Source organism: Streptomyces sp. AC512_CC834 (genome assembly GCF_019049325.1).
GTDB lineage: Bacteria > Actinomycetota > Actinomycetes > Streptomycetales > Streptomycetaceae > Streptomyces.
In genome coordinates, this window is sequence record NZ_JAGMUO010000113.1 from 1 (window position 1) to 42,619 (window position 42,619).

Below are 42,619 nucleotides of genomic sequence, written 5' to 3' on the forward strand. Positions count from 1 at the left end.
GTCCCTCTCCCCCGCCCCACTTCCCCCGTCCCACTTCCCCGCACGGCAGTACATCCGCACTCTCCAATACCCCATACCTCCCCATATGTTCAGGAGCGATCCATGCGAACCCAGAGCCGACGGAGGCCGCGAGTCACGCTCGCCATGGCCGCCGCAGGGACGCTGCTCGCCCCGCTGCTCACCGGCTGCTGGGTCGGGGCGGGCGGCGCCGGATCCGGCGGCAACGCCATCAACGTCCTGATGGTCAACAACCCGCAGATGGTCGAGCTGCAGAAGCTCACCGCCGACCACTTCACAGAAGAGACCGGCATCGAGGTGAACTTCACCGTCCTGCCGGAGAACGACGTCCGCGACAAGATCAGCCAGGACTTCGCCAACCAGGCCGGCCAGTACGACGTCGCCACCCTCTCCAACTACGAGATACCCATCTACGCCCGCAACGAGTGGCTCGAGCCGATGGACTCCTACGTCGCCAAGGACCCCGGGTACGACGAGAAGGACATCCTGGGGCCGATGCGCGAGTCCCTCACCGGCGACGACGGCAAGCTCTACGGCCAGCCCTTCTACGGCGAGTCGTCCTTCCTGATGTACCGCAAGGACCTGTTCGCCAAGGCGGGCCTGACCATGCCCGAGCACCCCACCTGGACGCAGGTGGCCGGCTTCGCCGAGAAGCTGGACGGGTTCCAGCCCGGCATGAAGGGCATCTGCCTGCGCGGACTGCCCGGCTGGGGCGAGCTGATCGCACCCCTGACGACGGTCGTGAACACCTTCGGCGGCACCTGGTTCGACAAGGACTGGCAGGCACAACTCGACTCGCCCGAGTGGGAGAAGGCGACGAAGTTCTATGTCGACCTCGTCCGCGAGCACGGCGAGTCCGGCGCCGCCCAGTCCGGCTTCGCCGAGTGCCTGAACAACATGACGCAGGGCAAGGTCGCCATGTGGTACGACGCCACCTCCGCGGCCGGCTCCCTGGACGCCGCCGACTCCCCGGTCAAGGGCAAGATCGGCTACGCGCCCGCGCCCGTGGAGAAGACGGACTCCTCCGGCTGGCTCTACACCTGGGCCTGGGGCATCCAGAAGGCCTCCCACAACGCCGACAAGGCCTGGAAGTTCGTCTCCTGGGCGTCCAGCAAGGAGTACGAGCAGCTCGTCGGCGAGGAGTCCGGCTGGTCCAACGTCCCGGCCGGCAAGCGCGCCTCGACGTACGAGAACCCGGACTACGTCAAGGAGGCCGCCGCCTTCCAGGAGATGACCAAGGAGGCCATCGAGGGCGCGAAGCCGAACGACCCCGGCGTGCAGCCGCGCCCCGCGCCCGGCATCCAGTTCGTCGGCATCCCCGAGTTCACCGACCTCGGTACCAAGGTCTCCCAGGAGATCAGCGCGGCCATCGCCGGACGTCAGTCCGTCGAGGAGGCCCTGAAGAAGTCCCAGCAGCTCGCCGAGAAGATCTCCGAGGAGTACGAGGGACGATGACCGCCACGACAACGGCCCCCTCGGCCGCACCCGAACACACTCGCTCCACCGTCCGCCCGCCGTCCAACCGGCTGCGCAACTGGGCCACCCGGGCCCCCCTCCTCCCCGCCCTGGTCTTCATGATCCTGGTCACCCAGTTGCCCTTCGTGGCGACCCTGGTGATCTCCTTCTTCGACTGGAACGCCCTCTACCCGGACGCCCGCAGCTTCACCGGCTTCGGCAACTACGGCGACGTCCTGTCCGACGCGGCCCTGCGCGAGTCGGTGTGGACGACGATCCTGCTGACGGTGGCGGTCGTCCTGACCAGCCTGGTCCTCGGCCTGGCCCTCGCCCTGCTCCTCGACCGGAAGTTCAAGGGCCGGGGCGTGGTCCGCACCCTGCTGATCGCCCCGTTCCTGGTGGTACCGGTGGCGGCGGCCCTGCTGTGGAAGCACGTCCTCTACAACCCCGAGTACGGCCTGCTCAACGGGTTGTTGCACTACGTCGGCGGACCGCAGCCGGACTGGATCTCCAACACCCCGCTGCTCGCGGTCGAGGCATCCCTGGTGTGGCAGTGGACGCCCTTCATGATGCTCATCCTGCTGGCCGGCCTGCAGAGCCGCGACCAGCAGCAGATCGAGGCCGCCCGGGTGGACGGCGCGAGCGACTGGCAGGTCTTCGTCCACCTCACCCTGCCCCACCTGCGCCGCTATCTGGAGCTGGGCGCCCTGCTCGGCTCGATCTACATCGTGCAGAACTTCGACGCCGTCTTCACCATCACGTCCGGCGGCCTGGGCACGGCCAACCTGCCCTACACCGTCTACCAGAGCTTCTACCAGGCCCACGAGAACGGCCTCGCCTCGGCCGCCGGCGTCCTGGTCGTCATCGGCTCCATCATCATCGCCACCTTCGCACTGCGCGTGGTGTCGTCCCTGTTCCGCGAGGAGGTTGGCCGCGCATGAGCGCCACCGCCGTACGACCCGCCGCCACCGGCACCGGCACCGAGCGCGTCCGAACCCGCCGCAAGGCAGGTGCGGGCCTGGGCCTGGTTGCCTGGCTGGTCGGCATCGTCTTCTTCCTGCCCATCGCGTGGATGGCGCTGACCTCCTTCCACTCGGAGTCGGACGCGGCCACCAACCCGCCGTCGTTCGCGGCGTCGCTGACGCTCGACGGCTACCGCGAGTTCTTCGGCGTGGACGGCGGCGCGAGCCCCTGGCCCGCACTGGCCAACTCGGCGGTGGCGTCGATCGCCTCGACCCTCTTCGTGCTGGTCCTGGCCCTGCCCGCCGCCTACGCCCTGTCCATCCGCCCGGTGAAGAAGTGGACCGACGTCCTCTTCTTCTTCCTGTCCACCAAGATGCTGCCGGTGGTGGCGGGCCTGCTGCCGATCTACCTGTTCGCCAAGAACACGGACATGCTGGACAACATCTGGCTGCTGGTCATCCTCTACACCTCCATGAACCTGCCGATCGCGGTCTGGATGATGCAGTCCTTCCTGGCCGAGGTCCCGGTCGCGATCATCGAGGCGGCCCGGGTGGACGGCGCGAAACTGCCGACGATCCTGGTCCGGGTGGTCGCCCCCATCGCCCTGCCGGGCATCGCCGCGACGTCGTTGATCTGCTTCATCTTTAGCTGGAACGAACTGCTCTTCGCCCGGGTGCTGACGGGCGTGGTCGCCGAGACCGCCCCCGTCTTCCTGACCGGCTTCATCACCAGCCAGGGTCTCTTCCTGGCCAAGGTGTGCGCCGCGTCGCTCGTCATCTCCCTGCCGGTGCTCGCCGCGGGGTTCGCCGCCCAGGACAAACTGGTCCAGGGCCTGTCGTTGGGAGCCGTGAAATGAAGGCCGCCGTCATCGAGTCCGTGGGCCGTGCCGTCGTCACCGAGGTCCCGGACCCGACGCCAGGGCCGCGCGAGGTCGTCGTCGAGGTTGCCGCCTGCGGCCTGTGCGGCACCGACCTGCACATCCTCCAGGGCGAGTTCGCGCCCAAGCTCCCGATCGTGCCGGGCCACGAGTTCGCCGGCGCGGTGGTCGGCGTCGGCGCGCAGGTCACGGAGGTGGCGGTCGGCGACCAGGTGGCCGTCGATCCCTCCCTCTACTGCTACGAGTGCCGCTACTGCCGCACCGGCCACAACAACCTCTGCGAGCGCTGGGCGGCCATCGGCGTGACGACGGCGGGCGGCGCGGCGCAGTTCGCGGTGGCACCGGTCGCGAACTGCGTGAAGCTCCCCGAGCACGTCCGCACCCAGGACGCCGCCCTGATCGAGCCCCTGTCCTGCGCGGTCCGCGGCTACGACGTCCTCCAGTCCCGCCTCGGCGCCCACGTCCTGATCTACGGGTCCGGCACGATGGGCCTGATGATGCTGGAGCTGGCCAAGCGCACCGGCGCGGCCAGCGTCGACATGGTCGACCTCAACCCGGCCCGCCTGGAGACGGCCCGTGGCCTCGGCGTCTCGGCGTCGGCCGCGACCCCGGACGAGCTGGACCGTCCCCAGGGCTGGGACCTCGTCATCGACGCGACCGGCAACGCCGCCGCCATCCAGGACGGCCTGGACCGGGTCGCCAAGGCCGGCACGTTCCTCCAGTTCGGCGTGGCCGACTACGCGACGCGCGTGCAGATCGACCCGTATCGCATCTACAACCAGGAGATCACCATCACGGGTTCGATGGCCGTCCTGCACAGCTACGAACGCGCGGCGGAGTTGTTCGCGAACGGCGTCCTGGACCCCGACGTCTTCATCAGCGACCGCATCGAACTGGCCCGCTACCCGCAGGCCCTGGAGCAGTTCGCGGCGGGCGTGGGCCGCAAGATCGTGGTCGTGCCCTGACTGTCTAGCCGGTCCGGCGTTTGAGGACGAGGCCGTTCAGGCCGAAGCGGGGGTCTGGGGGCGGCAGCCCCCAGGGACGGGAATGGGACGGGAATGGGACGGGAATCGGACGGGAATGGGACGGGGCGGCGGCGGGGGCGAAACCCCGTGGGCCCGCCACCCCACCCCGCCCTACGATCCCCGCATGCCCAAACCCCACGGCTTCGCCTACACGGCCACCGCATCCGGCACCGTCCACATCACCCACCACAACCGCCCCGCCACCACCCTCAACGGCTCCCGAGCCGCCCGCTTCCTCGAAGAGGTCACGGCGGGCGACCCGCAACTGGTCATGGCCCGCTGGACCGGCAACTACAAGCACGGCAACGAACGCACGGCCCGAAACCACCCCCGAAACCGCCGCTGACCGGGCGCTCCCCGGCCGCCGACCCGATTGGCCGCCGGGTAAGGGAACGGTAAAACGCCCTCGCTCGTTCACCCGACATGACAGCTATGACCCCCGGCTCGAACATCCCCCTCTCCGCCGCCCGCGTGACGGTGGACGTCGCCGCCCCGGTGCGGCTCGACGTATCGGGCCTGCTGCTCACCGCCGACGGCAAGGTGCGCTCCGACGACGACTTCATCTTCTACAACCAGCCCACCGGCCAGGGCGTGACCTACCGCTCCGGCGGCGGCAGCGCCCCGGACGCGATCGTGGTCGACACCTCGGCCGTCCCGCCGGGCATCGAGAAGATCGTCGTCACCGCGAGCCCGGACGCCGCCGGCCAGACCTTCCAGGGCATCGAGCCGACCGCCACCATCCGCAACGGCGACGACAACTCCGTCCTCGCCACCTTCACGCCCCCGCAGCTCGGCACCGAGACCGCACTGGTGATCGTGGAGGTCTACCTGCGCAACGGCGCCTGGAAGGCCCGCGCGGTCGGCCAGGGCTACTCCAACGGCCTCGCCGGCATCGCGACGGACTTCGGTGTCACGGTGGAGGAGCCGGCGGCCCCCGCCCAGGCGGCGCCCCCGCCCCGGGCCCAGGCTGCCACGCCTCCCCCGCCCGCCGCCGCGCCCACGATGCCCGCCGCTCCGCCCGCGGCACCCCCGGCCCCGCCCGCGCCCGCCCCGGGCACCGGCAAGATCAACCTCGACAAGGGCCGGGTCAGCCTCCAGAAGAACCAGACCGTCTCCCTCGTCAAGGGCGGCCAGCCGGTGCTCTCGCAGGTCAAGATGGGCCTCGGCTGGGAGCCGGCGTACCGCGGCAAGGACATCGACCTGGACGCGTCGGTCATCGCCTACGGCCCGCAGCGCAACCACATCGATAGCTGCTACTTCGGCAAGCTCTCGATCGTGAACGGCGCGATCAAGCACTCCGGCGACAATCTGACCGGCGAGGGCGGCGGCGACGACGAGGTGATCGTCGTCGACCTCGGCCGGCTTCCGCAGGAGGTCAGCGGCCTGGTCTTCACGGTGAACTCGTTCTCGGGCCAGAAGTTCACGGAGGTCGCCAAGGCCTACTGCCGCCTCATCGACGCCGCGAGCGGCGAGGAGCTGGTCCGCTTCGACCTCACCGGCGCCGAGTCGCAGACCGGCGTGATGATGGCGAAGCTGATCCGCCAGTACTCCGGCGAGTGGGAGATGACCGCCATCGGCGACTTCGTCAAGTCCCGCACGGTGCGAGGCATGGTGAAGCCGGCGGCCCAGGCACTGTAGGAGAGACCGGACGACGGCAAGGGGCGCCCGGACAGCCGGGCGCCCTACGGCCGCGCCAGCCCCTCCATGAGCAGCGACAGGTACCGCCGGGCGGCCGTTTCGTCCACCTCGTCGGCGGACTCGCACGCCGTCACCACCCCGTGCACCAGCCGCAGCACCTCGATCGGCGCCACGTCCGGCCGCAGCTCGCCGGCTTCCTGCGCCGCCCGCACCAGTCGCGCCGCCGCGCCGCGCACGCAGTCGCCGCACGCGGGGGAACCACTGGTGACGGCCGTACCGAGCAGCGCCTTCAGCCCGCGCGCCTGCAGCATCCCGACGGCGAGCTCGTCGAGCCACGCGCGGAGCGCCGCACCCGGCGGCCGGGCGGCGGCGATCACGTCGGCACGGGCCGCGACCGCCTCGACGCGCTCGAGGTAGACGGCCTCCAACAGTGCCTGTCGCGTCGGGAAGTGCCGGTACAACGTGCCGACGCCGACCTCCGCACGCCGGGCGATGTCGTCCAGCGCCGCCCCCGCACCACGGTCCGCGAACACCTCGGCGGCCACCCGGAGCAACCGCTCACGATTGCGCCGGGCATCCGCACGCAAAGGCCTGACCTGCGCCATCGCCACTCCCTGCCCGCCGGGCAACCTTCCGGGCACCCTACCCCGCGCGCCGCCGGATCAGGCCGCCCAGGGCCAGTCGGCGTCCCGGGCCGCCTCGAGCAGCGGAACCATCCGGAAGGCCGCGTCCGACAGGCCGCCGAAGGTGTGCCGGTTCGCCCTGCCCGACGGGCCGTGGCCCGCCCGGTACCCGGCGAGGTTCCAGGTGTAGACCGGCACGTGCTGCGGCACCTGCTCGGTCGGGTCGCCGTGCCGGCTGTACGCGTACTGCTCGTCGGTGACGATCAGCACCCGGTCGTGCTTCCTGTAGTGACGCCGTACCGCCCCGGTCGTGTCGGTGCCGCCCAGGTCGCCGAAGCGGTCCAGGATCTTCAGCACCGACTCGCCCTTGCGGTACTTCACGCGGTTGCTCGACGTACCGAACTCCACGAGGTCCGCGTCCGCCGCCCGCAGCGCGAGCGCCGTGCCGAAGACCGCCGCCGCGTCGGCCCGGTTGAGCTCCGAGCGGTCCGACATCCGCGAGTAGAACATCGAGCCCGAGCGGTCCACGAGGACCAGCGTCCGGCCGGGCAGCGCGGGCACGTTGGCCAGCGAGTGGCCGAGCGCCCGCTCCAGCGGGTACGACCAGCGCAGCGACGGCGCGTGCCGGTACGCGGCGAGGTAGCGGAAGGGGAACTGCCGCGAACGCGCCACCTCGGCCGGGTCACTGATCCGCGCCGCGACCTGGGCGGCGACCTCGTCGGACACGCCGGCCTCGTCGAAGTTGCGCAGGTTACGGATCGATGCCATAGCCCCCATGGACGGGATCACCGACTCCCAGGCCGCCTGGTCCATCGGCCCCTGGAGCCAGCCGGCCAGCATCTCCCACGTGATGCCCGCCGCCGCGAGCCGCTCGGCACCGTCGGGCGCCGTGACCACCGCTCGCCGCTGGGCGACGGGCAGCGCCATCAGCTCGCGGTGCGCGGTCAGGACACGGTTGGAAGCGGGCGGCACGGCGGTGTCCGGGTTGTGCCGGCGGTCGAGGGCGTACTGGAACAGCTCGCCCTGCCACGGCTTGTCCGGGTCAGGCGCCGCGTGCACCAGGTTGAGGATGTCGCCGAAGCGGTACCCCTTGGACGCGGTGTCGTACTTCAGCAGCGACTTGCCGTGGTAGAGCCGTCGTACGGCGTCGGCGACGCCCCGCTTGACCGGCTTGGGCACGGCGCGGCCGTACGTCGCCGTCCAGTACGCGAGCAGCTCGCCGGGCTCGTCGGGCCGCCGGAGGACGGAGGCGACGACCTGCCGGTTCGCCGGTCCACCCGTGGCGCCGGCGTCGAGGCGGGCCTTGACGTACTCGGCGGCGCCGACGATCGAGGCGGTGCGCAGGTTGCCCTCGCCGCGCAGCCAGCCGAGCAGGCCGGCCGTCCAGGACGGGTCGGTGAGGGCCAGCTCGCGCACGAGCGTGGCGAACCGGTCGTCGCGGGCGGCGCCGGTCTCGTAGAAGGTCTGCTGGGACACGAAGTTGCCCACCGACAGCAGAAAGAGCTCGGAGCGCGCGTCGCGCTCGCTGCCGCGGCCGCCCTCGTAGGTACGCAGTACGCGGCCCGTCGAGGTCACGCGCGAGGCGGGCTGCGCCTTCACGGACCTGGTGTTGAATCGCGCCATGGTGAATTCCCCCGAATTCTTTTCGGAGGGAGACGCGACAGAAGGAGGGTGCCCGAGATCGGAATCGGCGACGGGAACATCCGGATGCTCTGCCGAATTGAGCTACACCGACCCGAAGTCGGTGACGGGATTCGAACCCGCAACACTCCGGTCAAGGAAGTATCCGTTGCCTGCGCACCGGGCACCCTGCCATCTGCTGCGCCTCCCGAGATCAAGTGGGCGGCGGCATGGGATTCTTTGGAGAGAAGAAGTAGCCGCGGCCCGCGCACCGGGAGGTGCATGAAGTTGCATGAAATTGCATGAAGTTATGGGTGTCCAGAGTTCAGGTCGGCGGAACCGACAAGGTGCTCTAACCCCTGAGCTACACCGGCGCGTTGTGCCGGAGACGGGACTCGAACCCGTGACCGCCCCATTATGAGTGGAAGTAGGTCCTGCCTTCGCACCTGGACGTTCATCACTCTAAAAGGGCAGCCGTCGCTCGGGCGACCGAATTAATTACCGGCGCTTCTGCCGCTTCCACGGCCCCGTGATCGCCAGCATGATGCCGGGCGTCTGGATGTTGGCGTACAGGGTCCGGCCGTCGGGCGAGAAGGTGACGCCGGTGAACTCGCTGTAATCGGGGTCGTCCTCGGTGCCGAGGTTCAGCTCGTTGCGGGCGATGGGGTAGGTGCGCCCGCTGTCGGTGGCGCCGAACAGGTGCTGGACGCCCTCGCCGTCCTCGGCGATGACCAGGCCGCCGTACGGGGAGACGGTGATGTTGTCGGGGCCGTCGAAGGCGCCGTCGGCCGACGGGTCGGCGTTGACGCCGAGGAGGACCTTGAGGGTGAGGGTGCGGCGCTTGGGATCGTAGAACCAGACCTGGCCGTCGTGGGGGCGACCGGGGCTCTCGTCACGCGCGAAGGAGGTGACGACGTAGGCGCCGCCGTCCGCCCACCACATGCCCTCCAGCTTGCGCGCGCGGGTGACCTCACCGGCGGCGAACTGCTTGCGCACCGAGGTGGTCTTCGCGTCGCGGTCGGGGACGTCGGCCCAGTCGACGCCGTAGACGGTGCCGGTCTTCGTCGCGCGGGAGAGGTCGTCGACAAACGTGCCGCCGGAGTCGAAGCACTTGAACGCCTGGAGGACCCCGGCGTCGTCGGCGAGGGTGCGCAGCCGGCCGCGGCCGTGCCGGAAGTGCTCGGGCGGCGTCCAGCGGTAGAGCAGGCCGTTGGGTCCTGAGGCGTCCTCGGTGAGGTAGGCGTGGCCGCGCCTGGGGTCGATGACGACGGCCTCGTGGGCGTAGCGGCCGAGGGCCTTGACCGGCTGGGGGTCGCGGTTGGCGCGGCGGTCCTCGGGGTCGACCTCGAAGACGTAGCCGTGGTCCTTGGTCATCCCCTCCTCGCCGGCCTTGTCCTCGGTCTCCTCGCAGGTCAGCCAGGTGCCCCACGGGGTGCTGCCGCCCGCACAGTTCTGGGCGGTGCCGGCGATGCCGACCCACTCGGCGACGTGGCCGCCGCGGCGGACCTCGACGACGGTGCAGCCGCCGCCGGCGGCCGGGTCGTAGACGAGGCCCTCGGTGAGCGGGACGGGGTGCCGCCAGTCGTCGCGGTGGCCGCCGAGTTCGTGGTTGTTGACGAGGAGGGTGGTGCCGCGCGGGCCGTCGAAGGTGGCGGTGCCGTCGTGGTTGGACGGGGTGTACTCGCCGGACTCCAGCTTGGTCCGCCCCGAGTAGGTGATGATCTCGTAGCTGAAGCGGGCGGGCAGGGCGAGGATGCCGTCCGGGTCGGGGATCAGCGGTCCGTAGCCGACGCCGCCGTGGTCGTGCCCGTGGTCGTGATCATGGTCGTGGCCGTGGCCGTGGCCGTGTTCCTCCCCGACGCTCTCGGTGTCCGTGGACGCGAGGGCGTTCGGAGCGGTGGCGAGGGCGCCGACGCTGCCCGCCAGTGCGACTCCGGCGCCGGTGAGCGCGGATCGACTGGCGAAGTCCCTGCGGGTGAGCGACATGGTGTCTCCTGTGACGGTGGGCGTGCCGTGGAGGGTGGCGGACCTCGGTTCCGGCGTCACGCTCGCGCCCGTGCCTGAACGGGAGTCCCGCCCGTGTCTGAACAGGAGTTGAACGGGCGAAGGCCTCTCCCCGCCACCGCTCATCCCTGCCCGCCGCTCATCCCTGCCCGCCGCTCATCCCTGCCCGCCGCTCATCCCTGCCCGCCGCTCATCCCTGCCCGCCGCTCGTCCCCGCCCGCCGCTCATCCCTGCCCGCCGCTCAACCGCCCTGCTGCGAGCGTGCCTTGAACGCCGCCTTGCGGGCCTCCTTGGCGATCTTCTTGTCGGGGTGCAGCCGCCCCATCGCCTCCAGGACGTCCGGTGCGGCCGGGTGCTCGACCCGCCAGGCCGTGTCGAAGAAGCCGCTGTGCTGGCGGGCGAGGCCCTCCACCAGGGCGCGCAGTTCCTCGGAGTTGCCCTCGGCGGCGAGCTGTGCGGCGACGGTGTCGATGGTCAGCCAGAAGACCATCTCCTGCGGCGGGGCGGGCACGTCCCGGGCTCCGTGCTCGGTCAGCCACACCCGGGCCAGGCCGCCCAGCTCGGCGTCGTCGAGGACCTCGCGCAGCGCGGGCTCGGCCTCGCCGCCGACGAGGGAGAGCGCCTGCTGGCAGCGCAGCCGGCGCAGGGGCGCGCCGGTGTCGGAGCCGCGTGCCGCCGCCAGCAGTTCGCGGGCGGCGTCCAGCGGGCTCCGTCCGGCGAGCCACAGCTCGGTCTCGGCGTGGGCCGCGGCCGGCGGGAAGGGGGCGGTGCCGTCGAGCAGCGCGTCGGCGCCCTTGTCGGCGAGGTCACCGACGGCGGGGGCCTCGAAGCCGGCGTCCAGGAGCCGGGCGCGCAGTCCGTACAGTCCCAGCGGAGTGAGGCGCACCATGCCGTAGCGGGCGACGTCGGTGTCGTCGACGGGGGCGGCGGGCTCCTCGTCGGCGTCGGCCATCAGCGCCTCGTCGACCGGCTGGTACTCGACGATTCCGACCGGTTCAAGCAGCCGGAACTGGTCGTCCAGGCGCATCATCGCGTCCGACACCTGCTCAAGGACCTCGTTGCTGGGCTCGCCCATGTCGCTGGGCACGATCACGGAGGCGGCCAGCGCGGGCAGGGGCACCGGGGCGTCGCCGGGGCCGTCCTCGCCGACGGTGAGCAGGTAGAGGTTGCCGAGCACGCCGTCGAGGAACTCGGACTCTGCGTCGGGGTCCCAGTCGAGGGAGGACAGGTCGACCTCGCCGCCCTCGGCCATCGCGTCGACCAGGTCGTCGAGGTCGGGCACGCTCGCGTCGGCGAGTACCGCCTCCAGGGCGGTGAGCCAGACCCCGAGCACGTCCTGGGGGGAGCCGCCGGTGAGCAGGGCGAGATCCTCGCCGGCCGCCACGGTGCCTGCCTCCTCGTCGGTGATCTCGACGAGCCCGGTGTCCACGGCGATCCGCCAGGCCTCGCTCGCGTACGCCGCCGCGTCGTCCCCGGTCAGCCCGAGCTGCTCGGCCGCCGCCGGCAACTGCTCGTCGACGAGTCCGCCGCCGGCGTCGACGCGGGTGTCCGGTCCGGCCCAGCGGGCCAGCCGGGCGGCCCGGGCGAGCACTGGTGCGGACAGTGCGTCGCGGGCCAGCTCGGCTTCGGGCCGCAGCCGTGCGGGCGGCAGGGTGGAGCTGTCTGACATCGGCTGTTTCTCCTCGCGCGCCTTGACCGCCGTACGACCGGTCCGGACGCCGTACGGCTCAACCGCTCAGCCTAGACGGGTTTCCACCGATGCCGCCCGGTTCATCTCCCCGTCGGGTGGTGTACATGGCCGAAACCTTGACAACCGGCGTGGCCAAGCAGGAGATTGACGCGCGTAGAAAGCGGGGGAATCCGGGGGCCCGGGGAAGCCGGGTGGACAAGTGTTCACGCGGTTCCAGGTGTGCCCGGTGGCCCCACGCCCCGCCCCACCCTCGTCCCGGCGCCACGTCACGTCCCCGGAGGGATCCCGTTGGCCAGCACGTCCTCCGCGCGCCTCGCCGCGCTCACCGTCGCCGCCGTCTGCTCGGCGGCGTCCACCGTCGTCCTCACCTCACCCGCGCAGGCCGGTTCCGCACCCGCGCAGGCCGCCTCCGCCGACGCCGCTTCCGTGCGCGTCCACGACATCCAGGGCAGCACCCGCCTGTCGCCGTACGCCGGCAAGCAGGTCGCGGACGTGGCCGGAATCGTCACCGGCGTCCGGGGCTACGGCTCCTCCAAGGGCTTCTGGATCCAGGACCCGCGGCCGGACGCCGACCCGGCCACCAGCGAGGGCGTCTTCGTCTTCACCGGCTCCGCCCCGGAGGTCGCCGCCGGTGACGCGGTCACCGTCTCCGGCACGGTCTCGGAGTACGTCCCGGGCGGTACGTCCTCGGGGAACCAGTCGCTGACCGAGATCACCCGCCCGACGGTCACCGTCGTCTCCGGCGGCAACGCCCTGCCGGCCGCGACGACCGTCTCCGCCCGCTCGGTGCCGCGCGCGTACGCCCCCGAGGGCGACGAGGCCGCGAACGGCTCGGTCAACGGCCTGACGCTGCGGCCGGGGAAGTACGCCCTGGACCACTACGAGTCCCTGGAGGGCATGAACGTCCGGGTGGCCGACGCCCGTGTGGTCGGCGCCTCGGACCCGTACACCGAGCTGTGGGTGACGGTGAAGCCCTGGGAGCACGCCAACCGCCGCGGCGGCACGGTGTACGGCTCCTACGACGCGCAGAACACCGGCCGGCTCCAGATCCAGTCGCTGGGCAAACCGGCCGACTTCCCCGACGCCACCGTGGGCGACACCCTCGCCGGCACCACCGCCGGTCCGCTGGACTACAACCAGTACGGCGGCTACACGCTGGTCGCGAGCGAGATCGGCACGCTGGAGAGCGGCGGCCTGGAGCGTGAGTCGACGCGGCGGCACAGCGCCCGCGAGCTGGCGGTGGCGACGTACAACGTCGAGAACCTCGACCCGTCCGACGACACCTTCGCCGCGCACGCCGACACGATCGTGCACCGCCTCAAGTCCCCCGACATCGTGTCGCTGGAGGAGATCCAGGACAACAGTGGCGCCACGGACGACGGCACGGTGGCCGCCGACGCGACGGTCGGCAAGCTGATCGACGCCGTCGTCGCGGCCGGCGGCCCGCGCTACGCGTGGCGGGGCATCGACCCGGTCGACAAGGCGGACGGCGGCCAGCCCGGCGGCAACATCCGCCAGGCGTTCCTGTTCAACCCGGAGCGGGTCTCCTTCACCGACCGCGAGGGCGGCGACGCGACCACCGCTACGGGGGTGCGCAAGGTGCGCGGCAAGGCGGCGCTGACCCTCTCCCCTGGGCGCGTCGATCCGGCGAACCCGGCCTGGGAGGACAGCCGCAAGCCGCTGGCCGGCGAGTTCGTCTTCCGCGGCCGTACGGTCTTCGTCATCGCCAACCACTTCAACTCCAAGGGCGGCGACCAGGGTCTGACGGCGCGGTACCAGCCGCCCGCGCGCGGTTCGGAGACCCAGCGCCACCTCCAGGCGAAGGCGGTGAACACCTTCGTCAAGGAGATCCTGTCCGCCCAGAAGCACGCGGACGTGATCGCTCTCGGCGACATCAACGACTTCGAGTTCTCGACGACCACGCGCATCCTGGAGGACGACGGCGCCCTGTGGTCGGCGGTCAAGTCGCTGCCGCGCGGTGAGCGTTACTCGTACGTCTACCAGGGCAACAGCCAGGTCCTGGACCAGATCCTGGTCAGCCCGTCGGTCCGGCACGGCGGGCACCTGTCCTACGACAGCGTCCACGTCAACGCCGAGTTCCACGACCAGATCAGCGACCACGACCCGCAGGTGCTGCGGTTCCGTCCGTAGTCCGACGCGCACGACGCGAGGAGGGGCCGGGGCCCCTCCTCGTACTCTCGTTACCCTCGTACCGTCATACCCGCTTTCGCCCCGGCCGGTGCCCGTTCGCTCGCGCGAGGCCGGTTCAGCAGTGTCCGTGGTGCCGGCGGCTCAGCAGGCCGACGGCGACCACCGCGCCGGCCGCCGCCCCGGCGACGAGCATCACGCGCGGATGCCCGAACCCGGCGCGCACCGCGCCGCGGGCCCGCCCCGGCACGCGTCCCTCGGCGGTGTGCCGGGCCCGGCCTGCCTTGTCCTGCACCGTGTGACCTGCCCTGCCCGCCTTGTCCTGCGCGGTGTGGCCCGCCTGGGTGGCGGTACTGCGGAGCTGGACGGTCATGGCACCGGCCTTGTCCCGCAGGTCGGCGGCGCGGGCCTTGGCGCGGCCCTTCACGTCCGCCTTGCCCGCCAGCTCCTCCACGGTGTCGCCGAGCTCGCCGCGGGTCTGTTCGATCTGCGTTCGCAGCTCGTCGGGGCCCTTGGCTCCGCCGGTCGGCTGTGCGGTGGAGCCGGTCCTCGTACCGTCCCCGCTCGTCGCGTCGGTCATCGATGCGCCCTTTCCCTGATCTGGTCGACGTCCGCCCGGACGCTGCCGAGCGTCTCCTCGGGCTTGGGGGGTACGGCTCGTCGGAGCTGGGCGCGACCGGTCATGGCCAGTACGCCGGCGATCACGAAGAGAGCCACCGTGACGATGAGCGCCGCGGCCCAGACGGGCAGTACCAGCGAGAGCGCGGCGGTGGCCGTGCCGGCCAGGGCGAACAGGCCCACATACGCGATGGCGCCCGCGGCACCGAGCATTCCGCCGCCCCGCCCGGCGCGTTTGCCCTTCTGGGCCAGCTCCATCTTGGCGAGGGCCACTTCCTGGCGCACGAGCCGGGAGAGCTGTTCGGTGGCCTGACCGACGAGTTCGCCCACGGAGTGCTGCTCGTCGTGCACCGGCCTGGTGTGCATGGTTCCGGTCACGGTGTTCCGCCTCCTCTCGGTTCGGAGCAACCCGAGTACCCGTGGCCGACTGGCACTACCCCTGCCCTCTTGACCTGTCTTCCTCACACGATCGCGCAGCGTTCCTTACAGGTACGTCGTAGCGAATTTAAGTGGAGCTACATGATTTGTGGGCCGACACTACTCGCATGACGACAGTCCACGACCGCCCCTGTCCGCCGCCCTTCGGCCGCGCCCTGTGCGCCATGGTCACGCCCTTCACCGAGTCCGGCGCGCTCGATCTCGACGGTGCGCAGCGGCTCGCCGACCGGCTGGTCTCGCGGGGCTGCGACGGCCTCGTGCTGTCCGGCACCACGGGCGAGTCGCCGACCACCTCGGACGCCGAGAAGGCCGCGCTGGTGACGGCGGTGCGCGAGGCAGTCGGGGACCGGGCGGCACTGGTCGCCGGGGTGGGCACGGCGGACACCCGGCACACCGTGGAACTGGCCCTGGCCGCCGAGAAGGCCGGCGCGGACGGACTGCTGGTGGTCGCGCCGTACTACAGCAGGCCCCCGCAGGACGCCCTGGAGGCGCACTTCCTGGAGGTCGCCGACGCCAGTGGCCTGCCCCTCGCCCTCTACGACATCCCCGCCCGCACCGGCACCCGCATCGAACCCGACACGCTCGTCCGCCTCGCGGAGCACCCCCGGATCGTCGCCGTCAAGGACTGCTCCTACGACCTCCTCGGCACCCAGAAGGTGCTCTCCCGCACCGGCCTGGCGTACTACGCGGGCTGCGACGAGCAGATCCTCGCCCTGTACGCGATCGGGGCGGCCGGATACGTCAGTACCGTCGCCAACGCCGCACCGGACCTGTTCCGGGCCGTCCTCGACGCCTTCGACGCGGGCGACACCGGACGGGCCGCCGGGCTCCAGCGCCGGGCCATCGGGCTGATCGAGGCGGTGATGGCTGCCGGACTGCCCGGCACGGTCACCACGAAGGCCCTCCTCGGCGCGCTGGGCCTGCCCGCGGGCCCGGTCCGCGCACCGCTGCGGCCCGCGGACCAGGAGACCACGGCCGGTCTGCTGAAGGCGTACGAGGAACTGGTCGCCGGCGTGGATCAGTTCCAGGCGTAGCCGTCGCCGAAGAGCAGGGTGTGTTCCAGTACGTCCTCCGCCGGGTCGTCGATCTGCCCCACGTGGACGTTGAGGAGTCCCACCCGGGGACCGTTGTGCGAACCGGTCGTCGTCTCGTCGGCCTGCGCGGTCCCCGCAGCCCCTGCCGGACCCCAGCACACCAGCACGGCGGCGCCTGCCCCGGCCAGCCAACGCGCCACGTTCCCCGCCCGCTCATTCGTCATACCAGGCCCCTCGTTTCGTCGGATCGGCGTCTGATCGGACCCTGCGTCCACCCGTTCATCCGCCAGGACCACCGGAAGGTCACGGTGAGTCATCCGTACGGGCGCGGCGGGCACCGCCCAACGCGTTGGCGCCGGGCGCCCTGCGCGCCCTACGGTCACCCCGATGAGCAGAAGACGCTACGTGGCCCGGGGCGTCCCGGGCGGATACCGGATCTGGGACAACCGCGGCCACCGCTGGTGGGGCGACCTCTACGAACTGTGCCCCGACGATCTCCTGACCGAGCTGAACGGCGCGGCCGACCAGGCCCGCGTCACCGCCCTGCTGAAGCGGTACCGGGCCCTGAAACGCTGACCGCCGTAGGCTGAGCCCCGCAGGTGACCGACAGACGGCGACAGGGCGACAGGAGGCGACCGAGGTGCCGGAGAAGACGCCGACCGAGCCGCCTGAGCCGACGGTGGCCGACGTGATGGCCGAGCTGGCCGGGCTCGAGGACTCGCGGGTCCGGGCGGTGAACGAGAAGCACGGTGACGACCACGGTGTGAACCTCACCAGGCTGCGCGCGCTCGCGAAGCGGCTGAGGACACAGCCGCAGCCGGAACTCGCGCGCCCGCTCTGGGCGACGGGCGACACCGCCGCACGGCTGCTGGCGCTCCTCGTCTGCCGCCCGAAGGCCTTCACGCGCGACGAGCTGGACACCATGCTGCGCGAGGCGCGCACTCCCAAGGTGCACGACTGGCTCGTCAACTACGTGGTGAAGAAGAACCCGTACGCCGAGGAGGTGCGCGTGGCCTGGTCCGCCGACCCGGACCCGGTGGTCGCGAGTGCCGGCTGGGCGCTCACCGCCGAACGCGTGGCGAGGAGGCCGGCGGGTCTCGACCTCCCGGGCCTGCTCGCCACCATCGAGGCGGAGATGAAGGACGCCCCGGACCGCCTGCAGTGGGAGATGAACCACTGCCTGGCCCGGATCGGCATCGAACACCCCGAGCACCGCGCCCGTGCGATCGCCGTCGGCGAGCACCTCGGAGTCCTGGAGGACTACCCGACTTCCCCGGGCTGCACCTCCCCGTACGCCCCCGTCTGGATCACGGAGATCGTGCGCCGGCAACAGGAGAAGGCCGCCCCCGGCAACGCGTGAGCGCCCTCCCCGCGGCCGGCGGAAAGGGCGCTCGGCGCCGAGCGTAACGTCGGCTCAGTTGTGGCTGTGCAGGATCTCGTTCAGGCCGCCCCACACCGCGTTGTTCGGGCGGGCCTCGACCGTGCCCGTGACCGAGTTGCGGCGGAAGAGGATGTTGGAGGCGCCGGAGAGGTCGCGGGCCTTGACGACCTGGCCGTCGGGCATGGTGACGCGGGTGCCGGCGGTGACGTAGAGGCCGGCCTCGACGACGCACTCGTCGCCCAGCGCGATGCCGACGCCCGCCTCGGCGCCGACCAGGCAGCGCTCGCCGATGGTGATGCGGACGTTGCCGCCGCCGGAGAGGGTGCCCATGGTGGACGCGCCGCCGCCGATGTCGGAGCCGTCGCCGACGACGACGCCGGCGGAGACGCGGCCCTCGACCATCGAGGTGCCGAGCGTGCCGGCGTTGAAGTTGACGAAGCCCTCGTGCATGACCGTGGTGCCCTCGGAGAGGTGCGCGCCGAGCCGGACCCGGTCGGCGTCGGCGATGCGGACGCCCTTGGGGGCGACGTAGTCCGTCATGCGGGGGAACTTGTCGATCGAGGTCACCTGAAGGTGCAGGCCCTCGGCGCGGGCGTTGAGGCGGACCTTCTCGACGTCGTCGACGGCGACCGGGCCCAGCGAGGTCCAGGCGACGCTGGCGAGGTGGGCGAACTGGCCGTCCAGGCTCAGGCCGTGCGGCTTGACCAGGCGGTGGGAGAGCAGGTGCAGGCGCAAATAGACGTCGTGCGTGTCGAGCGGCTTGTCGTCCAGCGAGGAGATGACCGTGCGGACCGCGACCACCTCGACGCCCCGGCGGGCGTCCGGACCGATCGCCGCGGTCGCGCCGCCGCCCAGGAGGTCGGCGGCCTGCTCGGCGGTGAGCCGCTCGGTGCCGGCGGGGCCGGGGTCCTCGGCAGTCGCGGCGGTCAGTTCGGGCGCCGGGAACCAGGTGTCGAGGACGGTGCCGTCGGCGGCGACGGTGGCAAGCCCGGCGGCCACGGCGCCGGTCGTACGGGGAGCAGTCGTGTCGGTCATGAGGGCAACCTAACCGGCTGCCGCCGGTGGAAGCGAGCCGGGACCGCGGCCGTCTCGGGTGCCGGGCTCGGGGACGACCCGCGCCAGGACCTCCCGTGCGTACATCTCGTCGTAGGGCGTGTCCGTCAGCAGGACCTGGAGGCAGATGCCGTCCAGTACGGCGACGAGGGCGCGGGCCGTCACCGGGTCCGTGCGCCGGGCCAGGAGGGCGCCGACGCCCTCGGCCCACTCGGCGGCGACCGGACGCAGGGCGGGGCGGCGCAGGGCGGCCAGGTACAGCTCGTACTCCAGCTCGACGCCGGTGCGGTCGCCGCCCAGCCACTCGCCGAGGACGCGCGCGAGTTCGCCGGGCAGGTCGGCGTCGGGGGCGAGGGCGGCGTCGGGGGCGGACAGGGCCGGGTGCGCGGCGACCACCTTGGCGAAGCCCTCGTTGGCCTGGCGCAGGGCGGCGACCAGGAGTTCGTCCAGGGTCGCGAAGTGGTACGTCGTGGAGCCGAGGGGGACGTCCGCCTCGGCGGCGACGGTGCGGTGGCTGAGGCCGGCGATGCCCTTCTCCCCCACGACCCGGATCGCCGCGTCGATGATCCGCTGCCGTCGCTCGGGGTCGTGGCGGCGGGACATCAGTGCGCACCGTCCAGGTTGAGGACGACGACGCCGATGATGATCAGCGCGATGCCGGCGGCCTTGGTCGCCGTCATCCCCTCACCCATGAAGGCCACGCCGATCGTGGCGATGGCGGCCGTGCCCACGCCGGCCCAGATGGCGTACGCGGTGCCCACGGAGAGGATCTTCAGGGTCTGGGCGAGGAGTGCGAAGGAGAGTACGTACCCGAGCGTCGTCAGCAGCGAGGGGACCAGCTTGCTGAAGCCCTCGCTGTACTTCATGGCGGTGGTCCCGGCGACCTCGGCGGCGATGGCTCCGGCCAGGAGCAGATATCCCATGCGTACGAGCGTACATAACGAGAGTACGCGGGGACAGGGAAACAGCGACACGGGAAACAGCCACACGGAAAACGGCGGCACCCGAGGGGTGCCGCCGTTCTCCGGAACGGTGCCGGTGTGTCTCAGACGGTGTGTCTCAGACGTTGAAACCGAGCGCGCGCAACTGCTCGCGGCCGTCGTCCGTGATCTTGTCGGGGCCCCACGGCGGCATCCAGACCCAGTTGATGCGCAGCTCGTTGACGAGGCCGTCCGTGGCGGACTTGGCCTGGTCCTCGATCACGTCCGTCAGCGGACAGGCCGCCGACGTCAGGGTCATGTCGATGGTGGCGATGTTCGCGTCGTCGATGTGGACGCCATAGATCAGGCCCAGGTTGACGACGTCGATGCCCAGCTCGGGGTCCACGACGTCCAGCAGGGCCTCGCGGACCTCCTCCTCGGAGGCCGGTTTCATTTCCACGGTCTCACTCATGCCGTCGTCTCCTTCTCGGCGTCGGCGCCGTCCAGTGCCTGGGCCGTCGCGTCCTTCCAGGCCATCCAGCTCAGCAGGGCGCACTTGACCCGGGCCGGGTACTTCGAGACCCCGGCGAACGCGACCGCGTCCTCCAGGACCTCCTCCATCGCGTCGTCGGGCTCGATCCTGCCCTTGGACTGCATCAGCTCCAGGAAGGTCTCCTGGATCCGCCGCGCCTGGGCCAGGTCCTTGCCGACCAGCAGCTCGTTCAGCACGGAGGCGCTCGCCTGGCTGATCGAGCAGCCCTGGCCCTCATAGCTGACGTCACTGATCGTCGTACCGTCGTACTTCACGCGGAGCGTGATCTCGTCGCCGCATGTCGGGTTGACGTGGTGGACCTCGGCGTCGCCATCCCGCAAGCCCCGCCCGTGCGGGTTCTTGTAGTGGTCCAGGATGACTTCCTGGTACATGGAGTCCAGCTTCATGCTCTTCGCTCGTCCCGTCAGCCGAAGAAGTTCCGTACGTGCTCCAGGCCGTCGACCAGCGCGTCGATCTCGGTCGGCGTGGAGTACAGATAGAACGACGCTCGCGTGGTCGCAGGAATTCCGTAGCGCAGGCAGACGGGGCGGGCGCAGTGGTGCCCGACCCGGACCGCGATGCCCTGCTCGTCCAGTACCTGACCCACGTCGTGCGGGTGGATGTCTCCCAGCGTGAAGGAGATCGCCGCGCCGCGCTCCTCGGCCGTCGTCGGGCCGATGATGCGCAGGTCGGGGACCTCCAGCAGACGCTTGACCGCGTACTCGGTCAGCGCGTGCTCGTGGGCGAGGATCTTGTCCATGCCGATCGAGTTCAGATAGTCGATCGCCGCGCCGAGACCGACCGCCTGCGCGACCGGGGGTGTGCCCGCCTCGAACTTGTGCGGGGCCGGGGCGTAGGTGGAGGAGTGCATCGAGACGGTCTCGATCATCTCGCCGCCGCCGAGGAACGGCGGGAGGTCCTCAAGGAGCTCCTGGCGGCCCCACAGGACGCCGATGCCGGTCGGGCCGCACATCTTGTGGCCGGTGAAGGCCACGAAGTCGGCCTGGAGGGCCTGTACGTCCAGCGGCATGTGCGGCGCGGCCTGGGAGGCGTCGATGCAGACGAGGGCGCCGACCTCCTGGGCGCGGCGCACGATCGCCTCGACCGGGTTCTGGGTGCCCAGGATGTTGGAGACCAGCACGAAGGAGACGATCTTCGTCTTCTCGGTGATGACCTCGTCGATGTTGGACAGGTCCAGGCGGCCGTCGTCGGTGAGGCCGAACCAGCGGAGCTTCGCGCCGGTGCGCTGCGCCAGCAACTGCCACGGCACGATGTTGGAGTGGTGCTCCATCTCCGTGATGACGATCTCGGTCTCGTGGTCCACGCGGTAGGGGTCGTCGGCCCAGCCCAGCATGTTCGCGACGAGGTTGAGGGACTCCGAGGCGTTCTTGGTGAAGATCACCTCGTCGCGCGAGGGCGCGTTGATGAACTCCGCGACCTTGTCACGTGCGCCCTCGTACAGCGCCGTGGCCTCCTCGGCGAGGACGTGCACGCCTCGGTGGACGTTGGCGTTGTAGCGCTCGTAGTAGTCGCTGAGCGCGTCCAGCACCTGTCGCGGCTTCTGGCTGGTCGCCGCGTTGTCCAGGTACACGAGCTTGTGCCCGTCGTGGACCTGGCGGTCCAGGATGGGGAAGTCCTTGCGGATCGCCTCGCCCAGAAGCCTGGACTCGTCGAGGAGGCCCGGCAGCTCTGTCACTCGGATGCGCCACCCTTCGTGTATGCCTCGTAGCCCTCGGCCTCCAGCTTGTCGGCCAGCTCGGGGCCGCCCGACTCGGCGATGCGGCCGTTCGCGAAGACGTGGACGTGGTCGGGCTTGATGTAGCGCAGGATGCGCGTGTAGTGCGTGATCAGCAGCGTGCCGACCGCACCGGACTCGCGGACTCGGTTGACTCCCTCGGAGACGACGCGCAGGGCGTCGACGTCGAGGCCGGAGTCGGTCTCGTCGAGAACCGCGATCTTCGGCTTGAGCAGCTCGAGCTGGAGGATCTCGTGGCGCTTCTTCTCACCGCCGGAGAAGCCCTCGTTGACGTTGCGCTCGGCGAAGGCGGGGTCCATGTTGAGGTTCTGCATGGCCTCCTTGACCTCCTTCACCCAGGTGCGCAGCTTGGGGGCCTCGCCGCGGACGGCGGTGGCGGAGGTGCGCAGGAAGTTGGAGACCGAGACGCCGGGCACCTCGACCGGGTACTGCATGGCGAGGAACAGGCCGGCGCGGGCGCGCTCGTCGACGGACATCTCCAGGACGTCCTCGCCGTCGAGGGTGACGGTGCCGCTGGTGATCGTGTACTTGGGGTGACCCGCGAGCGAGTAGGCGAGGGTGGACTTGCCGGAGCCGTTGGGGCCCATGATGGCGTGCGTCTCGCCCTGCTTCACGGTGAGGTCGACGCCCTTGAGGATCTCCTTCGTGGCGTTGTCGGCCTCGACGGTGACGTGCAGGTCTCGGATTTCAAGCGTTGCCATGGGTGCCTCAGGACTCCTGGGTGAGGGAGACGAGCACGTCGTCCCCTTCGATCTTTACGGGGTAAACGGGGACGGGGCGCGTCGCCGGAAGACTGTCGGGCTTGCCGGAACGGAGGTCGAAGCGCGAGCCGTGCAGCCAGCACTCGATGTGGCAGTCGTCGACCTCGCCCTCGGCGAGGGAGACGTTCGCGTGCGAACAGATGTCGTTGATCGCGAAGACCTCGCCCTCGGTCCGCACGACGGAGATGGGCGTGCCGTCGAGTTCCACCCGCTTGGGGGTGTCCTCCTCCAGCTCGTCCGCTCCACAGACGCGTACGAAGGTCATGCGACCGACGCCTCCAGCTCCTCTTCGATCTTGGTGAGGAGGCGCTCCTCGATGTCCGCGACGCCGATCTGCTGGACCAGCTCGGCGAAGAAGCCGCGGACCACCAGGCGGCGGGCGTCGATCTCGGGGATGCCGCGCGCCATCAGGTAGAAGAGCTGCTCGTCGTCGAAGCGGCCGGTGGCGGAGGCGTGGCCGGCGCCGACGATCTCGCCGGTCTCGATCTCCAGGTTCGGCACCGAGTCGACCCGGGCGCCGTCGGTGAGGACGAGGTTGCGGTTCATCTCGTAGGTGTCGGTGCCCTCGGCCTTGGCCTCGATGAGCACGTCGCCGATCCAGACGGCGTGCGCGTCCTCGCCCTGGAGCGCGCCCTTGTAGACGGCGTTGGACTTGCAGTGCGGGACGTTGTGGTCGACCAGGAGGCGGTGCTCCTGGTGCTGGCCGGCGTCGGTGAAGTACAGACCGAACAGCTCGGCCTCGCCGCCGGGTCCTGCGTAGGCCACGCGCGGGTGCAGCCGGACCAGGTCGCCGCCGAAGGTGACCACGAAGGACTTGAAGCCGGCGTCGCGGCCGATCAGCGCGTTGTGCTGGCCGACGTGCACGGCCTTGTCGTCCCAGTCCTGGACGGAGACGACGGTCAGCTTGGCGCCGTCACCCAGGACGTAGTCCACGTTGGCGGCGAGCACCGCGTCACCGGTGTGGTCGATGACGACCACGGCCTCGGCGAAGGCGCCCAGCTCGACGACCTGGTGGGCGTAGGCGGTGCCGCCCTGGCCGTGCACGGCGATCCGGATCGGCTCGGTGAGGACCGTCTCCTTGGGGACGGTGATCACGCCTGCCTTCTCGAACGCCGAGTAGGCCTGGGCGGCGACCCGGTCCACCGGGGCGCCCGCCCTGCCGATGCGCGCGTCGTCGCGGCCGACGGTCTCGACGACGACGCCCTCGGGCGCGTCGATGTCGACCTTCACGCCGTCGCCGGTGGCGACCGCGGTGCCGTCGTGCAGCCCGCGCAGCCGCTCAAGCGGCGTGAACCGCCACTCCTCCTCGCGGCCGTGGGGGACGGGGAAGTCCGCCACGTCGAAGGACGCGGGTGCGCTCATGCGCGTGGCGACGGTCGACTCGGCGGCCACCGCGATCTGGCCCGCGGTGGTGGACCCCACGGGGATGTTCTGAGCCTCAGCCATGGCTGTCGGTCTGCTCTCTTCCTGCGTCAGAAATCTGGCGACTGCTTCGGGGGGCGGGTCTCAGCCGACCGCGCCTTCCATCTGCAGCTCGATCAGCCGGTTGAGTTCGAGGGCGTACTCCATGGGCAGCTCCTTCGCGATCGGCTCGACGAAGCCGCGCACGATCATCGCCATCGCCTCGAACTCGGTCAGACCGCGGCTCATCAGGTAGAAGAGCTGGTCCTCGGAGACCTTGGAGACGGTCGCCTCGTGGCCCATGGACACGTCGTCCTCGCGGACGTCCACGTAGGGGTACGTGTCGGAGCGGGAGACGGTGTCGACGAGCAGCGCGTCGCACAGCACGTTCGACTTGGAGCCGTGGGCACCCTCGCCGATCTCGACGAGACCGCGGTAGGAGGTGCGGCCGCCGCCGCGCGCCACGGACTTCGAGACGATGTTGGACGACGTGTTCGGCGCCATGTGGACCATCTTGGAGCCGGCGTCCTGGTGCTGGCCCTCGCCCGCGAAGGCGATGGACAGGGTCTCGCCCTTGGCGTGCTCGCCCATCAGGTAGACGGCCGGGTACTTCATCGTCACCTTGGAGCCGATGTTGCCGTCGATCCACTCCATGGTCGCGCCCTCGTACGCCACGGCGCGCTTGGTGACCAGGTTGTAGACGTTGTTCGACCAGTTCTGGATGGTCGTGTAGCGGCAGCGGGCGTTCTTCTTGACGATGATCTCGACCACGGCGGAGTGCAGCGAGTCCGACTTGTAGATCGGCGCGGTGCAGCCCTCGACGTAGTGCACGTAGGCACCCTCGTCGACGATGATCAGGGTCCGCTCGAACTGGCCCATGTTCTCCGTGTTGATACGGAAGTAGGCCTGGAGCGGGATCTCGACGTGCACGCCCTTCGGCACGTAGATGAAGGAGCCGCCGGACCACACGGCGCTGTTCAGCGACGCGAACTTGTTGTCGCCGACGGGGATGACGGTGCCGAAGTACTCCTTGAAGAGCTCCGGGTGCTCCTTCAGGGCCGTGTCGGTGTCCAGGAAGATGACGCCCTGCTCCTCCAGGTCCTCGCGGATCTGGTGGTAGACGACCTCGGACTCGTACTGGGCCGCGACACCGGCGACGAGGCGCTGCTTCTCCGCCTCGGGGATGCCGAGCTTGTCGTACGTGTTCTTGATGTCCTCGGGCAGGTCCTCCCAGGACTCCGCCTGCTTCTCCGTGGAGCGCACGAAGTACTTGATGTTGTCGAAGTCGATCCCCGACAGGTCCGAGCCCCAGTTCGGCATGGGCTTCTTCTCGAACAGGCGCAGGCCCTTGAGGCGGAGCTTGGTCATCCACTCCGGCTCGGACTTCTTCTCGGAGATGTCCCGGACGACGTCCTCGTTGATGCCGCGCTTGGCAGAGGCGCCGGCCGTGTCGGAGTCGGCCCAGCCGTATTCGTACGTGCCCAGGCCCTCGAGCTCAGGGTGAGCAGTCTCCGTGGGGAGAGTCATGCGGGGTTCCTCCCGGCCGTGCTTGCAGATGCGTGAGCGGTGTTCGTGGGTGGCTGCGCCGCGGGCGGCGGCGCGTGCGAAGTCTTCGGAATGAACGTGGTGCAGACCCCGTCGCCGTGCGCGATGGTCGCGAGCCGCTGTACATGTGTACCGAGCAGCTCGGCGAAAAATTCCGTCTCCGCCTCGCACAACTGCGGAAACTGCTCCGCGACGTGGGCGACCGGGCAGTGGTGCTGGCACAGTTGCTCGCCCTGCTGGGGGTGGGGTGCGCTCCGTGCGGTGGCAGCGTACCCGTCCTTGCTCAGGGCCTTGGCCAGGGCTTCCGCGCGCTTTTCGGCGGGGACGGACTCGACGGCCTTGCGGTACGCGCCCGACTGGGCGGCGATCCTGGCGCGGGCGAAGGCGGCGATCGCCTGCTCCCCGCCCTCCCGCTCGGCGATCCAGCGCAGGGCGTCGGCGGCCAGCTTGTCGTACGACTGGTCGAAGGCGTCCCGGCCGCAGTCGGTGAGCGCGAAGACCTTGGCGGGCCGTCCGCGCGTGCGCGCGCCGTAGACCCGCTGCTCGCGGGCCTCGACCACGTCGTCGGCGACCAGGGCGTCGAGGTGGCGCCGGACGGCGGCCTGGGTCAGGCCCAGGCGTCCGGCGAGCTCGGCGACGGTCGACGGCCCGTGGTCCAGGATGGAGCGCGCGACACGGTTGCGGGTGGACCGCTCACCGGTCGCGAGTTCCTCCTGCGGAGCCTCGCCAACGTTTTTCACAACGCCATTGTTGCGTAATTCATCCGGGGCGGGCAAGCCGGGTCCGGATCATCGGACGGTGCCCTACGTCACTTAGGTATACCTAACGTGACCTGCGGAAACGATCTTTGATCGATCACTGCGGGAAGGGTGAGGAGAGGGCGAGGGGAGGGCGAAGGGAGGGCACGGCGGCAATCGGGTGGCGTCCCCGAGCCGCTTCCGGAACACTCCCCCGCATGCCCACACCCCCTCCCACCGGCCCACTCGTCACCCGGGGCACGATCGCCGCCGGGCTGCGCGAGCTGGGGGTGCGCACCGGCGACACCCTCCTCGCGCACTCCTCCCTCAGCTCCCTCGGCTGGGTCTGCGGAGGGCCCGTCGCCGTCGTCCAGGCACTGCTCGACGTACTCGGTCCGGACGGCACCCTGGTGGTCCCTACCCAGACCGGCGACCTCTCGGACCCGGCGCTGTGGCAGAGCCCGCCGGTGCCCGAGGAGTGGTGGGACACCGTGCGGGCCGCGATGCCCGCCTACGACCCGTTGATCACCCCCTCGCGCGGGGTCGGCGTACTCCCCGAGACGGTGCGCACCTGGCCGGGCGCCCGGCGCAGCGCGCATCCGCAGACCTCCTTCGCGGCCCTCGGCGCACGTGCCGCCGAGGTGGTCGCGGGGCACGCGACCGACTGCCGGCTCGGCGAGCGCAGTCCGCTGGCCACGCTGGAACGGCTGGACGCCCGGGTGCTGCTGCTCGGCGCGGGCTACGAGGCGTGCACCGGCTTCCACCTCGCCGAGTACCGGATCCCCTCCCCCCTGGTGGAGGTGGGGCGCCCGGGGCCGGTGGGCTGGGAGCGGGTGACCGAGGTGTCGATCACGTCGGAGCGGTTCGACGAACTGGGCCACGACTTCGAGCGCGACCGTCCCGTCGTACGCGCGAGGCTCGGCGCGGCCGACGTACGCCTGTTCCCACTGCCGGACGCGGTCGCCTACGCCGAACGGTGGCTGACCACGCACCGCCCGCGCGACTGAGGCCCGCACGCAGGTGCGGTGAGGAGTTTTCCACACCCCCGCGCCCGATGGCCCGTCCACCTACCTAGACTCGTGACCCATGCGAAGCGAGCCCGTCGTCCAGGTCCAGGCCCTGGTGAAGCGGTACGGCACGAAGACCGCGGTGGACGGCCTCGACCTGGTGGCCCGTACGGGTGTCACCGCCGTGCTCGGTCCCAACGGGGCGGGCAAGACGACCACGGTCGAGACCTGCGAGGGATACCGGAGGCCGGACTCCGGGACCGTGCGCGTCCTGGGCCTGGACCCGGTGAGACAGGGCTCCGAGCTGCGCCCGCGGATCGGCGTGATGCTCCAGTCCGGCGGCGTCTACTCCGGTGCGCGCGCGGACGAGATGCTGCGCCACGTCGCGAAGCTGCACGCCCATCCGCTGGACGTCGGCGCGCTGATCGAGCGGCTCGGGCTCGGCTCCTGCGGCCGCACGACGTACCGCAGGCTCTCTGGCGGGCAGCAGCAGCGGCTGGCCCTCGCGATGGCCGTGGTCGGCCGCCCTGAGCTGGTGTTCCTGGACGAGCCGACCGCGGGCCTGGACCCGCAGGCCCGCCGCGCCACCTGGGACCTCGTACGGGACCTGCGCGGCGACGGCGTCTCGGTGATCCTCACCACGCACCACATGGACGAGGCCGAGCAACTGGCCGACGACGTCGCCATCGTCGACACCGGCCGGGTCGTCGCACAGGGCTCCCCGGAGGAGCTGTGCCGCGGCGGCGCCGAGAACACCCTGCGGTTCTCCGGCCGCCCCGGACTGGACGTCGCGTCCCTGCTCAAGGCGCTCCCCGCGGACTCCGCGGCAGCCGAGCTGACGCCGGGCTCCTACCGGGTGAACGGCGAGGTCGACCCGCAACTGCTCGCGACGGTGGCCTCCTGGTGCGCCCAGCACGGAGTGATGCCGGACCGCATCTCGGTGGAACGGCACACCCTGGAGGACGTGTTTTTGGAGCTGACGGGCAGGGAGCTGCGTTCATGACGACGACCACGGACACCGCCGGGAGCACCGGCGGCACCGGCCCCGGCACCTACGCCCCGAAGCCCGGCGCCGCTCCGCTGGGGCGCATGATCGCGGCGCAGGCCGTCCTCGAGACGAAGATGCTGCTGCGCAACGGCGAGCAACTGCTGCTGACGGTGATCATCCCGACGCTGCTGCTCGTCCTGTTCAGCTCCGTGGACATCATCGACACCGGAGCCGGCGAGGCCGTCGACTTCCTCGCCCCCGGCATTCTCGCGCTCGCCGTGCTGTCGACGGCGTTCACCGGGCAGGCCATCGCCACCGGCTTCGAGCGCCGGTACGGGGTGCTGAAGCGGCTGGCCGCCTCACCGCTGCCCCGCTGGGCCCTGATGACCGCGAAGACGGCGTCGGTCCTGGTCACCGAGGTGCTCCAGATCGTCCTGCTGACGGTGATCGCCTTCGCGCTGGGCTGGTCGCCGCACGGCAACCCGGCCGCCGTGCTGCTGCTCCTGGTCCTCGGCACCGCCGCCTTCTCCGGGCTCGGGCTGCTCATGGCGGGCACGCTGAAGGCGGAGGCCACGCTGGCCGCCGCCAACCTGGTCTTCCTGCTGCTCCTCGTGGGCGGCGGGGTCATCGTGCCGCTGGACAAGTTCCCGGACGCCGCTCAGAGCGTGCTGGGGCTGCTGCCGATCTCCGCCCTGTCGGACGGGTTGCGGGACGTCCTCCAGCACGGGGCCTCGATACCCTGGGGCGACCTGGGCATCCTCGCCGTGTGGGCGGTCGTGGGGCTCGCGGCCGCGGGGAAGTTCTTCCGCTGGGAGTAGGGACGCATCCCCGGAGGCCGACCCTCGTGAAAGCGTGCACAAGCGGGCGCCTACGATGGACGGCGTGCCAAACGTGACCCGCGCCGACGCCGCAGCAGCCGTGCGCAACCCGCTCGCCTTCATCGCCGCACGCTGGACCCCGCACCCCCGCACGGTCCGGCGGGCGGCCTTCATCGCGCTCGCCATGGCGGTGGTCATCGTCGTCACCGGCGGTGCGGTACGCCTCACCGGCTCCGGCCTCGGCTGCCCGACCTGGCCCAAGTGCACCGACGACTCGCTCACCACCACCAGCGAGATGGGCTTCCACGGCGTCATCGAGTTCGGCAACCGCATGCTGACGTACGTGCTGTGCGCGGCGGTCGGCTGGGCGATCATCGCCGCCCGGTCGCAGAAGCCGTACCGGCGCAGCGTGACGCGGCTGGGCTGGCTGCAGTTCTGGATCGTCATGGGCAACGCCGTCCTCGGCGGCATCGTGGTCCTGGTCGGCCTCAACCCGTACACGGTCGCGGCCCACTTCCTGCTGTCCACGGCCCTGATCGCCGTGGCGACCGTGATGTGGCAGCGCACCCGGGAGGGCGACACGGCACCGCGCCCCCTGGTCGGCAAGGCGGTCCAGCAGTTGACGTGGGTCCTGACCGCCGTCTCGGTCCTGCTGATCGCGGTCGGCACCGTGGTGACCGGCGCCGGGCCCCACGCGGGTGACTCCAGCGACGTCGCGCGGATGCCGATCGACTGGGAGACGGTGAGCAAGGCGCACGCCGTTCTGGCGTGGGTCGTGGTGACGCTGACGTTCGCCCTGTGGTTCGTGCTGAAGGCGGTCGACGCGCCCAAGGGGCCGCTGGCCCGCACCCGCGACCTGTTCCTGGTGCTGCTCTCCCAGGGGGCACTGGGCTACATCCAGTACTTCACCGACCTTCCCGAGGTCCTGGTCGGCCTGCACATGTTCGGCTCGTGCCTGGTGTGGATCGCGGTACTGCGGGTGCTGCTGTCGCTGCGCGAGCGGCCGGAGGAGACGGCGGCCGGGCTGCCGGCTCAGGAGTACGCGCCCACCAGCGTGTCGATGGCCGGTCCCAGGTAGCTCCGGGTCAGCTCGGCGCGGCGGCCGGTCCACTCCTGGGTGGCCGCGGGCCGCGCCGGATCGCCGTACCGCCGTTCGCTGATGTCCTCGACGACCTCACCGGGCGCCCCCAGGGCGGGCAGTTCGTCCAGGGCCTGCCTCTTGGTGATCAGGCGGCCCTCCCGCAGCGTGGCGGTGGCGCGGGCGAAGGTGAGCAGACCCAGGTCGACCCAGACGTCCTGCCGCCACAACTCGGCCCTGCGCACGGTCGGCCGCCAGAAGTCCCGCTGGTCGCGGACGACGAACTCCGCCAGTTCGCCGTCCGCCACCGGGGGCAGCAGTTCCTTGGGCGACTCGCCGTACAGGACGCGTCCGAAGCTGTGGAGTTCGCGCCGGGTGACCGGGGTGACCGTCCGCTTGAAGAGCTGCCGGTGGGCCCAGGTCAGGTGCCGCTGGTCGGGGTCGGCCGAGGTGGCGGGCGACAGGTAGGTGCAGTGCAGCAGTCCGGCCAGGGGGTCGGCGCGCAGACCGGCGTGGAGCAGTCCCAGTTGCCAGGCGGTGCGGGCCGTGGCCGGCCGGGGCAGGATCGCGATCAGGTCGAGGTCGCTGCGGCCCTCCTGGTAGTCGCCCCCGCCCAGTGAGCCGTGGGCCCAGACGGCGACGGGGCCGAGGGGCAGCAGGCCGGTGAGGAAGCGGTCGAGCAGGGCGTCGGTCGGCATCCGCCCAGTGTCGACGATTCGGTCCAGCCCGTACACCCGTCACTCCGGTGCGTACGCCCGTCACTCCAGCCCGTACACCCGCCCGGCGTTGCCCGAGGCGATCATCCCCGCCACCCGTTGCGCGTCCCCCAGCGACCACGCCCCCTCGGCCACCCAGGTGCCCAGCACCCGGCCGAGGGCCTCGCGGAACAGGCGGGCGGCGACGACGTGCAGCTCGGGCAGGCCCTGGGCGCCACTGGAGAAGAGGATCTTGCCGAAGGGGGCCAGTTCCAGGATCTCCGCGAGGACCGTCGCGGCCCGGGCGCCGGTACGCACCAGGGCGGCGCCCGAGTCGGCGTAGACGTGCGGGAAGACACCGGCCAGGTGGGCGGCGTGGCGGTGGTACGGGTAGCCGTGCAGGAGGATCAGGTCGGTGCCGAGGCCGGCGGTGGCCCGTACGAAGTCGGTGAGCAGGACCGGGTCGGTGCGGTCGATGCGCAGGCCGGGCTCGCCCAGGCCCGCGTGCAGTTGCAGCGGCAGGCCCGAGGCGACGGCGATCCACAGCAGGTGGCGCAGCAGCACCGGGTCGCTCAGCTCGCCGCCGACCTCGCGTCCGGTCAGCCAGCGGGCGGCGGCACCGCGCACCTCACCGGCGCCGGGGGGTTCCGGCGCGAGCGCCAGGCCGTGTCGTACGCCCGCGACGGAGGTGAAGGCGACCGCGTTCGCGGCGGCCCCGTGCACGGCCTCGGCGAGGTTGGCGAGGAAGGATTCGACGGTGCCCGAGGTGTCGGCGACCTGCTCGGCGAGGAGTTCCAGGCGCACGATCTCGCGGGTGTCCGCGTTCGCGGCCGAGGCCATCTCGGCGGGGCCGGTGAGGTCACCGGGCAGCCCCGCGTCGACCAGGTACGTCGTGATGCCGCTGCCGCGCAGCAGCCGGCGGTCGGCCTCCATGACGCCCAGTTCGCGGCGCCGGGCCAGGTAGCGGGCGGGCGGGCAGTGCGGTTCCAGGCCGAGCAGGGGCGGGCACCAGCGGCGTACCGCGAAACCGGTCTGGGTGTCGAAGAGGGTGGTGCCGGGGGCCGGCGGCCCCTCGGTGCGGGCCAACTGGGCCTCGAAGGTGCCGAGGCCCAGCTCTGTTCTCAGGACGCCGTGGCAGTACTGATCCACCAGGGACGGCGTTTCGATCATCCGGGCTCCCCGTGCTGGGACCGTGCGCCTCGCGGCTCGCGCGCCGTGCGACTCGAGCCTCGACGCTTCCTACGGTCCTAACGGGTGAACCCGGTCTCAGGTGTTGCTCGGGCCTCCGACCTGGATGCCCGCCATGCGCGACCACTCGTAGCGGCCCGTCGCCACCTTGGCCGCGAACTCGCCGTCGAAGTCCTCGTGGACGGTGATCCCGGACTTCTCGACGGCCTTTCGGGCCGCCTCGTAGGAGCGCGCGACCAGGTCGCCCCAGGCGCCGTCCTCGCCGACGAGCACGATGCGGGCGCCGCGCTCGCCGAGGTAGGCCACCTGGGCCTCGGCGCCGCCGTGGGCCTTGGCGAAGGTGTCGATCCGTCCGGCCATCCGGGTCACCCGGTGCTCGGCCCACCGGTGCGCCCATCCGGCGGCCTTGCTGTCGCCCTGCTCGGTGTCCACCTGCTGCGTGTCTGCCATGAACAGGATGCTACCGACGGGTAGATCGAACGGCGACGGGCGGGGTGCGTGGCCTTGACCACGCACCCCGCCCGTCGGACGTCTACAGAGGTACCGCGGAGGTACCGCGCAAGCGGCGCTGCAAGAGACGCCCGCAAGAGGCGCTCAGCGCAGGAAGGGGTCCACCGCGATCGCCAGGAACAGCACCGACACGTAGGTGATGGACCAGTGGAACAGCCGCATCTCCTTGAGCTTGCCGCCCGAGACCTCGGCCTTGGCGCGGTTCTGCAGCCCGTGCGCCTCCCACAGCCACATGCCGCCGGCCAGCAGGGCGACCGCCGTGTAGAACCAGCCGGTGTAGCCGAGCGGCGTCAGCAGCAGCGACACCGCGACCATCGCCCAGCTATAGATCACGATCTGCCGGGCCACGACCTTGTTGGAGGCGATGACCGGCAGCATCGGCACGCCCACGCGCGCGTAGTCGTCCTTGACCTTCATGGACAGCGGCCAGTAGTGCGGCGGCGTCCAGAAGAACATCACCGCGAAGAGGATGATCGGCGCCCAGGACATCGAGTTGGTCACGGCCGACCAGCCGATGAGCACCGGCAGACAGCCGGCGATGCCGCCCCAGACGATGTTCTGCGAGGTGCGCCGCTTGAGGATCATCGTGTAGACGACGACGTAGAAGAGGAGCGCGCCGAGCGAGAGCCAGGCCGACAGCCAGTTGACGGTGAGGCCGAACAGCAGGGTCGAGACGACGGCCAGGGCGATGCCGAAGACCAGGCATTCGACCGGACTGACCATGCCGGTCACCAGCGGGCGCTGCGAGGTCCGGTCCATCAGCGCGTCGATGTCGCGGTCGATGTACATGTTGAGCGCGTTGGCGCCGCCTGCCGACAGGTACCCGCCGAGGCAGGTCAGCAGCACCAGCTTCAGATTCGGAACGCCCTGCTCGGCGAGGAACATCACCGGAACGGTGGTGATCAGAAGAAGCTCGATGATCCGCGGCTTGGTCAACGCCACGAACGCCTTGACACGGGCCCCGAACGGCCGGTGACTCGGGCTCTGGTTCGTCCCGATAACCCCCGCAGGACGGGATTCAACGGCCGTCACGCACACCCCTGACAGAGACATCCCAGCAAGCCCGACCGTGTGAAGTGGCGGTAAAGGCTCGCGCGTACCACGCCACTTTAGACGTTGCCCATACCTCGGCCTTCGCGGGGGTGGGGTCGTGTTGAAGGGGGCGCTCCGACGTGCGTTCGGAGAGTCGATTGAGCAGTCAGATGAGCGGCTCCGTATTCACTTGCCGAATGCGGTTTCGCCCAGTCGACAGGCGGATCGAGAAGAGTCCCGGCAGTCTTGTTTCCAGCGGAAAAACGCACGTACTTACGGGGGTAGGCTCAACAACGGCCGGCCGACTCACGGACGCGCCGGCAGCCGGTGGGCGCCCACGTGCACCGGCATCCGACATGTGGAGAGGAGCCCTGACTCAGGGTGAGCACCAAGCCGACCACCACAGACCTCGAGTGGACCGAACTGGACCAGCGGGCCGTGGACACCGCCCGCGTCCTGGCCGCCGATGCCGTACAGAAGGTTGGCAACGGCCATCCGGGTACGGCGATGAGCCTGGCGCCCGCCGCCTACACCCTCTTCCAGAAGGTGATGCGGCACGACCCCGCCGACGCGAACTGGGTCGGACGCGACCGTTTCGTGCTGTCCGCCGGCCACTCGTCCCTGACCCTCTACACCCAGCTCTACCTGGCCGGTTTCGGCCTGGAGCTGGCGGATCTGGAGTCGTTCCGCACCTGGGGTTCCAAGACCCCCGGGCACCCGGAGTACGGGCACACCACGGGCGTGGAGACGACGACGGGCCCGCTGGGTCAGGGTGTCGCCAACGCGGTGGGCATGGCCATGGCCGCCCGCTACGAGCGCGGCCTGTTCGACCCGGAGGCCGCCGAGGGCACCTCCCCCTTCGACCACTTCGTCTACTGCGTCGCCGGTGACGGCTGCCTCCAGGAGGGCATCTCCTCCGAGGCGTCCTCGCTCGCGGGCCACCAGAAGCTCGGCAACCTGGTCCTGCTGTGGGACGACAACCACATCTCCATCGAGGGTGACACGGAGACCGCCGTCTCCGAGGACACCTGCAAGCGCTACGAGGCGTACGGCTGGCACGTGCAGCGGGTCGCCCCGAAGCCGGACGGCGACCTCGACCCGAACGCGCTCTACGACGCGATCGAGGCGGCGAAGCAGGTCACCGACCGGCCGTCGTTCATCGCGATGCGCTCGATCATCGCCTGGCCCGCCCCGCACGCGCAGAACACCGAGGCGGCGCACGGCTCGGCGCTCGGCGACGAGGAGGTCGCGGCCACCAAGCGGGTCCTGGGCTTCGACCCGGAGAAGTCCTTCGACGTCTCCGACGAGGTCATCGAGCACACGCGCGGCGCCCTGGAGCGCGGCCAGGCGGCCCGCGCGGTGTGGGAGAAGTCCTTCCAGCAGTGGCGGGACAACAACCCGGACCGCGCCGCCGAGTACGAGCGGGTCGCCAGGGGTGAGCTGCCCAAGGGCTGGGAGGAGAAGATCCCGGTCTTCGAGGCGGACAAGGGCCTCGCCACCCGCGCCGCGTCCGGCAAGGTGCTCCAGGCGCTCGGCGCGGTCGTCCCCGAGCTGTGGGGCGGCTCGGCCGACCTGGCCGGCTCGAACAACACGACGATCGACAAGACGTCGTCCTTCCTCCCGGCGGACAACCCGCTGCCCGAGGCGGACCCGTACGGCCGCACCATCCACTTCGGCATCCGCGAGCACGCGATGGCCGCGGAGATGAACGGCATCGCGCTGCACGGCAACACCCGCATCTACGGCGGAACGTTCCTGGTCTTCTCGGACTACATGCGCAACGCGGTGCGGCTGTCGGCGCTGATGCACCTGCCGGTGACGTACGTGTGGACGCACGACTCCATCGGTCTGGGCGAGGACGGCCCGACCCACCAGCCGGTCGAGCACCTCGCCTCGCTGCGCGCGATCCCGGGTCTGAACGTGGTCCGCCCGGCCGACGCCAACGAGACCGCCATCGCCTGGCGCGAGATCCTGCGCCGCTGGACGAAGGAGTTCGGCAAGGGTCAGCCGCACGGTCTGGCGCTGACCCGTCAGGGCGTGCCGACGTACGAGCCCAACGAGGACGCGGCCAAGGGCGGCTACGTGCTGTTCGAGGCCGACGGCGGCGACGCCGAGGTCGTCCTCATCGCCACCGGCTCCGAGGTGCACGTCGCCGTCGGGGCGCGCGAGCAGCTCCAGGCCGACGGTGTGCCGACCCGTGTGGTGTCCATGCCGTCCGTCGAGTGGTTCGAGCAGCAGGACCAGGGGTACCGGGACAGCGTCCTGCCCCCGTCCGTGAGGGCCCGGGTCGCGGTGGAGGCCGGGATCGGCCTGACCTGGCACAAGTACGTGGGCGACGCCGGCCGCATCGTCTCCCTGGAGCACTTCGGTGCTTCGGCGGACGCCAAGGTGCTCTTCCGCGAGTTCGGCTTCACCGCCGAGAACGTGGCCGCCGCCGCGCGGGAATCCCTCGCCGCGGCCCGGCGCTGACGCTCGTAACGACATATAGGAGATGCATTTTCCATGACAGACGCACTCAAGCGCCTCTCCGACGAAGGCGTCGCGATCTGGCTGGACGACCTGTCGCGCAAGCGGATCACGTCCGGCAACCTCGCCGAGCTGATCGACCAGCAGCACGTCGTGGGCGTCACCACCAACCCGTCGATCTTCCAGAAGGCGATCTCCCAGGGCGACGGCTACGACCAGCAGCTCTCCGACCTCGCCTTCCGCAAGGTCACGGTCGAAGAGGCCATTCGCATGATCACCACGGCGGACGTCCGCGACGCCGCCGACATCCTGCGTCCCGTCTTCGACGCCACCGGCGGCAAGGACGGCCGGGTCTCCATCGAGGTGGACCCGCGCCTCGCGCACAACACCGGGGCGACGATCGCCGAGGCCAAGCAGCTCGCCTGGCTGGTGGACCGGCCCAACACCTTCATCAAGATCCCTGCGACCGAGGCGGGTCTGCCGGCGATCGCCGAGACCATCGGTCTGGGCATCAGCGTCAATGTCACGCTGATCTTCTCGCTGGAGCGGTACCGCGCGGTCATGGACGCCTTCCAGACCGGCCTGGAGAAGGCCAAGGAGCGCGGCCTGGACCTCTCGCGGATCCACTCGGTGGCGTCCTTCTTCGTGTCCCGCGTGGACACCGAGATCGACAAGCGGATCGACGCGCTCGGCACCGACGAGGCCAAGGCCGTGCGCGGCAAGGCCGCCGTCGCCAACGCGCGGCTCGCCTACCAGGCGTACGAGGAGGTCTTCGCCGCCGACCGCTGGGCCGCCCTGGAGAAGGCCGGCGCCAACAAGCAGCGTCCGCTGTGGGCGTCGACGGGCGTGAAGGACAAGGCGTACAGCGACACCATGTACGTCACCGACCTGGTCGCGCCGAACACGGTGAACACGATGCCGGAGGCGACCCTGTTCGCCACCGAGGACCACGGCGAGATCACCGGCAACGCCGTCGCCGGCACCTACGAGCAGGCCCGCGCCGACCTCGACGCGGTCGAGAAGCTCGGGATCGGCTACGACGACGTGGTCCAACTGCTGGAGAAGGAGGGCGTCGCGAAGTTCGCGGACTCCTGGAACGACCTGCTGAAGTCGACCGAGGCGGAGCTGAAGCGCCTCTCCCCCTCGGAGGGCTAAAACATTGTCAAGCAGCAACCCGCTGCGTGACCCCGCAGACCGACGGCTCCCGCGTATCGCGGGGCCGTCGGGTCTGGTCATCTTCGGCGTCACCGGCGACCTCTCCCGCAAGAAGCTCATGCCCGCCGTGTACGACCTCGCCAACCGGGGTCTGCTGCCGCCGGGCTTCTCGCTCGTCGGGTTCGCCCGCCGCGACTGGGAACACGAGGACTTCGCCCAGGTCGTGCACGACGCCGTCAAGGAACACTCCCGTACGCCGTTTCGCGAGGAGGTCTGGCAGCAGCTCATCCAGGGGATGCGCTTCGTCCAGGGCACCTTCGACGACGACGACGCCTTCGAGCGGCTGCGCGGCACCATCGAGGAGCTGGACAAGGCACAGGGCACGGGCGGCAACTTCGCCTTCTACCTGTCGGTGCCGCCGAAGTCCTTCCCGGTGGTCATCAAGCAGCTCAAGAAGCACCAGCTTGCCGACCAGTCGAGCGGCTCCTGGCGCCGCGCGGTGATCGAGAAGCCGTTCGGCCACGACCTGAAGTCGGCCGAGGAGCTCAACGCGATCGTCCACGAGGTGTTCGCCCCGGACCAGGTCTTCCGCATCGACCACTACCTGGGCAAGGAGACCGTCCAGAACATCCTGGCGCTGCGCTTCGCCAACACGATGTTCGAGCCGATCTGGAACCGGTCCTACGTGGACCACATCCAGATCACCATGGCCGAGGACATCGGCATCGGCGGCCGGGCCGGCTACTACGACGGCATCGGCGCCGCCCGTGACGTCATCCAGAACCACCTGCTCCAGTTGCTCGCGCTGACCGCCATGGAGGAGCCCGCCTCCTTCGACGCGGACGCGCTGGCCGCCGAGAAGACCAAGGTGCTGGGGGCGGTCCGCCTCCCCAAGGACCTGGGCGAGCACACCGTGCGCGGCCAGTACGCGGCCGGGTGGCAGGGCGGCGCCAAAGCCGTCGGCTACCTGGAGGAGGACGGCATCGACCCCAAGTCGAAGACCGACACCTACGCCGCGATCAGGGTCGGCATCGACAACCGCCGCTGGGCGGGCGTCCCCTTCTACCTGCGCACCGGCAAGCGTCTCGGCCGCCGCGTGACGGAGATCGCGGTCGTCTTCCAGCGGGCCCCGCACTCCCCGTTCGACTCGACGGCCACCGAGGAACTCGGCTCGAACGCGATCGTCATCCGCGTCCAGCCCGACGAGGGCGTCACCGTCCGCTTCGGCTCCAAGGTGCCGGGCACCTCGATGGAGATCCGGGACGTGTCCATGGACTTCGCCTACGGCGAGTCGTTCACGGAGTCGAGCCCGGAGGCGTACGAGCGGCTGATCCTGGACGTCCTTCTGGGCGACGCGAACCTGTTCCCGCGCACCGAGGAGGTCGAGCTGTCCTGGAAGATCCTCGACCCGATCGAGGAGCACTGGGACACGCACGGCACCCCGGCCCAGTACCCGGCCGGCACCTGGGGGCCCGTCGAGGCGGACGACATGCTGGAGCGAGACGGACGGAGCTGGCGCCGGCCATGAAGACAGACCTCACGGACACCACGGCCAGCAAGATCAACAAGGCACTGGTCCTCGGCCGCCGGGCCATCGGCACCCCGGCCATCGGCATGGTGCTCACCCTCGTCATCGTCACCGACGAGGAGAACGCCTACGACGCGCTGAAGGCCGCGAGCGACGCCGCGCACGAGCACCCCTCGCGCACGCTCGTCGTCATCAAGCGCGTCTCCCGATCGCCCCGGGACCGCACCAGGTCCCGGCTGGACGCCGAGGTACGCCTCGGCGCCGACGCGGGCACCGGCGAGACGATCGTGCTGCGGCTGCACGGCGACGTCGTCGACCACGCCCAGTCGGTGGTCCTGCCGCTGCTGCTGCCGGACGCCCCGGTGGTGGTGTGGTGGCCGGTGAACGCGCCGCTGGACCCGGCCAAGGACCCGCTGGGCGCGCTCGCCCAGCGCCGGGTCACCGACACCTACGCCTGCGAGGAGCCGGTACGGGAGCTGGTGGCCCGCGCCGACGCCTACGCGCCCGGCGACACCGACCTGTCGTGGACCCGCATCACGCCGTGGCGCTCGATGCTGGCGGCGGCCCTGGACCAGGTCGACTGCGAGGTGCAGGCGGTCGAGGTGGAGGGCGAGGAGTTCAACCCGAGCTGCGAGCTGCTCGCCATGTGGCTCGCGGACCGGCTGGACGTGCCGGTGAAGCGCTCGGCGTCGAACGGCCCGGGTCTGACGGCGGTCCGGATGGACACCGACTGCGGTCCGGTCGTCCTGGACCGGGCCGACGGCACGCTGGCGAACCTCTCCATCCAGGGCCAGCCGGCCCGCGCGGTCGCGCTCAAGCGCCGCGAGACGGCCGAGCTGATCGCGGAGGAGCTGCGGCGCCTCGACCCGGACGACACGTACGCCTCGGCGCTGCGCTACGGGGTGAACCGCCTGAACGCGCCGGCCAAAGGAGACTCCGGCGACGGTGCGGGCGCCCTCGCGGCCGCCGCTCCCGTCGGGTCGGCTGCGAAAGCTCCCGCGAAGGACGCGACGCGGGAGAAGGCACCGGTGACGAAGGCGGCGGCGAAATGAGCGACACCCCGCAGCTCGTCGTGCACCGTGACAAGGAGCTGATGGCCGAGGCCGCGGCGGCCCGCCTCATCACGAAGATCGTGGACGCGCAGGCCTCCCGGGGCAGCGCGTCCGTGGTCCTCACCGGCGGCCGCAACGGCAACGGCCTGCTCGCGGCCCTCGCCGCCTCCCCGGCCCGGGACGCGATCGACTGGTCCCGCCTGGACCTGTGGTGGGGCGACGAGCGCTTCCTGCCGGAGGGCGACCCGGAGCGCAACGTCACCCAGGCGCGCGCGGCGCTGCTCGACACGGTGGCGCTGGACCCGAAGCGGGTGCACGCGATGCCGGCGTCCGACGGCCCGTACGGTTCGGACGTGGAGGCGGCGGCAGCGGCCTACGCCCAGGAGCTTGCCACGGCGTCCGTCCCGGAGAACCACGCCGCGGTCCCGTCCTTCGACGTCCTGCTCCTCGGCGTCGGCCCGGACACGCACGTGGCCTCGCTCTTCCCGGAGCACCCGGGAGTCCGCGAGACGGACCGCACGGTGATCGGCGTCCACGGCTCCCCCAAGCCGCCCCCCATCCGCGTCTCCCTGACCCTCCCCGCGATCCGCGCCGCCCGTGAGGTGTGGCTGCTCGCGGCGGGCGAGGACAAGGCGAACGCGGTCGCGATGGCCCTCTCGGGCGCGGGCGAGATCCAGGCCCCGGCCGCGGGCGCCCGGGGCCGCGCCCGCACCCTGTGGCTCCTGGACTCGGCGGCGGCTTCGCAGCTCCCGAGATCCCTGTACCCACCGGCGTCGGCCTGATCCGTCCCGCCGGACGCCCCCGACCGTGTGCCCTTGCTCGCACGGTCGGGGGCTTTGCTCTCCCCGGTGGAGGATGCCGGGCGGGATCTCTGGCCCGTGTCCGGCCCTGGTTTCAGCCGGTAGCGATCTCCCTGTGCGAGGCTGTCTCCCGGGCCCGCGCTTCGGCAAAGTGGACGCCATGACTCTGGGGTTCAGCGGTGACGTCGCCGAGTACTACGCGAAGTTCAGGCGTGGTTATCCACCTCAGGTGCTCGATGCGCTGCAAACAGCCTTCGAGCTGACCACCGACGACCTGGTGCTCGACCTCGGATGTGGCACGGGCCAGTTGACCATCCCGCTCGCCCGGCGGGTCCGTTCGGTCATCGGTATGGATCCTGAACCGGACATGCTCCGCCTCGCGAGGGAAGAAGCCTCAAGGCAGGGAGTGCGGAACACGACGTGGGTCCTGGGTGCCGACACCGATGTTCCCGCGTTCGGAGACCTGCTGGGGCAGCGGTCGTTGGCGATGGCGGTCATCGGGCAGGCACTCCACTGGATGCGGCACGAGGAGCTCTTCCGTGCCCTGCCGCCCCTGGTCCGGGCCGGAGGCGGTGTCGCGGTGGTCGCCAACGGGACACCCCTGTGGCTGCAGGACAGCGATTGGTCGCGCTCCCTGCGGGCCTGCTTGGAGGACCACTTCGGCACGGAACTGAAGGCGTCCTGCGGCACCGGCGCATCAGACCGGCTTCGCTATACGCGGGCCCTGGAGGCGGCCGGCTTCGAAGGGGTCCGGGAGATCGTGATCGAATACAGCGACGAGCTGAGCTTCGACCAGCTCATCGGCGGCGTCTACTCCGCTGTCCCCGCAGATGAGCTGCCCGCAGCGGACGACCGGCCGGCGTTCGCAGCGGGGATCAGGCAGAGGCTCCCGCCGGATCAGCATTTCACTGAAGACGTCGCTGTTTCCGTGCTTGTGGGCCGGAAGACGTAGTCAGGGCTACCGCACGGGGGGTCACTGGCGGCCGCGCAGCTCCCGGTAGGTGGCGACCAGCGCCTTGGTGGACGCGTCCAGACCGGGCACCTCGGCCCCCTCGCTGAGTGCCGGCTCCACGCGCTTGGCGAGCACCTTGCCCAGCTCGACGCCCCACTGGTCGAACGAGTCGATGTTCCAGATCGCGCCCTGCACGAACACCTTGTGCTCGTACAGCGCGATGAGCTGGCCGAGGACGGAGGGGGTCAGCTCGGTGGCCAGGACGGTCGTGGTGGGGTGGTTGCCCCGGAACGTCTTGTGCGGGACCAGCTCCTCCGCCACCCCCTCGGCGCGTACCTCGTCCGGGGTCTTGCCGAAGGCGAGTGCCTGGGTCTGGGCGAAGAAGTTGGCCATGAGCAGGTCGTGCTGGGCCTTGAGTCCGTCGCTCAGCTCGGCCACGGGCCGGGCGAAGCCGATGAAGTCCGCCGGGATCAGCTTGGTGCCCTGGTGGATCAGTTGGTAGTAGGCGTGCTGGCCGTTGGTGCCCGGCGTGCCCCAGACCACGGGTCCGGTCCGCCACTCGACCGGGTTCCCGTCGCGGCCTGTGGACTTGCCGTTGGACTCCATGTCGAGCTGCTGGAGGTACGCGGTGAACTTCGACAGGTAGTGCGAGTACGGCAGCACCGCGTGCGACTGCGCGTCATGGAAGTTGCCGTACCAGACGCCCAGCAGGCCCATCAGCAGGGGCACGTTGGACTCGGCGGGCGCGGTGCGGAAGTGCTCGTCGACGATGCGGAAGCCGTCGAGCATCTCCCGGAAGCGGTCCGGGCCGATGGCGATCATCAGGGACAGCCCGATCGCCGAGTCGAACGAGTACCGGCCGCCGACCCAGTCCCAGAACTCGAACATGTTGGCCGTGTCGATGCCGAAGCCGGCGACCTTCCCGGCGTTCGTCGACAGCGCCACGAAGTGCCGCGCGACCGCGGCGTCGTCACCCAGGGCGGTCAGCAGCCAGGTCCGGGCGGAGGTGGCGTTGGTGATCGTCTCGATGGTGGTGAAGGTCTTGGACGCGATGACGAACAGCGTCTCGGCCGGGTCCAGGTCCCGGAGCGCCTCGTGCAGGTCGGCGCCGTC

General features: G+C 70.8%; 43 protein-coding genes and 1 tRNA gene. 20 read left to right on the top strand and 24 right to left on the bottom strand.

Annotated features, from left to right (window positions below; translation table 11 throughout):
• Positions 1–102 precede the first annotated feature (102 nt).
• From KUM40_RS34975 to KUM40_RS35000, 6 genes are all read left to right on the top strand, one after another.
• On the top strand, positions 103–1,473 hold the full coding sequence (locus KUM40_RS34975) for a sugar ABC transporter substrate-binding protein (RefSeq protein ID WP_217170336.1): 1,371 nt from the start codon (positions 103–105) through the stop codon (positions 1,471–1,473).
• Entirely contained in the window at positions 1,470–2,414 is a 945-nt protein-coding gene (locus KUM40_RS34980; protein WP_217170337.1) for a carbohydrate ABC transporter permease, read from the top strand. The genes KUM40_RS34975 and KUM40_RS34980 overlap by 4 nt, the downstream gene beginning before the upstream one ends.
• A complete protein-coding gene (locus KUM40_RS34985; protein WP_217170338.1) occupies positions 2,411–3,292 on the top strand; it encodes a carbohydrate ABC transporter permease in 882 nt (293 codons plus the stop codon). The genes KUM40_RS34980 and KUM40_RS34985 overlap by 4 nt, the downstream gene beginning before the upstream one ends.
• The gene (locus tag KUM40_RS34990; RefSeq protein WP_217170339.1) at positions 3,289–4,278 is read left to right on the top strand and encodes a zinc-dependent alcohol dehydrogenase family protein; all 990 of its coding nucleotides are present in this window, start codon (positions 3,289–3,291) and stop codon (positions 4,276–4,278) included. The genes KUM40_RS34985 and KUM40_RS34990 overlap by 4 nt, the downstream gene beginning before the upstream one ends.
• A 184-nt stretch (positions 4,279–4,462) precedes the next feature.
• Positions 4,463–4,684: a hypothetical protein gene (locus KUM40_RS34995; RefSeq protein WP_217170340.1), complete on the top strand. Its 222-nt coding sequence runs from the start codon at positions 4,463–4,465 to the stop codon at positions 4,682–4,684.
• Positions 4,685–4,770: 86 nt separating this feature from the next.
• Positions 4,771–5,976, top strand: a complete 1,206-nt coding sequence (locus KUM40_RS35000) for a TerD family protein (RefSeq protein WP_217170503.1) — start codon at positions 4,771–4,773, stop codon at positions 5,974–5,976.
• 44 nt (positions 5,977–6,020) lie between these two features.
• Here KUM40_RS35000 and KUM40_RS35005 read toward each other — a convergent pair whose 3' ends face one another.
• The 5 genes from KUM40_RS35005 to KUM40_RS35025 form a co-directional block, all read right to left on the bottom strand.
• Positions 6,021–6,581, bottom strand: a complete 561-nt coding sequence (locus tag KUM40_RS35005; protein WP_217170341.1) for a TetR/AcrR family transcriptional regulator — start codon at positions 6,579–6,581, stop codon at positions 6,021–6,023.
• Positions 6,582–6,638: 57 nt separating this feature from the next.
• Positions 6,639–8,222, bottom strand: coding sequence for a TROVE domain-containing protein (locus KUM40_RS35010; RefSeq protein WP_217170342.1), 1,584 nt, complete (start codon positions 8,220–8,222; stop codon positions 6,639–6,641).
• A gap of 380 nt (positions 8,223–8,602) precedes the next feature.
• A tRNA-Met gene (locus KUM40_RS35015) sits at positions 8,603–8,682 on the bottom strand.
• Between the two features lie 35 nt (positions 8,683–8,717).
• Positions 8,718–10,205, bottom strand: coding sequence for a PhoX family protein (locus KUM40_RS35020; protein ID WP_217170343.1), 1,488 nt, complete (start codon positions 10,203–10,205; stop codon positions 8,718–8,720).
• A 259-nt stretch (positions 10,206–10,464) separates the two neighbouring features.
• Complete coding sequence (locus tag KUM40_RS35025; protein WP_217170344.1) at positions 10,465–11,892, bottom strand: DUF1476 domain-containing protein; 1,428 nt, start codon at positions 11,890–11,892, stop codon at positions 10,465–10,467.
• A gap of 309 nt (positions 11,893–12,201) precedes the next feature.
• Between KUM40_RS35025 and KUM40_RS35030 the strand changes: the two genes are divergently transcribed.
• Entirely contained in the window at positions 12,202–14,064 is a 1,863-nt protein-coding gene (locus tag KUM40_RS35030) for an endonuclease/exonuclease/phosphatase family protein (protein ID WP_217170345.1), read from the top strand.
• Positions 14,065–14,179: 115 nt separating this feature from the next.
• On the opposite strand, the gene KUM40_RS35035 is transcribed toward KUM40_RS35030, so the two are convergent.
• Positions 14,180–14,641, bottom strand: a complete 462-nt coding sequence (locus tag KUM40_RS35035) for a DUF3618 domain-containing protein (RefSeq protein ID WP_217170346.1) — start codon at positions 14,639–14,641, stop codon at positions 14,180–14,182.
• Positions 14,638–15,057: a phage holin family protein gene (locus tag KUM40_RS35040; protein ID WP_217170347.1), complete on the bottom strand. Its 420-nt coding sequence runs from the start codon at positions 15,055–15,057 to the stop codon at positions 14,638–14,640. The genes KUM40_RS35035 and KUM40_RS35040 overlap by 4 nt, the downstream gene beginning before the upstream one ends.
• 167 nt (positions 15,058–15,224) lie before the next feature.
• Here KUM40_RS35040 and dapA point away from each other — a divergent pair, with 167 nt between their 5' ends.
• A complete protein-coding gene (gene dapA, locus KUM40_RS35045) occupies positions 15,225–16,151 on the top strand; it encodes a 4-hydroxy-tetrahydrodipicolinate synthase (RefSeq protein ID WP_217170348.1) in 927 nt (308 codons plus the stop codon).
• On the opposite strand, the gene KUM40_RS35050 is transcribed toward dapA, so the two are convergent.
• Entirely contained in the window at positions 16,136–16,375 is a 240-nt protein-coding gene (locus KUM40_RS35050) for a hypothetical protein (protein WP_217170349.1), read from the bottom strand. The two genes, dapA and KUM40_RS35050, sit on opposite strands and share 16 nt — an antisense overlap.
• A 163-nt stretch (positions 16,376–16,538) precedes the next feature.
• On the opposite strand from KUM40_RS35050, the gene KUM40_RS35055 reads away from it, so the two are divergent.
• The gene (locus KUM40_RS35055) at positions 16,539–16,727 is read left to right on the top strand and encodes a hypothetical protein (RefSeq protein WP_217170350.1); all 189 of its coding nucleotides are present in this window, start codon (positions 16,539–16,541) and stop codon (positions 16,725–16,727) included.
• 115 nt (positions 16,728–16,842) lie between these two features.
• A complete protein-coding gene (locus KUM40_RS35060; RefSeq protein WP_217170504.1) occupies positions 16,843–17,511 on the top strand; it encodes a DNA alkylation repair protein in 669 nt (222 codons plus the stop codon).
• A 54-nt stretch (positions 17,512–17,565) separates the two neighbouring features.
• On the opposite strand, the gene dapD is transcribed toward KUM40_RS35060, so the two are convergent.
• The 11 genes from dapD to KUM40_RS35115 all read right to left on the bottom strand — a co-directional run bounded on the left by dapD (position 17,566) and on the right by KUM40_RS35115 (position 26,240).
• The gene (gene dapD, locus KUM40_RS35065) at positions 17,566–18,567 is read right to left on the bottom strand and encodes a 2,3,4,5-tetrahydropyridine-2,6-dicarboxylate N-succinyltransferase (protein ID WP_217170351.1); all 1,002 of its coding nucleotides are present in this window, start codon (positions 18,565–18,567) and stop codon (positions 17,566–17,568) included.
• 9 nt (positions 18,568–18,576) lie between these two features.
• Positions 18,577–19,188, bottom strand: coding sequence for a TetR/AcrR family transcriptional regulator (locus KUM40_RS35070; RefSeq protein ID WP_217170352.1), 612 nt, complete (start codon positions 19,186–19,188; stop codon positions 18,577–18,579).
• The gene (locus tag KUM40_RS35075) at positions 19,188–19,508 is read right to left on the bottom strand and encodes a multidrug efflux SMR transporter (protein WP_217170353.1); all 321 of its coding nucleotides are present in this window, start codon (positions 19,506–19,508) and stop codon (positions 19,188–19,190) included. The genes KUM40_RS35070 and KUM40_RS35075 overlap by 1 nt, the downstream gene beginning before the upstream one ends.
• A gap of 136 nt (positions 19,509–19,644) precedes the next feature.
• Positions 19,645–19,977: a metal-sulfur cluster assembly factor gene (locus KUM40_RS35080; RefSeq protein ID WP_007448279.1), complete on the bottom strand. Its 333-nt coding sequence runs from the start codon at positions 19,975–19,977 to the stop codon at positions 19,645–19,647.
• A complete protein-coding gene (gene sufU / locus KUM40_RS35085) occupies positions 19,974–20,444 on the bottom strand; it encodes a Fe-S cluster assembly sulfur transfer protein SufU (RefSeq protein ID WP_217170354.1) in 471 nt (156 codons plus the stop codon). Before sufU ends, KUM40_RS35080 begins: the two co-directional genes overlap by 4 nt.
• 17 nt (positions 20,445–20,461) lie before the next feature.
• Positions 20,462–21,733, bottom strand: a complete 1,272-nt coding sequence (locus KUM40_RS35090; protein WP_217170355.1) for a cysteine desulfurase — start codon at positions 21,731–21,733, stop codon at positions 20,462–20,464.
• Positions 21,730–22,494, bottom strand: coding sequence for a Fe-S cluster assembly ATPase SufC (gene sufC, locus KUM40_RS35095; protein WP_217170356.1), 765 nt, complete (start codon positions 22,492–22,494; stop codon positions 21,730–21,732). The genes KUM40_RS35090 and sufC overlap by 4 nt, the downstream gene beginning before the upstream one ends.
• Before the next feature lie 7 nt (positions 22,495–22,501).
• Positions 22,502–22,819: a non-heme iron oxygenase ferredoxin subunit gene (locus KUM40_RS35100; RefSeq protein ID WP_053128856.1), complete on the bottom strand. Its 318-nt coding sequence runs from the start codon at positions 22,817–22,819 to the stop codon at positions 22,502–22,504.
• Positions 22,816–24,000, bottom strand: coding sequence for a Fe-S cluster assembly protein SufD (gene sufD / locus KUM40_RS35105; RefSeq protein ID WP_217170357.1), 1,185 nt, complete (start codon positions 23,998–24,000; stop codon positions 22,816–22,818). The genes KUM40_RS35100 and sufD overlap by 4 nt, the downstream gene beginning before the upstream one ends.
• A gap of 60 nt (positions 24,001–24,060) precedes the next feature.
• On the bottom strand, positions 24,061–25,482 hold the full coding sequence (gene sufB / locus KUM40_RS35110; RefSeq protein ID WP_217170358.1) for a Fe-S cluster assembly protein SufB: 1,422 nt from the start codon (positions 25,480–25,482) through the stop codon (positions 24,061–24,063).
• Positions 25,479–26,240, bottom strand: a complete 762-nt coding sequence (locus tag KUM40_RS35115; RefSeq protein ID WP_217170359.1) for a metalloregulator ArsR/SmtB family transcription factor — start codon at positions 26,238–26,240, stop codon at positions 25,479–25,481. The genes sufB and KUM40_RS35115 overlap by 4 nt, the downstream gene beginning before the upstream one ends.
• Before the next feature lie 215 nt (positions 26,241–26,455).
• On the opposite strand from KUM40_RS35115, the gene KUM40_RS35120 reads away from it, so the two are divergent.
• The 4 genes from KUM40_RS35120 to KUM40_RS35135 all read left to right on the top strand — a co-directional run bounded on the left by KUM40_RS35120 (position 26,456) and on the right by KUM40_RS35135 (position 30,128).
• The gene (locus tag KUM40_RS35120; protein WP_217170360.1) at positions 26,456–27,244 is read left to right on the top strand and encodes an aminoglycoside N(3)-acetyltransferase; all 789 of its coding nucleotides are present in this window, start codon (positions 26,456–26,458) and stop codon (positions 27,242–27,244) included.
• Positions 27,245–27,323: 79 nt separating this feature from the next.
• Positions 27,324–28,247, top strand: coding sequence for an ABC transporter ATP-binding protein (locus tag KUM40_RS35125; RefSeq protein ID WP_217170361.1), 924 nt, complete (start codon positions 27,324–27,326; stop codon positions 28,245–28,247).
• Entirely contained in the window at positions 28,244–29,050 is an 807-nt protein-coding gene (locus KUM40_RS35130; RefSeq protein WP_217170362.1) for an ABC transporter permease, read from the top strand. The genes KUM40_RS35125 and KUM40_RS35130 overlap by 4 nt, the downstream gene beginning before the upstream one ends.
• Before the next feature lie 55 nt (positions 29,051–29,105).
• Positions 29,106–30,128, top strand: a complete 1,023-nt coding sequence (locus KUM40_RS35135) for a heme A synthase (RefSeq protein ID WP_217170363.1) — start codon at positions 29,106–29,108, stop codon at positions 30,126–30,128.
• Here KUM40_RS35135 and KUM40_RS35140 read toward each other — a convergent pair.
• The 4 genes from KUM40_RS35140 to KUM40_RS35155 form a co-directional block, all read right to left on the bottom strand.
• The gene (locus tag KUM40_RS35140) at positions 30,083–30,826 is read right to left on the bottom strand and encodes a nucleotidyltransferase (RefSeq protein ID WP_217170364.1); all 744 of its coding nucleotides are present in this window, start codon (positions 30,824–30,826) and stop codon (positions 30,083–30,085) included. The two genes, KUM40_RS35135 and KUM40_RS35140, sit on opposite strands and share 46 nt — an antisense overlap.
• A gap of 60 nt (positions 30,827–30,886) precedes the next feature.
• Positions 30,887–31,993 (bottom strand): amidohydrolase family protein, encoded by a 1,107-nt coding sequence (locus KUM40_RS35145; RefSeq protein WP_217170365.1) that lies wholly within the window; start codon positions 31,991–31,993, stop codon positions 30,887–30,889.
• Between the two features lie 96 nt (positions 31,994–32,089).
• Positions 32,090–32,461 carry a hypothetical protein gene (locus KUM40_RS35150; RefSeq protein WP_254396150.1) on the bottom strand — a complete coding sequence of 124 codons (372 nt, stop codon included), beginning with the start codon at positions 32,459–32,461 and terminating at the stop codon, positions 32,090–32,092.
• Positions 32,462–32,605: 144 nt separating this feature from the next.
• Positions 32,606–33,559: a heme o synthase gene (locus KUM40_RS35155; RefSeq protein WP_217170506.1), complete on the bottom strand. Its 954-nt coding sequence runs from the start codon at positions 33,557–33,559 to the stop codon at positions 32,606–32,608.
• Positions 33,560–33,934: 375 nt separating this feature from the next.
• Here KUM40_RS35155 and tkt point away from each other — a divergent pair, with 375 nt between their 5' ends.
• The 6 genes from tkt (at position 33,935) to KUM40_RS35185 (ending at position 41,506) form a co-directional block, all read left to right on the top strand.
• Positions 33,935–36,022, top strand: a complete 2,088-nt coding sequence (gene tkt / locus KUM40_RS35160; RefSeq protein ID WP_217170366.1) for a transketolase — start codon at positions 33,935–33,937, stop codon at positions 36,020–36,022.
• Positions 36,023–36,055: 33 nt separating this feature from the next.
• Positions 36,056–37,174, top strand: a complete 1,119-nt coding sequence (tal, locus tag KUM40_RS35165; protein WP_217170367.1) for a transaldolase — start codon at positions 36,056–36,058, stop codon at positions 37,172–37,174.
• A 4-nt stretch (positions 37,175–37,178) separates the two neighbouring features.
• Positions 37,179–38,702: a glucose-6-phosphate dehydrogenase gene (zwf, locus tag KUM40_RS35170; protein WP_217170368.1), complete on the top strand. Its 1,524-nt coding sequence runs from the start codon at positions 37,179–37,181 to the stop codon at positions 38,700–38,702.
• Complete coding sequence (gene opcA / locus KUM40_RS35175) at positions 38,699–39,754, top strand: glucose-6-phosphate dehydrogenase assembly protein OpcA (protein ID WP_217170369.1); 1,056 nt, start codon at positions 38,699–38,701, stop codon at positions 39,752–39,754. The genes zwf and opcA overlap by 4 nt, the downstream gene beginning before the upstream one ends.
• On the top strand, positions 39,751–40,536 hold the full coding sequence (pgl, locus tag KUM40_RS35180) for a 6-phosphogluconolactonase (protein WP_217170370.1): 786 nt from the start codon (positions 39,751–39,753) through the stop codon (positions 40,534–40,536). Before opcA ends, pgl begins: the two co-directional genes overlap by 4 nt.
• 178 nt (positions 40,537–40,714) lie before the next feature.
• Positions 40,715–41,506: a class I SAM-dependent methyltransferase gene (locus tag KUM40_RS35185; protein WP_217170507.1), complete on the top strand. Its 792-nt coding sequence runs from the start codon at positions 40,715–40,717 to the stop codon at positions 41,504–41,506.
• 21 nt (positions 41,507–41,527) lie between these two features.
• Here KUM40_RS35185 and pgi read toward each other — a convergent pair.
• Positions 41,528–42,619: glucose-6-phosphate isomerase (pgi, locus tag KUM40_RS35190; protein WP_254396152.1), on the bottom strand; the 1,092-nt coding region annotated here is incomplete at its 5' end.

Coding starts and splice junctions, on each gene's coding strand:
- KUM40_RS35000 (WP_217170503.1), top strand. CDS start 4,771: ATGACCCCCGGCTCGAACATCCCCCTCTCCGCCGCCCGCGTGACGGTG.
- tal (WP_217170367.1), top strand. CDS start 36,056: ATGACAGACGCACTCAAGCGCCTCTCCGACGAAGGCGTCGCGATCTGG.
- KUM40_RS35185 (WP_217170507.1), top strand. CDS start 40,715: ATGACTCTGGGGTTCAGCGGTGACGTCGCCGAGTACTACGCGAAGTTC.
- KUM40_RS35140 (WP_217170364.1), bottom strand. CDS start 30,826: ATGCCGACCGACGCCCTGCTCGACCGCTTCCTCACCGGCCTGCTGCCC.
- KUM40_RS34975 (WP_217170336.1), top strand. CDS start 103: ATGCGAACCCAGAGCCGACGGAGGCCGCGAGTCACGCTCGCCATGGCC.
- KUM40_RS35035 (WP_217170346.1), bottom strand. CDS start 14,641: ATGACCGACGCGACGAGCGGGGACGGTACGAGGACCGGCTCCACCGCA.
- sufB (WP_217170358.1), bottom strand. CDS start 25,482: ATGACTCTCCCCACGGAGACTGCTCACCCTGAGCTCGAGGGCCTGGGC.
- KUM40_RS35135 (WP_217170363.1), top strand. CDS start 29,106: ATGGACGGCGTGCCAAACGTGACCCGCGCCGACGCCGCAGCAGCCGTG.
- KUM40_RS34985 (WP_217170338.1), top strand. CDS start 2,411: ATGAGCGCCACCGCCGTACGACCCGCCGCCACCGGCACCGGCACCGAG.
- sufU (WP_217170354.1), bottom strand. CDS start 20,444: ATGAAGCTGGACTCCATGTACCAGGAAGTCATCCTGGACCACTACAAG.
- opcA (WP_217170369.1), top strand. CDS start 38,699: ATGAAGACAGACCTCACGGACACCACGGCCAGCAAGATCAACAAGGCA.
- KUM40_RS35005 (WP_217170341.1), bottom strand. CDS start 6,581: ATGGCGCAGGTCAGGCCTTTGCGTGCGGATGCCCGGCGCAATCGTGAG.
- KUM40_RS35125 (WP_217170361.1), top strand. CDS start 27,324: ATGCGAAGCGAGCCCGTCGTCCAGGTCCAGGCCCTGGTGAAGCGGTAC.
- KUM40_RS35060 (WP_217170504.1), top strand. CDS start 16,843: ATGGCCGAGCTGGCCGGGCTCGAGGACTCGCGGGTCCGGGCGGTGAAC.
- KUM40_RS35020 (WP_217170343.1), bottom strand. CDS start 10,205: ATGTCGCTCACCCGCAGGGACTTCGCCAGTCGATCCGCGCTCACCGGC.
- KUM40_RS35050 (WP_217170349.1), bottom strand. CDS start 16,375: ATGACGAATGAGCGGGCGGGGAACGTGGCGCGTTGGCTGGCCGGGGCA.
- KUM40_RS34980 (WP_217170337.1), top strand. CDS start 1,470: ATGACCGCCACGACAACGGCCCCCTCGGCCGCACCCGAACACACTCGC.
- dapA (WP_217170348.1), top strand. CDS start 15,225: ATGACGACAGTCCACGACCGCCCCTGTCCGCCGCCCTTCGGCCGCGCC.
- KUM40_RS34995 (WP_217170340.1), top strand. CDS start 4,463: ATGCCCAAACCCCACGGCTTCGCCTACACGGCCACCGCATCCGGCACC.
- sufC (WP_217170356.1), bottom strand. CDS start 22,494: ATGGCAACGCTTGAAATCCGAGACCTGCACGTCACCGTCGAGGCCGAC.
- dapD (WP_217170351.1), bottom strand. CDS start 18,567: ATGACCGACACGACTGCTCCCCGTACGACCGGCGCCGTGGCCGCCGGG.
- sufD (WP_217170357.1), bottom strand. CDS start 24,000: ATGGCTGAGGCTCAGAACATCCCCGTGGGGTCCACCACCGCGGGCCAG.
- KUM40_RS35025 (WP_217170344.1), bottom strand. CDS start 11,892: ATGTCAGACAGCTCCACCCTGCCGCCCGCACGGCTGCGGCCCGAAGCC.
- KUM40_RS35075 (WP_217170353.1), bottom strand. CDS start 19,508: ATGGGATATCTGCTCCTGGCCGGAGCCATCGCCGCCGAGGTCGCCGGG.
- KUM40_RS35100 (WP_053128856.1), bottom strand. CDS start 22,819: ATGACCTTCGTACGCGTCTGTGGAGCGGACGAGCTGGAGGAGGACACC.
- KUM40_RS35070 (WP_217170352.1), bottom strand. CDS start 19,188: ATGTCCCGCCGCCACGACCCCGAGCGACGGCAGCGGATCATCGACGCG.
- KUM40_RS35150 (WP_254396150.1), bottom strand. CDS start 32,461: ATGGCAGACACGCAGCAGGTGGACACCGAGCAGGGCGACAGCAAGGCC.
- KUM40_RS35130 (WP_217170362.1), top strand. CDS start 28,244: ATGACGACGACCACGGACACCGCCGGGAGCACCGGCGGCACCGGCCCC.
- KUM40_RS35055 (WP_217170350.1), top strand. CDS start 16,539: ATGAGCAGAAGACGCTACGTGGCCCGGGGCGTCCCGGGCGGATACCGG.
- KUM40_RS35145 (WP_217170365.1), bottom strand. CDS start 31,993: ATGATCGAAACGCCGTCCCTGGTGGATCAGTACTGCCACGGCGTCCTG.
- KUM40_RS35120 (WP_217170360.1), top strand. CDS start 26,456: ATGCCCACACCCCCTCCCACCGGCCCACTCGTCACCCGGGGCACGATC.
- KUM40_RS34990 (WP_217170339.1), top strand. CDS start 3,289: ATGAAGGCCGCCGTCATCGAGTCCGTGGGCCGTGCCGTCGTCACCGAG.
- KUM40_RS35080 (WP_007448279.1), bottom strand. CDS start 19,977: ATGAGTGAGACCGTGGAAATGAAACCGGCCTCCGAGGAGGAGGTCCGC.
- pgl (WP_217170370.1), top strand. CDS start 39,751: ATGAGCGACACCCCGCAGCTCGTCGTGCACCGTGACAAGGAGCTGATG.
- KUM40_RS35010 (WP_217170342.1), bottom strand. CDS start 8,222: ATGGCGCGATTCAACACCAGGTCCGTGAAGGCGCAGCCCGCCTCGCGC.